This is a genomic window from Azospirillum sp. TSH58 (assembly GCF_003119115.1).
GTDB lineage: Bacteria > Pseudomonadota > Alphaproteobacteria > Azospirillales > Azospirillaceae > Azospirillum.
The window spans coordinates 1,056,811-1,112,823 of record NZ_CP022364.1; the positions used below are offsets into that span (position 1 = coordinate 1,056,811).

At 69.0% G+C, this 56,013-nt stretch carries 52 protein-coding genes, 1 tRNA gene and 1 riboswitch (1 of these 54 only partly in view); of the genes, 29 read left to right on the forward strand and 24 right to left on the reverse strand.

Features of this window, described 5'->3' with window-relative positions:
* Positions 1–257: 257 nt before the first annotated feature.
* Both TSH58p_RS08525 and TSH58p_RS08530 read right to left on the reverse strand, forming a co-directional pair.
* On the reverse strand, positions 258–803 hold the full coding sequence (locus TSH58p_RS08525; RefSeq protein ID WP_158282577.1) for a hypothetical protein: 546 nt from the start codon (positions 801–803) through the stop codon (positions 258–260).
* A gap of 239 nt (positions 804–1,042) precedes the next feature.
* Entirely contained in the window at positions 1,043–1,879 is an 837-nt protein-coding gene (locus TSH58p_RS08530) for a DUF2092 domain-containing protein (RefSeq protein WP_109069131.1), read from the reverse strand.
* A gap of 674 nt (positions 1,880–2,553) precedes the next feature.
* Here TSH58p_RS08530 and TSH58p_RS08535 point away from each other — a divergent pair.
* The 3 genes from TSH58p_RS08535 (at position 2,554) to TSH58p_RS08545 (ending at position 6,726) form a co-directional block, all read left to right on the forward strand.
* Positions 2,554–3,177, forward strand: a complete 624-nt coding sequence (locus TSH58p_RS08535) for a hypothetical protein (protein ID WP_146205843.1) — start codon at positions 2,554–2,556, stop codon at positions 3,175–3,177.
* A 133-nt stretch (positions 3,178–3,310) separates the two neighbouring features.
* Positions 3,311–5,224: a triacylglycerol lipase gene (locus tag TSH58p_RS08540; protein WP_109469199.1), complete on the forward strand. Its 1,914-nt coding sequence runs from the start codon at positions 3,311–3,313 to the stop codon at positions 5,222–5,224.
* On the forward strand, positions 5,221–6,726 hold the full coding sequence (locus TSH58p_RS08545) for a hypothetical protein (RefSeq protein WP_146205842.1): 1,506 nt from the start codon (positions 5,221–5,223) through the stop codon (positions 6,724–6,726). The genes TSH58p_RS08540 and TSH58p_RS08545 overlap by 4 nt, the downstream gene beginning before the upstream one ends.
* A 20-nt stretch (positions 6,727–6,746) precedes the next feature.
* Here TSH58p_RS08545 and ppk2 read toward each other — a convergent pair whose 3' ends face one another.
* Both ppk2 and TSH58p_RS08555 read right to left on the reverse strand, forming a co-directional pair.
* Positions 6,747–7,577: a polyphosphate kinase 2 gene (gene ppk2 / locus TSH58p_RS08550; RefSeq protein ID WP_109069130.1), complete on the reverse strand. Its 831-nt coding sequence runs from the start codon at positions 7,575–7,577 to the stop codon at positions 6,747–6,749.
* 101 nt (positions 7,578–7,678) lie between these two features.
* Positions 7,679–7,930, reverse strand: a complete 252-nt coding sequence (locus TSH58p_RS08555) for a hypothetical protein (protein ID WP_109069102.1) — start codon at positions 7,928–7,930, stop codon at positions 7,679–7,681.
* 443 nt (positions 7,931–8,373) lie between these two features.
* On the opposite strand from TSH58p_RS08555, the gene TSH58p_RS08560 reads away from it, so the two are divergent.
* From TSH58p_RS08560 to TSH58p_RS08575, 4 genes are all read left to right on the forward strand, one after another.
* Positions 8,374–10,326, forward strand: coding sequence for a tetratricopeptide repeat protein (locus tag TSH58p_RS08560; RefSeq protein ID WP_109069101.1), 1,953 nt, complete (start codon positions 8,374–8,376; stop codon positions 10,324–10,326).
* Between the two features lie 161 nt (positions 10,327–10,487).
* On the forward strand, positions 10,488–11,513 hold the full coding sequence (locus tag TSH58p_RS08565) for an aldo/keto reductase (protein WP_109069100.1): 1,026 nt from the start codon (positions 10,488–10,490) through the stop codon (positions 11,511–11,513).
* Positions 11,514–11,727: 214 nt separating this feature from the next.
* Positions 11,728–12,177, forward strand: coding sequence for a MarR family winged helix-turn-helix transcriptional regulator (locus TSH58p_RS08570; protein ID WP_109069099.1), 450 nt, complete (start codon positions 11,728–11,730; stop codon positions 12,175–12,177).
* A gap of 4 nt (positions 12,178–12,181) precedes the next feature.
* On the forward strand, positions 12,182–12,991 hold the full coding sequence (locus TSH58p_RS08575) for an NAD(P)-dependent oxidoreductase (RefSeq protein WP_109069098.1): 810 nt from the start codon (positions 12,182–12,184) through the stop codon (positions 12,989–12,991).
* A gap of 89 nt (positions 12,992–13,080) precedes the next feature.
* Here TSH58p_RS08575 and TSH58p_RS08580 read toward each other — a convergent pair.
* Positions 13,081–13,838 (reverse strand): IS5-like element ISAzba5 family transposase gene (locus TSH58p_RS08580; RefSeq protein WP_109469197.1). Its coding sequence is split into 2 segments (ribosomal slippage): positions 13,081–13,505 and positions 13,505–13,838, totalling 759 coding nucleotides; the frame shifts between segments, so codons are not numbered across the junction.
* A 392-nt stretch (positions 13,839–14,230) separates the two neighbouring features.
* Here TSH58p_RS08580 and TSH58p_RS08585 point away from each other — a divergent pair.
* The 11 genes from TSH58p_RS08585 to TSH58p_RS08635 all read left to right on the forward strand — a co-directional run bounded on the left by TSH58p_RS08585 (position 14,231) and on the right by TSH58p_RS08635 (position 23,995).
* Positions 14,231–14,890 carry a flagellar hook assembly protein FlgD gene (locus TSH58p_RS08585; protein ID WP_109070084.1) on the forward strand — a complete coding sequence of 220 codons (660 nt, stop codon included), beginning with the start codon at positions 14,231–14,233 and terminating at the stop codon, positions 14,888–14,890.
* A gap of 58 nt (positions 14,891–14,948) precedes the next feature.
* On the forward strand, positions 14,949–16,259 hold the full coding sequence (gene flgE / locus TSH58p_RS08590; RefSeq protein ID WP_109070083.1) for a flagellar hook protein FlgE: 1,311 nt from the start codon (positions 14,949–14,951) through the stop codon (positions 16,257–16,259).
* A 2-nt stretch (positions 16,260–16,261) separates the two neighbouring features.
* On the forward strand, positions 16,262–16,618 hold the full coding sequence (locus TSH58p_RS08595) for a hypothetical protein (RefSeq protein WP_109070082.1): 357 nt from the start codon (positions 16,262–16,264) through the stop codon (positions 16,616–16,618).
* Positions 16,619–16,662: 44 nt separating this feature from the next.
* Complete coding sequence (locus tag TSH58p_RS08600; protein ID WP_109070081.1) at positions 16,663–17,115, forward strand: hypothetical protein; 453 nt, start codon at positions 16,663–16,665, stop codon at positions 17,113–17,115.
* Positions 17,116–17,137: 22 nt separating this feature from the next.
* A complete protein-coding gene (gene flgK / locus TSH58p_RS08605; RefSeq protein WP_109070080.1) occupies positions 17,138–18,859 on the forward strand; it encodes a flagellar hook-associated protein FlgK in 1,722 nt (573 codons plus the stop codon).
* A gap of 10 nt (positions 18,860–18,869) precedes the next feature.
* Positions 18,870–19,775, forward strand: a complete 906-nt coding sequence (locus TSH58p_RS08610) for a flagellin (RefSeq protein ID WP_109070079.1) — start codon at positions 18,870–18,872, stop codon at positions 19,773–19,775.
* A 107-nt stretch (positions 19,776–19,882) separates the two neighbouring features.
* Positions 19,883–20,707: a flagellin gene (locus TSH58p_RS08615; protein WP_109070078.1), complete on the forward strand. Its 825-nt coding sequence runs from the start codon at positions 19,883–19,885 to the stop codon at positions 20,705–20,707.
* 122 nt (positions 20,708–20,829) lie between these two features.
* Positions 20,830–22,527 carry a flagellar filament capping protein FliD gene (fliD, locus tag TSH58p_RS08620; RefSeq protein ID WP_109070077.1) on the forward strand — a complete coding sequence of 566 codons (1,698 nt, stop codon included), beginning with the start codon at positions 20,830–20,832 and terminating at the stop codon, positions 22,525–22,527.
* Between the two features lie 53 nt (positions 22,528–22,580).
* Complete coding sequence (gene fliS / locus TSH58p_RS08625) at positions 22,581–23,063, forward strand: flagellar export chaperone FliS (RefSeq protein WP_109070076.1); 483 nt, start codon at positions 22,581–22,583, stop codon at positions 23,061–23,063.
* A 52-nt stretch (positions 23,064–23,115) separates the two neighbouring features.
* A complete protein-coding gene (locus TSH58p_RS08630) occupies positions 23,116–23,694 on the forward strand; it encodes an RNA polymerase sigma factor (RefSeq protein ID WP_247874036.1) in 579 nt (192 codons plus the stop codon).
* A 4-nt stretch (positions 23,695–23,698) separates the two neighbouring features.
* Complete coding sequence (locus TSH58p_RS08635; RefSeq protein WP_109070074.1) at positions 23,699–23,995, forward strand: hypothetical protein; 297 nt, start codon at positions 23,699–23,701, stop codon at positions 23,993–23,995.
* A 58-nt stretch (positions 23,996–24,053) separates the two neighbouring features.
* Here TSH58p_RS08635 and TSH58p_RS08640 read toward each other — a convergent pair whose 3' ends face one another.
* The 3 genes from TSH58p_RS08640 to TSH58p_RS08650 all read right to left on the reverse strand — a co-directional run bounded on the left by TSH58p_RS08640 (position 24,054) and on the right by TSH58p_RS08650 (position 28,165).
* On the reverse strand, positions 24,054–25,910 hold the full coding sequence (locus TSH58p_RS08640) for a tetratricopeptide repeat protein (protein ID WP_109070073.1): 1,857 nt from the start codon (positions 25,908–25,910) through the stop codon (positions 24,054–24,056).
* A 33-nt stretch (positions 25,911–25,943) separates the two neighbouring features.
* Positions 25,944–26,645, reverse strand: a complete 702-nt coding sequence (locus TSH58p_RS08645; RefSeq protein ID WP_109070072.1) for a hypothetical protein — start codon at positions 26,643–26,645, stop codon at positions 25,944–25,946.
* A 215-nt stretch (positions 26,646–26,860) separates the two neighbouring features.
* Positions 26,861–28,165, reverse strand: coding sequence for a serine hydrolase (locus TSH58p_RS08650; RefSeq protein ID WP_247874035.1), 1,305 nt, complete (start codon positions 28,163–28,165; stop codon positions 26,861–26,863).
* On the opposite strand from TSH58p_RS08650, the gene TSH58p_RS08655 reads away from it, so the two are divergent.
* Positions 28,158–28,787, forward strand: a complete 630-nt coding sequence (locus TSH58p_RS08655) for a TetR/AcrR family transcriptional regulator (RefSeq protein WP_109070070.1) — start codon at positions 28,158–28,160, stop codon at positions 28,785–28,787. The two genes, TSH58p_RS08650 and TSH58p_RS08655, sit on opposite strands and share 8 nt — an antisense overlap.
* A 10-nt stretch (positions 28,788–28,797) precedes the next feature.
* Here the strand turns inward: TSH58p_RS08655 and TSH58p_RS08660 are convergent, their stop codons facing one another.
* From TSH58p_RS08660 to TSH58p_RS08670, 3 genes are all read right to left on the reverse strand, one after another.
* Positions 28,798–29,547 carry an ABC transporter substrate-binding protein gene (locus TSH58p_RS08660; protein WP_109070069.1) on the reverse strand — a complete coding sequence of 250 codons (750 nt, stop codon included), beginning with the start codon at positions 29,545–29,547 and terminating at the stop codon, positions 28,798–28,800.
* A 244-nt stretch (positions 29,548–29,791) separates the two neighbouring features.
* Positions 29,792–30,394: a 3,4-dihydroxy-2-butanone-4-phosphate synthase gene (gene ribB / locus TSH58p_RS08665; RefSeq protein WP_247874038.1), complete on the reverse strand. Its 603-nt coding sequence runs from the start codon at positions 30,392–30,394 to the stop codon at positions 29,792–29,794.
* A 235-nt stretch (positions 30,395–30,629) separates the two neighbouring features.
* Positions 30,630–30,782: riboswitch (FMN riboswitch) on the reverse strand.
* Between the two features lie 63 nt (positions 30,783–30,845).
* Positions 30,846–32,534, reverse strand: coding sequence for an alpha-amylase family protein (locus tag TSH58p_RS08670; RefSeq protein WP_109070067.1), 1,689 nt, complete (start codon positions 32,532–32,534; stop codon positions 30,846–30,848).
* Between the two features lie 213 nt (positions 32,535–32,747).
* Here TSH58p_RS08670 and TSH58p_RS33585 point away from each other — a divergent pair, with 213 nt between their 5' ends.
* Positions 32,748–33,938: a calcium-binding protein gene (locus TSH58p_RS33585; protein WP_199230124.1), complete on the forward strand. Its 1,191-nt coding sequence runs from the start codon at positions 32,748–32,750 to the stop codon at positions 33,936–33,938.
* Here the strand turns inward: TSH58p_RS33585 and rsmD are convergent.
* Genes rsmD through TSH58p_RS08690 form a run of 3 tightly spaced genes read right to left on the reverse strand, consistent with a single transcriptional unit; the run spans position 33,929 to position 35,996 of the window.
* Positions 33,929–34,504 (reverse strand): 16S rRNA (guanine(966)-N(2))-methyltransferase RsmD, encoded by a 576-nt coding sequence (gene rsmD / locus TSH58p_RS08680; RefSeq protein WP_109070066.1) that lies wholly within the window; start codon positions 34,502–34,504, stop codon positions 33,929–33,931. The two genes, TSH58p_RS33585 and rsmD, sit on opposite strands and share 10 nt — an antisense overlap.
* A complete protein-coding gene (locus tag TSH58p_RS08685; RefSeq protein ID WP_109070065.1) occupies positions 34,485–35,726 on the reverse strand; it encodes a pseudouridine synthase in 1,242 nt (413 codons plus the stop codon). Before TSH58p_RS08685 ends, rsmD begins: the two co-directional genes overlap by 20 nt.
* 60 nt (positions 35,727–35,786) lie before the next feature.
* Positions 35,787–35,996 (reverse strand): dodecin, encoded by a 210-nt coding sequence (locus tag TSH58p_RS08690; RefSeq protein ID WP_109070064.1) that lies wholly within the window; start codon positions 35,994–35,996, stop codon positions 35,787–35,789.
* 113 nt (positions 35,997–36,109) lie between these two features.
* On the opposite strand from TSH58p_RS08690, the gene TSH58p_RS08695 reads away from it, so the two are divergent.
* On the forward strand, positions 36,110–36,544 hold the full coding sequence (locus TSH58p_RS08695) for a nucleoside deaminase (RefSeq protein WP_199230126.1): 435 nt from the start codon (positions 36,110–36,112) through the stop codon (positions 36,542–36,544).
* Positions 36,545–36,737: 193 nt separating this feature from the next.
* On the opposite strand, the gene TSH58p_RS33070 is transcribed toward TSH58p_RS08695, so the two are convergent.
* The 3 genes from TSH58p_RS33070 to purD all read right to left on the reverse strand — a co-directional run bounded on the left by TSH58p_RS33070 (position 36,738) and on the right by purD (position 38,993).
* Positions 36,738–37,235: a hypothetical protein gene (locus tag TSH58p_RS33070; RefSeq protein ID WP_146205865.1), complete on the reverse strand. Its 498-nt coding sequence runs from the start codon at positions 37,233–37,235 to the stop codon at positions 36,738–36,740.
* A gap of 141 nt (positions 37,236–37,376) precedes the next feature.
* Complete coding sequence (locus TSH58p_RS08700; protein ID WP_109070062.1) at positions 37,377–37,673, reverse strand: nucleotidyltransferase family protein; 297 nt, start codon at positions 37,671–37,673, stop codon at positions 37,377–37,379.
* 30 nt (positions 37,674–37,703) lie between these two features.
* The gene (gene purD, locus TSH58p_RS08705) at positions 37,704–38,993 is read right to left on the reverse strand and encodes a phosphoribosylamine--glycine ligase (RefSeq protein ID WP_109070061.1); all 1,290 of its coding nucleotides are present in this window, start codon (positions 38,991–38,993) and stop codon (positions 37,704–37,706) included.
* Between the two features lie 75 nt (positions 38,994–39,068).
* On the opposite strand from purD, the gene xseA reads away from it, so the two are divergent.
* Positions 39,069–40,682 carry an exodeoxyribonuclease VII large subunit gene (gene xseA / locus TSH58p_RS08710; protein ID WP_109070060.1) on the forward strand — a complete coding sequence of 538 codons (1,614 nt, stop codon included), beginning with the start codon at positions 39,069–39,071 and terminating at the stop codon, positions 40,680–40,682.
* 148 nt (positions 40,683–40,830) lie between these two features.
* On the opposite strand, the gene pyrC is transcribed toward xseA, so the two are convergent.
* A complete protein-coding gene (gene pyrC, locus TSH58p_RS08715) occupies positions 40,831–41,886 on the reverse strand; it encodes a dihydroorotase (protein ID WP_109070059.1) in 1,056 nt (351 codons plus the stop codon).
* Between the two features lie 179 nt (positions 41,887–42,065).
* On the opposite strand from pyrC, the gene hisS reads away from it, so the two are divergent.
* From hisS to TSH58p_RS08730, 3 genes are all read left to right on the forward strand, one after another.
* Complete coding sequence (hisS, locus tag TSH58p_RS08720) at positions 42,066–43,415, forward strand: histidine--tRNA ligase (protein ID WP_109070058.1); 1,350 nt, start codon at positions 42,066–42,068, stop codon at positions 43,413–43,415.
* 215 nt (positions 43,416–43,630) lie between these two features.
* Positions 43,631–45,556, forward strand: coding sequence for a tetratricopeptide repeat protein (locus TSH58p_RS08725; RefSeq protein ID WP_109070057.1), 1,926 nt, complete (start codon positions 43,631–43,633; stop codon positions 45,554–45,556).
* 217 nt (positions 45,557–45,773) lie between these two features.
* Positions 45,774–48,800 (forward strand): transglycosylase domain-containing protein, encoded by a 3,027-nt coding sequence (locus TSH58p_RS08730; RefSeq protein WP_109070056.1) that lies wholly within the window; start codon positions 45,774–45,776, stop codon positions 48,798–48,800.
* Between the two features lie 128 nt (positions 48,801–48,928).
* Here TSH58p_RS08730 and TSH58p_RS08735 read toward each other — a convergent pair whose 3' ends face one another.
* The 3 genes from TSH58p_RS08735 to TSH58p_RS08745 form a co-directional block, all read right to left on the reverse strand.
* Positions 48,929–49,186, reverse strand: coding sequence for a hypothetical protein (locus TSH58p_RS08735; RefSeq protein WP_146205864.1), 258 nt, complete (start codon positions 49,184–49,186; stop codon positions 48,929–48,931).
* A 156-nt stretch (positions 49,187–49,342) separates the two neighbouring features.
* Complete coding sequence (bfr, locus tag TSH58p_RS08740) at positions 49,343–49,819, reverse strand: bacterioferritin (protein WP_109070054.1); 477 nt, start codon at positions 49,817–49,819, stop codon at positions 49,343–49,345.
* Between the two features lie 303 nt (positions 49,820–50,122).
* Entirely contained in the window at positions 50,123–51,610 is a 1,488-nt protein-coding gene (locus tag TSH58p_RS08745) for a PLP-dependent aminotransferase family protein (protein WP_109070053.1), read from the reverse strand.
* Between the two features lie 113 nt (positions 51,611–51,723).
* Between TSH58p_RS08745 and TSH58p_RS08750 the strand changes: the two genes are divergently transcribed.
* On the forward strand, positions 51,724–52,998 hold the full coding sequence (locus tag TSH58p_RS08750) for a benzoate/H(+) symporter BenE family transporter (protein WP_247874034.1): 1,275 nt from the start codon (positions 51,724–51,726) through the stop codon (positions 52,996–52,998).
* A gap of 241 nt (positions 52,999–53,239) precedes the next feature.
* Here the strand turns inward: TSH58p_RS08750 and TSH58p_RS08755 are convergent.
* Positions 53,240–53,322: transfer RNA gene (locus tag TSH58p_RS08755), tRNA-Leu, on the reverse strand.
* 187 nt (positions 53,323–53,509) lie between these two features.
* Between TSH58p_RS08755 and TSH58p_RS33590 the strand changes: the two genes are divergently transcribed.
* A complete protein-coding gene (locus TSH58p_RS33590) occupies positions 53,510–53,677 on the forward strand; it encodes a hypothetical protein (protein WP_199230122.1) in 168 nt (55 codons plus the stop codon).
* A 48-nt stretch (positions 53,678–53,725) separates the two neighbouring features.
* Here TSH58p_RS33590 and TSH58p_RS08760 read toward each other — a convergent pair whose 3' ends face one another.
* Together TSH58p_RS08760 and TSH58p_RS08765 are read right to left on the reverse strand one after the other, a co-directional pair.
* On the reverse strand, positions 53,726–53,971 hold the full coding sequence (locus tag TSH58p_RS08760) for a hypothetical protein (protein ID WP_109070052.1): 246 nt from the start codon (positions 53,969–53,971) through the stop codon (positions 53,726–53,728).
* Between the two features lie 100 nt (positions 53,972–54,071).
* On the reverse strand, positions 54,072–54,860 hold the full coding sequence (locus TSH58p_RS08765) for a molybdopterin-binding protein (protein ID WP_109070051.1): 789 nt from the start codon (positions 54,858–54,860) through the stop codon (positions 54,072–54,074).
* A gap of 91 nt (positions 54,861–54,951) precedes the next feature.
* On the opposite strand from TSH58p_RS08765, the gene sfsA reads away from it, so the two are divergent.
* Both sfsA and map read left to right on the forward strand, forming a co-directional pair.
* Positions 54,952–55,710: a DNA/RNA nuclease SfsA gene (sfsA, locus tag TSH58p_RS08770; protein ID WP_109070050.1), complete on the forward strand. Its 759-nt coding sequence runs from the start codon at positions 54,952–54,954 to the stop codon at positions 55,708–55,710.
* Between the two features lie 71 nt (positions 55,711–55,781).
* Positions 55,782–56,013: the 5' portion of a type I methionyl aminopeptidase gene (gene map, locus TSH58p_RS08775; protein ID WP_109070049.1), read on the forward strand. The gene runs 602 nt beyond the window's last position; 232 of the gene's 834 nt are visible here — the first part of the coding sequence; it begins with the start codon at positions 55,782–55,784; its stop codon lies off the right edge, out of view.

Here is a 56,013-nt window from a genome sequence, read left to right on the forward strand (position 1 = left end):
TCGTCACGGGCATCGCCGACGACCCGGCGAAGGACGGTCGCGGAGCCCGGCCAGCCGAAGCCCGGCCAGCCGTTGTCGTTCTGCGATGCGGCTGGCATTTTAAGCGCGGTGATACCGTCCCTGGCGCATGAACCACGATCCTGCGCGCAGACCGTCGCCGCTGCGGCGGTTGTTCGCGACGTTCTCGGCGGCGCGCCATGCCCGCGCCAAGAGGTCCGCGCCAAGAGGTCCACTCCCGGAGACCACGCCCGGAACGGTCAGTATCCGGGAGGCGGTGTGACGGTGACGTAGGTGACGTTTCCGTCCACATAGCTGCGGTTGTACCAGGTTCCGCCGCAGCCGTAGTAACTGACGCCGCTGTACGGCACGACGGTGGGCGTGCAGGGAAGCACCGTCACGTAATTGGGGCCCGCCGTGGCGGCGCCGGCGATGTAACCGGCGGTCGCACCGACCGCCGCGCCCGCAAGAGCCCAGCCCCAATCGTCGTCATTGTCGTCATAGTGATGGCCGTCCCAGTCGTTGGCGATGTTCTGCGCCGCGTAGGCCCGCGATTCCGTGCGTTCGGTCTGGCCTTGCTGGCGGGCTTCCGTGCGTTCGGTCTGTCCCTGCTGGCGCTGCCCCTGCCGTTCGGTCCGCTCCTGCTGGCCCGAAGCGCGCGTGTCGGCCCGGCCTTCCGTGCGCGTCTGCTTCGTCTCGGCGCGCTGCGCGGAACGCTCCGTAGCGCCGGTCTGCCGCGACGCCGTCTGCGCGGAGGCCATCCGCTCGCCCGACCGCTGGGTGGCGCCCGCCTGACGGGCCCCCACTCCTGCGGTGGATCGTCCCGCCGTTGATCGTTGAGCGGAGAAGCCGCCCCCCGCCGCCGGACCGGACCGGGCGAAGCCCCCTCCGCCCGCTCGGCCACCACCACCACCGCCACCGCCACCTCGACCACCGCCGCGGGCATAGGCATCCGCGACCGATCCGGCCACCAGCAGCAGGGATGCGGCGATGGAAAAGGCGATCCGTGACGATGGCCGTGACGATGGCCGTGACGACAACCTGTTCATTTCGGCGCTCCTTCCGAACTGCCGGGCGCGGTCCGGCGGACACGGATCATGACCGGGATGCGTTCCGCGCCGTCCGGAGGGTGGAAGGCGAGCTGCGCCGGCTGGACGTCCGGGTTGAGGTTCCAATCGGAGAAGTCGGCCCGGTATTGCGGCTCGCCCTCGTCGGCCTTGTAGGTGATGGTCACGCGCTGCGGCAGAGGCGGACCTTCGGTGGCGATCCAGATCTGGAAGTCGACATCCTCGGTGCGCCCCGCCAGATGATCGGTCGGCACCGCCGTGAGCGTGTCCCGCTCCACATAGTCGAGCGACTGAAGGCGTTGCTCCAGTTCATCCGGCAGCGTGCTGACCAGCAGCAGCGCGAGCGGCAACCGCACCCGAAGATCCTGGACCAGATAGCGCACGGCGTCATCAATGGTGCCGGCCCGTTCGATCTGGGCATAGACATTCTCGTCCGCGTTGAACACGGAGATCGCTTTTCCGTCGAACGTCACCAGCGACCGCTTCCCGTCGCTTTCCTGCGCTTCGACCCGCAGGCCATCGGGACGGTTCAGGGTGAGGGCGCGTCGCTCGCCGAACGTGATCTTCTCCCCCGTGTCCTGAACCACGTCGTAACTGGCCCGGATGGTCACGGTGAAGCGCTGGGCCTGGGCGAGCGTGTCGGCCATGCGCGTCAGGACGGTCATCGCCTCGTCGTCGATCAGCTCGTCCTGCTCGACCGCCTGCGACGGGCTGTCGGACGGCGGCGCCTCGGCCCCGCAGACGGGGCCGACCAGGGCGAAAGCGCAGAGCACCGGGCACAGCGCCGACCGTATCAGCCACCTGGGTCCGTTCATCGACATCCCTCCTGCCCCGGCCTCCTGCCCCGGCCTCCTCCCCCGGATGCCGCGCCGGCGGCATCGGTGAAAGGCCTGGGAAAACGGCGCCTGGGAAAACGGCCTTCGTCATCCCCGACGCGCTCGTGCATGCTCCCACGAGCCCGTCGCCAGGGATCATTGAGCAACTTGGAGCGGAACCATTGAAAGTAGCAGCCGCGTTCAATGCAGGCCGCTACGGTAACGCTGTCCCGAAATTGCCGGTGTGCCCGCGAGGGCGCTCGCCGCGTGGAAGGGCGCCCGGGGCAGGGCTGAGGCCCTGTTGGACGGCCCCCCGCCCGACCGTCCGCCCCCTCATGATTGGGGTACCGATGGCGGTCACCTGTGGTGAAGAGCGGCGGAACACCCTCGTTGTGCCAAGTACGCTACCGTAACACCCGTTACAGTAACGGAAACCGCTGAAGCCGCCCGACGCTTACGCTCGTCGCCGTGCCGGGCGTAGTCCGAACACTTGGCCCAACGGCGAAGACCAGCGAAATCCAGGCTACCGTAGAATACTCGTCAGAGACGGTGTCTCGGGCTACAGGACTTGGCAGCGGGAAACAATACCCCACACCGGATGGTCCCAGGCCCGCACTCCAACGTCGCGCTTCAAAGGCGGCGGCGGGGCCTGCCGGGCAAGACAGGAGGACAGCGTGAAACGTCGTACAACCTTGCCAACGGTCACCGCCACCGCAGTGGGCATCCTCTGCGGCGCGCTCCTGGTACCGGCCACGGTTCCGCATCCGGCGTCGGCGCAGAACAGGCCCGTTCTGACGAACGTCATTCCGGAAAGTGCCGCCGTTACGATCCACGCGAAAATCACGGCCATCGACGCGGGCAAGCGGAAGGTCACGCTGGCCGGACGGTCGGGCACCCCGGTCACCGTCATGGCCGGGCCGGCGGTGCGCTTGGAGATGCTGAAGGTGGGAGACACCGTCGATGCGCAGTTCTACCGCTCCGTGGCCTTCATGGTCTCCCAACCCGGCGCCCCCGTGCCCGAGGATGAGGTCCAGCAGGTGATCGCGCGCCCGGCCGAGGCGCCGGGCGGTATCGGCGTTCAGGTGACACGGCTGAGCGGGCTGGTCGTCGGCATCGACCTCGGTGCGAACAGCATCGACCTCGTCAATCCCAACGGCGGTGAGGTCTACACCGTCAATGTGACGGATCCCGCCCGCCAGGCGAAGCTTCCCTCGCTGAAGGTCGGCGACACGATCACCGCCGTCGTCAGCGAAGCCCTCGCGGTGTCGATCGAGCCGGCACGCAAGAGCTGGTTCTGAACGCCGATCGTCGCGAACGCATTCGAAGCGCACGTGCGAAGAGCACGGGCGAAGAGCACGGTCGGAGGGCGTTGGAGTGTACGCAAGCCATGATGCCCGGCCAGCGGCGACGGGTGGCACAGCGGGCTGCGGGATGAGCCGACCGCTCTGTCCCAGAGGCTTCGCCGTCGCGGTCCTGCTGGCCTGGACGCTCCTCGCCGGGGGCTGTGCGACGCCGGTCAGTGTCGAGCGCGTGGACCATGTCGCCGTCCACCAGCAGCTCACGCGCAATGTCCTGTCGGCGCACGCGCTCAGCGATCCGACCCACAATGTGCTGCGCCGGTGGTCCCTGGTGGACCGCTTCCTGACGCAGCCGGAAAACGCCATCGCCGACCTCCGCGCGGTGGTCGTGCAAGGGCATGGCGGCGCCGACGAGATCTTCGCCTTGGCCGAGATGTCGTTCCTGAACGCCGAGGAGCAGGGAGGACGGCCCTATTACCTGGCGTCGGCCCTCTACGCCTACGCCTTTCTCTTTCCGGGAGGAATGGACCAGCCGCCCAGCCCCTACGATCCACGGTTCCGGCTGGCCACCGACCTGTACAACCGTGGCCTGACCTCCGGCTTGGCGACGGAGGACAGAACCGGTATCGCCATTCGGGAGGCGAGCCACCCGCTCCCGTTCGGTGAGTTGGACGTGGCCTTCGATCCTGGGGAACTGGTGTGGGGCGGGCGCCAGCTGACCGGCTTCTTTCCGGTCGCCGAGGTGAAGGTTCATGGCCTCGACGCCCGTTATCGCCAGCCCGGCATCGGCGCCCCCTTGGCGGCGGGGACCACGCAGAGCACCCTGGCGAAGGGCTTCCAGGTCGCCCCACGCGTCAAGACGCCCGTGACCGCGCTGCTGCGCATCCCCGATCCCCGGCGCCAGATCACGGGCGGGCGCGTCCGCGCGCAACTCGAACTCTATCCCTCGTCCGAAACCGAAGCGGTGCTGATCGACCGCCAGCCCGTGCCGCTGGAGGTCGAGTACACCTCCACGCTGGCCTACATGCTGGACGGAGTGCCGATCTGGGAATTCGAGTTCGGCGGCTTCCTGCGCGGCGGCCTGCTGGACAAGATGCCGTCCCGTCTGGTCGCCATGGAACCGTACCGGTCCGGCCGCATTCCCGTCGTCTTCGTTCACGGGACGGCGTCGAGCCCGGTGCGCTGGGCCGAGATGCTGAACGATCTGAAGAGCGACCCGCGCATCCGCGACCACTTCCAGTTCTGGTTCTTCAGCTACGAGACGGGCAATCCCGTTCCCTACTCCGCCCTTCTGTTGCGCGACGCGCTGCAGGAGGCGGTGTCCACCCTGGACCCGTCCGGTCGGGAACCGGCGCTGCACGAGATGGTCGTCATCGGGCACAGCCAGGGTGGCCTGCTGACCAAGATGACGGCGGTGAACACGGGTGACCAGCTGTGGAACGCGGTGTTCCGCAAACCGCCCGACCAGCTTCAGCTCGACCGGGAAACGCGCGACCTGCTGACAGGCGCCCTGGTCGTGAAGCCGGTTCCGTCGGTCAAACGCCTCGTCTTCATCGCCACGCCGCACGGCGGCAGCTATGTCGCCGGCAACCGGATCAGCCATTTCGTCGCAAGCCTGGTGCGATTGCCGGGACGCATCCTGAGAGTGACCTCGGAAATCGGCAAGCTGGACGACGCCACCACCACGCTTGCCGGGCAGACAGGGTTTGGCAGCGTCTACGCCATGACCCCCGGCAGCCTTCTGGTCCGGACCCTGGCGCGCACGCCCATCGCCGAGGGGGTCAAGGCGCACTCGATCATCGCGGTGCGCGGTGACGGACCGGTCGAAACCGGCGACGATGGCGTCGTGGAGTACAAGAGCGCCCACATCGACGGGGTCGAATCCGAGTATGTCGTGCGTTCCGGGCACTCGACGCAGTCCAATCCGCGCACGATCGAGGAGGTGCGCCGCATCCTTCTCCTCCATTGGGATGAGTCCTGTACGAAACGCAACGACTGCGGACCGCCGGGCGCCGGCGCCCCGCGCGTCGCAAGCCGGACCCGATGACGGCGTTCCCCATGATGGCGGCCTCCATGATGGCGGCCTCCATGATGGCGGCCTCCATGATGGCGGCCTCCAAGTTGGCGCGCCTGGGGCGCGCCGTTTCCGCTCTCATCCTGTCCGGCACCCTGCTGTGCTCCGCGCCTGCGCGGGCGGACGAGGCGCCATGGCTGCCCGTCTCGCAGGTCATGTCCGAACTGGCCCGGAATCCGGAATTCGTGGAAGCCCTGTACCGGCGACTGGGACGCGATCCGAAGGCAGGCGGCATTCTGGGGCCGGATGAGATCAAGCGGCTGCGCGAAATGATCCTTGGCAAGGATTTCAAGGGCTTGGACCGGTTTCCCGGGCTGACGGTGCAGGGAATGGGCCGGTCCGTGCGGCTCGCCGGGGCAATGCTGGACCGGTCCGGCGACGATGGCCTCCCGCCTGAACCCGCAACGGTCGATGCGGCTGTCGATACGGCCGTCGATGAGGAACTGGGGATTCCCGCCGCCGGCACTCCTCCGGCGCCGGACGCCTACCTGCGCCCGCTGGGCTTTGGGCTGGAAGCCGGCGACCGTGTCGACCCCGTGCTGGCCGAACGCTATGCCGATGGACTGCGTTTGGCCGAACTGCTCAACCGCCTCTCCCTGAACGCGCCGGACGGCGGGCGGCGCTACCGGGTCGTCCTAGACGGTCGGACGCTGGAGACGCCCCACGCCCTGGTGGAAGCGTTGGCGCGGAACGGCCACGACGTGGAAGTCCGCGACTCGCGTTATTTCGCCAATTTCGGCGACCTGATTTATCATGGCCGCGACGTCCTGACGCCGTTCTGGATCGACACCCAACTGCCGGTCCCCGGGACGGACCGCAACCTTCTGGTTCCGGTCAGCCATTCCCAGCACGAACTCGTCGTCCGCGGCCCGGTGGTCAACGCGGATCTGTCCTTCTATTTCGGAATCGACGGCCAAGCCGTGTTCCGCCCGAGCGTGACGCGCGATCAGGGCTGGGTCATGGGCAGGGTGGCGCACCGCTACCGCGGGGAGGATGCGGTGGAGGCGATCCGCCTCGCCGGCGCCATCCTGCGCGCCTATGACGCGATCAAACGGCGCCATCCCGAGCTTCCGTTCGGCGGCTACTACGCGCTGGGCGTCTGCAACGACGTGAACGCGATGATCGAGCTGCACATGCGGGGCGAGACGACCCTGTTCCCGCTGACGCTCGATCCGCAATTCTTCAGGGATGAGGGAGAGGTCGGACGGCTTGCCGGGAACCTCCCGGTGGACAACCGATGGCGGTCCGGCGCGGACCCGCGGCGCGTTCTTGGATCCATCCCTGTGGAGGATCTCTCCACGCTTCCACTCCCCTCGCTGAGGGAGGATTTGGAGAGGGTCCGCGTGGCGTTGGAGAGCGGCCGCCTCTCACGGTCCGGCGCCGGCGACTTCGTTCTCCCGGGTGTCGTGGCGGCCGGAATTCTCGCCGCCGGCCTGTGGTCCGTTCGCCTGTGGCTTGTTCGGCGGCGGCGCTGACCGAGGATGACCGTTCGGCCTCATTCCACGGGCCATTGCAGCTCCGGAATGACCTTCAGCGGGTAGTTGGGGTTCTCGTAGCCGTCAGGGTCCTGGCGCTTGGGCAGCTTCACGGTTTCCCTGGGCAGCTCTTCATAGGGGATGTGGTCAAGCATGTGACGGATGATGTTCAAGCGCGCCCGCCTCTTGTCGTCCGACCGCGCGACGAACCACGGTGCCCAGGAGGTGTCGGTCTCTGCGAACATGTCGTCGCGGGCGCGCGAATAGTCGTACCAGTGACCGTAGGATTTCAAATCCATCGGCGACAGCTTCCAGACCTTCCGCCCATCGTTGATCCGTGCCTGCAGACGGCGCGTCTGCTCCTTCGGACTGACTTCGAGCCAGTATTTCAGCAGAATCACCCCGGACTCGATGATGGCCTTTTCCACTTGCGGAACGGCGTCGAGGAACCGTTTCGCCTGTTCCTCGGTGCAAAAGCCCATCACCCGCTCGACCCCGGCGCGATTGTACCAACTCCGGTCGAAGATGACGACCTCGCCGGCAGCCGGCAGGTGCGGGATGTAGCGCTGAATGTACATTTGCGACTTTTCGCGCTCGGTCGGCGTCGGCAGGGCGATGACGCGGAACACGCGCGGGCTCACGCGCTCCGTGATGGCCTTGATGGTCCCCCCCTTGCCGGCGGTGTCGCGCCCTTCGAAGACGACACAGACCTTCATGCCTTTGTGAACGATCCACTGTTGCAGCTTCACCAGTTCGACGTGAAGCTCCGCAAGCGCGCTTTCATAATCCCGCCGCTTGAGCTTTGGTTGCGCGCACTCCACGCGTTGGGAGGTCTTCAGCTTTTTTGCCATGCTCATCATCCTCGCGGACGGGTGTTGAGTGTGATCCGTAACGGGACGGGCCGTTCATTGGCAGACGCGGCGGCAGGTTCGGCGACAGGCTCCGCGGATGGTCATACACCATCGATCCGATTCTGGAGTTCGAGCAGGATTTCCTGTTCGAGGTCCGCGATAAGATCGCGGCACGCGTCGGCACGTTTCGAGCTTCGCCCGCTGTTCGACGCTTCCCATTCGCGCAAAATCTCGACAGCCTCGCCATAATCCTCACAGAGACTGCGAAAGAACCGATTGTCGGCGCTGTGTTGTTTGATTATTTCCCCCAAGTCCGGGAATCGCTCCGCGACGTGCCGTAGCTTATCCAACATGGGCTGGTCTCCCCGGCTGGTCTCACCCGGTTCTGGAAGAGCATTGGGGTGCCTGCCCTATTCCGGACCTTGCTCCTGACCACCCTGCACCGGATCGCCCGCTGACTTGAAGGATGAAACGGTTGGCTTTGATACCGTAACAGGTAAACGGAACGGCTTCGCATGCCGCGCGAAAAGGTAAAGGCTATCATTCTGGAGGAAGTAATGCAGTCAGGGCGCGGGCGTGAAGCGTCTATACCGTCAGCGAGTGTTCCAGTCTCGATTTCTTCGGACTAAACTGCTTTATACCCTTATCCGGCATGGTTTCCTGAAATTATCGCGCACTCCGTTCATACGCGGAAACTTGTTTCAGATTCGCGTGAATTTCCTCGATATCGTGTCATGCGCCTCATGATCATGAGGTCTACAGCTTCCGACGCCTGGCTAAAGCAGACCGTTCCGGCATGGACCGCATGGCGCAGCAACCGCTTGCCTTGTCGGCACGGCGGCCGGATGGACTTAACGGAAGGAGGGCGCTCGTGCTTCACGCCTCCGACGAACCGCAGAACAATGACTTGCGCGCCTCCTCCATCACGGCACCGCTCATCGATGCGGCGCTGGCGCGCGTGCTGGCCAGCCGCAGCCTGCGTGGTTCCGCCCGTGGCCGCCGCTTTCTGCAATTCATCGTGCAGGAGACCCTGGCCGGGCGGGCCAATCGCATCAAGGCCTACACCATCGCCATGGACGTGTTCGACCGCGATGCCAGCTTCGACCCGCTGCTCGACCCGGTGGTCCGCATCCAGGCTGGCCGTCTTCGCCGCGCCCTGGAACATTATTATCTGACCGAAGGCGCCGCCGATCCCCTGCGCATCGGTATTCCCAAAGGCGGCTACGTTCCCCAATTCTCCGTCGCGCCGGTCACGGCCGGGACCGACCTTCCGGACGAAGCCTCCGGCCCGGCATCGGTGCCAACCCGCAAAAGGCTGGACCTGCCTCGCGCGCCACGGATTCTCGGACACCACATCGACCGTCGGCACCGCTGGCTGGCGGTCGCGGCTGCGGTCACGCTTCTGGCCGTGGTCGGTCTGGGGCTTTTCGCCGGGTGGCGCACCATAGCTCCCGACCCGTCGAAGAACACCTCGGAGCACGCCACGGCGCCGGCCACGACACAACGGGCGGTGCGCGGCCCGGCCCTGCTGGTTCTCCCGTTCACCAACGGCTCCGGCGATCCGGCTCTCGACCTCGTCGCCGATGGCATCACCGAGGATCTCGTCGCGGCGCTCATCCGCTTCGAGGATTTTCTGGTCTTCGGCGCTGACACCAGCTTCCGCTACCCTTCGGCGCCGGCCCTGCGCGAGGCCGTGCCGACCACCCGTGTCGACTACATGCTGAAGGGCAGCGTCGCTCAAACCGGTGACTACATCCAGGTCACGGCCACGCTGATCGCGGCGAAGGACCATCGCTACCTGTGGTCGGACAGTTTCCGTCGCGTCGTCACGCCGGCCAGGCTGCTGGATCTGCGCCATGACATCGCCGTTCAGGTCGCCCGTACCCTGGCGGAATCGGACGGCGTGATCGAGCGCGAGGAAACGCGCGTGAGTGACCGGCATGCGCCACAGGATCTGTCGTCCTATGCCTGCCTTCTGCGCGCACGTCAGTATTGGCGCCAGTTCAGCGCCGCACTCCATGCCGAGGTGCGGGATTGCCTCGAGCGGACGACCAGAAACGACCCCGGCTATCCGGAAGCCTGGGCGGCGCTCGCCATGGTCACCATCGACGAAGCCCGGCTCGGCTTCAATCCAAGTCCGGCGCGTCCCAATCCGATCGATGACGGATTGCAATTGGCCGAGCGCGCGGTGGCGCTGGCTCCGGACAGCGCTTTGTCGCATCAAGCGCTTGGGCTTGCCTGGTGGCTGCGCCGAGAGCCGCAGCGCAGCATCGCCGCGTACGAACAGGCGCTCGCGCTCAACCCGAACGACAGCGCGATCCTCGCCGACCTTGGGCGCTGCTACAGCCTGACCGGCGAGTGGGAACGCGGCATTCCGCTGATCCGCGAGGCCTTCACGCGCAACCCGGCGCAGCCGAGCTGGTACCGCATTGTGATCGCCACGTATCATTACGTGAATGGTCGCTACGACGACGCGCTCGAGGAGATGCGGCGGGCCAATCTGGGGCGGGAGGTCATTCTTGGCCATGTCGCGCTGGCAATGATACACGGCCAGACCGGAAACCGGGGCGAGGCGGCGAAAGCGGTCTCCGAGATCCTGCGGCTCGACCCGAACTTCCCCATCAAGGCGATCTCCGAATTCGAACGCCGCAACATCCATCCGACCATTATCGTCCGGATCGTTGATGGCTTGCGCAAGGCCGGTCTTGTCATTCCGCCGTCGCAGATGGCCGATGGCGAGAAGCTCTGACCTCAACGGGGTCTGGTTTGTGCGGAACGGTCGTCTCACCGAAACGTTGGCTTCAGGCTCCGTCGCCGTCTCGGCAAGCCATTTCGATGGCAACGCGCGTCCCCCACAGCCAGTATGACGGGCAGGTCCGGCCAGGACAGCACAACGGGAGGGTGGCAAGGATGGATTACCGCAAGCTCGGCCGCAGCGGCGTGAAGGTGTCGCCGCTGTGCCTTGGCGCCATGATGTTCGGCGGCCCCACCGACGAGCCGACGGCTGTGCGCATCATCGCGGAGGCCGCGGAGGCCGGCATCAACTTCATCGACACCGCCGACGTCTACAACGAAGGCCGCTCGGAGGAAATCGTCGGCCGCGCCGTGAGGAGCGACCGCGAGCGCTGGGTGGTGGCGACCAAGCTGGGCAATCCCACCGGACCGGGACCGAACCAGCGGGGCCTCTCGCGGCGCCGGCTGAACGTGGCGTGCGACGCGAGCCTCCGGCGCCTGGGCACGGATTGGATCGACCTCTACTACCTGCACCGCGAGGACCCCGACACCCCGCTGGAGGAGACCGTCGCCGCGCTGGGCGATCTGATCCGCAGCGGCAAGATCCGCGCGTTCGGCGTGTCGAACTTCCGGTCCTGGCGGATCGCCGAGATCTGCCGCCTGTGCGACCGTCTGGGCATTGACCGGCCGGTGGCCTGCCAGCCCTACTACAACGCGCTCAACCGCATGCCGGAGGTCGAGATCCTGCCCGCCTGCGGCCATTACGGCTTGGGCGTGGTCCCCTACAGCCCGCTCGCCCGCGGCGTGCTCACCGGCAAGTATCGCCCCGGGGATGAACCATCCGCCGACACCCGCGCCGGCCGCAAGGACAAGCGGATGATGAACACGGAATGGCGCCCGGAAAGCCTGGAAATCGCCCAGGAGATCAAGCGCCATGCCGAATCGCGCGGGATCACGCCGGGGCAGTTCGCCGTCGCCTGGGTGCTCAACAACCGCCTCGTGACCGCCCCGATCGCCGGGCCGCGCACGGAGGAGCAATGGCGCGCTTACCTCGGCGCGCTGGACTACGCCTTCACCGCCGAGGACGAGGCGTTGATCGACCGGCTGGTAACGACCGGGCATCCCTCGTCTCCAGGCTACAACGACCCCGCCTACCCCATCGAGGGCCGCCCCGCGCGAACCACCTCGCCGCCGGCACCGTAGGCCACGCCGGAGAATCGTTCCCCACTCCCGAAAGGGACGGAACAGCGGAAGGCGTTGCGCGGTCAGCACGCGCCGACGCCGCTTCGCGCCTTCATCGACATTCCGAAAGACGCGGACGGGGCGCGACCGATGCGGGGCGCCACCACTTGACAATTCGTTCGCTACCTTGCAAATATCGCATGGTAGCGAACGAATTGCGGGGAGTGCCGGCTTCATGCCGAAGCGGAGCGACGCCGGGCATCCGGCCGTGGGAGGGTGGGCGAAGCGATGCTACTTCGCTGGCCGCGCCCTTATGGACGCGACCCTGCGGCCTTACGATCTGGGTTCGACGCAGTGGTATGTTCTCTGGCATCTGGCCAGCTTCGGGCCGACCGTTCAACGCGACCTTGGACGAGCGCTTGAACTGGAGCGGGCGACGCTCAGCGGGATCGTCACCACGCTCGTGCGCAAGAATCTGGTCGAGCAGACCTCAAGCGGAGAGGACCAGCGTCAGCGTCTTTTGACGCTGACCGCCGCGGGCGAGGCCCTGTGGCGCGAACTTCCCGATCTTTCCTTCATTCACGACGCGGCGTTCGGCGGCATCGACGAGGCCGATCTGGCCACGACCGTCCGTATCCTGCAACTGGCCACCGAGCGGCTGCAGAACCTGTTGCGAAAGGAATGAGCCAATGACCGTGCTGGTGACCGGAGCGACCGGCCTTGTCGGCGAGCGGCTGGTCCCGCGGCTGGTGGACGCCGGCATTGCCTGCCGCGCGCTGCTGCGGGCCGGAAAAGCCTGTCCCCGCGGAGCAGCGGCGGTGACCGGCGACATGCTCGACCCGCCGACCCTTGCGGACGCCGTCCGGGGCGTTTCGGCGATCGTGCATCTGGCCGCGGTCTTTCGTACCCAGGATGCCGACCTCATCTGGAGGAGCAATCTCGATGGGACCCGCAATCTGATCGCTGCGGTGAAAGCGAACGCCCCGGATGCCCGCTTCATCATGGCGAGCACCAGCAACGTCTACAACATCGACACCCCCCATCCCGGACGCGAGGAGGATCCGGTCGCCCCGAAACACGCCTATCCTGCAAGCAAAGTGGCCGCGGAAACAGAGCTGCGCAAAAGCGGCTTGAACTGGTCCATCATCCGGTTCCCGTTCGTGTATGGCGATGGCGACGGACACCTTGAGTCGCTTACCAAACACGTCGGCAACTGGCATCCGGCGCAGCGAATGAGCACGATCCACCACCGCGACGTTGCCACCGCCATGGCGCTCGCTCTGGCGGGAGCGTTCGACGCGCGCGTCGTGAATGTCGCCGACGACGCCCCGTTGTCCATCTTCGAGCTTGCCGGTTTGGTGAACACGAGAATGGAGGCGACTGCCGAGCCTCTCCCGAATCCATGGCATCTTCACGTCGACGGTTCGCTGGCCCGCACTCTTGGCTTCCGGCCCACGGTGAGGACCGTTCATCAGGCGCGGCAAGACGGGCTGATGTGACACGCGTCGCCGGGTGGCGGCGTGACTCCACCCGAATGGCCTCCGGCAAACCCGCTGCGGCTCACGGCGCCGAACGCTAGGGTCCGGACTCATAACCAGTAGGCGACGGTTGCCACGATGTGGACGGCGGCCATGAAGTTGGTGGCGGAGCGGTCGTATCGGGTGGCGATGCGCCGGAAATCCTTGAGGCGTCCGAACATGCGCTCGATGACGTTACGGTTCCGATAAAGGTAGGGAGAGAAGCAGTTTTTCCAGCGCTTGTTGGCGCGTGGCGGGATGTTGGGCGCGGCTCCCGCCTCTTCGATCTTCCGGCGAACAGCGGCACTGTCGTATCCCTTGTCGCCGTGCAGGAGATTGGTGGCGGGCATCCGGTCGAGCAGACGGTCGGCGGCGGTGCAGTCAGCCACCTGACCGCCGGTCAACAGGAAGGCGAGCGGCCGACCGCGCGGATCGCTCAGGGCGTGGATTTTGGTGGTTCTCCCACCTCGGGACCGTCCAATGGCCTGGGCGCGCTCCCCCCTTTCCCGCCACTCGCTGAACGATGGGCGCGGACCGCCGTGGAGTCGATCATCACCTGGGCTGGTGGGCCACCTGCCGCTGCCAACGCATGGAAGATGTCCTCCCACACGCCTTTGGCCGCCCAGCGGACGAAGCGGTTGTAGAGCGTCTTGCGCGGACCGTAGACCGGCGGTGCGTCCGCCCAGCGCCCACCCGACTTCAGCACATGGACGATCCCGCTGATCACACGTCGGTCATCCACGCGCGGCTTGCCTCGGGTATCGCGCGGAAGGTGTGGCTCAAGCCGTCCGAACTGCTCCACCGTCAACCAGAACTGACCGTCGTTCATAACAAAGCCCCTTTCCAGGGCTTTGAATCACAACGATTCCCTTCGGGAAAGGCTCTTTATGGGTCCGGACCCTAGCGCTGCCCCTTGGCGGCGCCGGCGCACGGCGCCATCGACGACACCCGCATCACCGGCGGCGGCCGGGAGCCGGCCGGCATCGCAGGACCGCCACAGGCTGGGCATCCGGTGTCCACGCGCGGCCTCCGCCACCGCTTTTCACGCACTCTGAAAAAAGTCCGCCAGCTTTTCCAGTCCCCTCCGTGGATAGCCACAGAACGGGACAACGCTCCGCCCTGCGGCGCCCCCTCCCGGACCACACGCCGGACCATCACGCCGAAACGGACGCGGAATCCCCCCGATTCCCGCGACGGGGAGGCTGCATCCTGGAGGCCGCCATGCAGGTTGACTCGCTCAGCTCCTCGACCGTCACGACCACCACGTCCGCCAAAAGCTCCTCGGCCTCGCTGGCCGGCAGCTACCAGTCCTTTCTGACGCTGCTGCTGAAGCAGCTTGAGGTGCAGGACCCGACCAACCCGGTGGACACCGCCCAATACACCAGCCAGCTCGTGCAGCTCTCCTCGCTGGAGCAGCAGATGTCGATGAGCGACAAGCTGGACGAGCTGACCTCCGCGGTGCAGGCGCTGGGAACCGGCAGTTCGGCGCTGGGCTATCTCGGGCGCACGGTGACGGCGGAAGGCGACACGACCGCCCTCCAGAACGGCGCGGCCAACTGGGAATACTCGCTGAACAGCGAGGCCGCGTCGGTCACCCTGACGGTGCGCGACGAGGACGGGTCCATCGTCTACCAGGACAGCGGCGCCACCGGCCAGGGCAGCCATTCCTTCAGCTGGGACGGCACCGGGCGCGACGGCGCGCTCCACACCTCGGGCAATTACAGCCTGACCGTCACGGCGGTGGACTCCAGCAAGGCCGCCGTCGCCACCGAGACGCGCATCAAGGGCACGGTCACCTCCGTGGACACGTCGGGCAGCACGGCGGCGCTGGGCATCGGCGGCGTGAGCGTGTCCGCCGACGACGTGCTGTCGCTGAGCTGAGCCGCCCCCTCCCGGCCTCCTCCCCGGGCCCATCCCCTTCCTTGCGACAGGTGCGACGATGAGCATCACCAGCGCGATGTACAGCGCCACGTCCGGCTTGATGGCGCAAAGCAAGGCGCTCGCCTCCATCTCCAGCAACATCGCCAATTCCAGCACGACCGGCTTCAAGAGCACCGGGACGAACTTTAACTCCTACATCAACAAGACCTCGTCCATCGACGAGCAGACCGGCGGCGTGCTGGCCAGCACCTACCGCAACATCAGCGGGCAGGGCGAAATCCAGTCGTCGGCGGTCTCCACCAACATGGCGATCAACGGCGAGGGCTTCTTCGTGGTGTCGGAGGAGACGGCGGACGGCACCGTCGCCTTCACCCGCAACGGCTCCTTCTCCACCGACGCCCAGGGCTACCTGTCGAACAGCGAGGGCTACTACCTCTACGGCTGGGCGCTGAACGCCAACGGCACCGTCGCCGCCGGCAACAAGGGGTCGGTGGACAGCCTCGTCCCGGTCAACGTCGCCAACATCAAGGGCACGCCCAAGGCGACCTCGACCATGGGCATCGACGCCAACCTGCCCTCGGACGCGGAAGCCGGCGACAGCTTCACCACCGACATGGAGATGTTCGACAGCCTGGGCGTCAGCCACTCCGTCACGCTCAGCTGGACCAAGACCGGCGAGAACACGTGGAATCTGGACGCCTCCGACCCCGTGCTGTCCTCCGACGCCACCCGGACCACCGGGACCATCGCCGGTTTTCCCATCCAGCTCTCCTTCAACACGGACGGCACGCTGGCCTCCGCCGCCACGGTGGCCGCGGACGGCACGACGACCGCCGCCGACCTGTCCGCCCTCTCCTTCACGGTCGACGGATGGACCACCGGGGCCGGCGGCAGCGCGGTCGCGCTGAACCTCGGCACCGCCAACAGCAACAACGGGCTGACCCAGCACGCATCGGGCGACAGCACGCCCTCGGTCAGCGTCGAGACCACGACGCAGAACGGCTACAAGCCCGGCTCCCTGACCGGGACGACCATCGGCAAGGACGGCATCGTCCGCGCCGTCTTCGACAACGGCGAGACGCGGGCGATCTACCAGATCCCCATCGCCACCTTTGCCAACGCCGACGGGTTGGAAAGCGTCACCGGCACCACCTTCACCCAGACGGCGGCGGCCGGGCAGTACCAGCTCCGCACGGCGGGCGACGCCAAGGCCGGAACGGTGACGGCGGGGGCGCTGGAAAGCTCCACGGTCGAGCTGACCGACGAGTTCAGCCGCATGATCGTCGCCCAGCAGGCCTATTCCGCCGCCTCCAAGGTCATCACGACCTCGCAGGACATGATGGACACGCTGATCGCCATGAAGCGCTGACGGTGACGGCCATGCACCCGCTGCAACCGCTTCTCGACGGCGAGGCCGTCCTGGACGCCGATCTGCGCCGCCTCGCCCGGCGGGTGGACCGCTTCCGGTCCCAGCCGGCTCCGGGACCGGCGGAGCGCCTCGCGCTGATCGACGACCTGCTGGGCCTGCGGGCGCGCATCGCCGCGGCGCGGGCCGCGGTGCAGGCGGCGATCCGCCAGACCGGCCGCGCCCAGCGCGCCGCCACCGCCTACCGCCGCACCGGCGCCCTTCCTAACCCTCTCCCCTCTGGGGAGAGGGTGGCCCGGAGGGCCGGTGAGGGGGGTGCGCATGGCGCTTTGTCCGGCACACGCGCAACCCCCTCACCCTAACCCTCTCCCCGGAGGGGAGAGGGAACACATCAAGGAGACGCCCCATGCTCCCCACCCCGCATATCCCGACCGCCGCTTCCCGCCCCGACCCGGTGGCGGTCATCGCCCGCTTCGTCGCGGAGTTGGAACGGCACGCGGAGCGCGCCGCCACCGCCGCGCGGGAGGGGCGCGCGGTGGACGCCCTGCGCGCGGCCGGCGCCATGCAGATGCTCCTGCACGCCCAAGCCGGGACGCTGCGCGACGCGCTGGCCGCGGCGCAGAGCAAGCGCGTGCCGTTGGAAACCCGGCTGGCCGTGCGCAAGGCGCTGGACGGCGCGCTCGCTCCGCTCGGGCGGTCGGTGCGCGCGCTGGAGGTGCAGGCGAAGGCCCGGCAGGCCCGGCAGGCGGCCATCGGCGAGGCGCTGCGCGCCGCGGCGGCCATCGCCGCTCCGGGGCGCTCCTACGCGGCGCTCGGGCGGATGGCGGGCGCGGGACGCACCGTCGCCGTCACCGCCTGACCCGCCGCACAGGAGAACCGTCATGTCCCTGCGCGTCGCCGGCAGCATCGCCACCTCCGCGCTGCGCACCAACGAGGTGGGCATGGCGGTCGCCTCGGCCAACGTCGCCAACGCGGGCACGGAGGGCTACACCCGCAAGACCGCCAAGGCGACCACCAGCGACACCGCCGTCGGCTTCACCGGGGTGGACGTCGCCGGCATCGGCGGCACGGTCGACCGCTACCTGCTGAAGTCGCTGGTGTCGGCGCAGTCCGGGCTGGGCCTCAGCCGGACGGTCGGCGACTATCTGGACCGCTTCCAGGAGCGGCTGGGGGCCACCACCTCCGCATCGTCGCTGGGCTCGGTCATCGACACGCTGGGCGAGACGCTGGCCACCCTGGCGACCTCCCCGGAGAGCGGCAGCGCCAAGGCGGCGGCGGTGGACGACCTGACCGCGGTGGCGGAGACGCTGCGCTCCACCTCCAAGGCCGTGCAGGAGCTGCGCGGCGAGGCCGACCGCGCCATCGCCGACACGGTGACCCGCATCAACGGCACGCTGGACACGCTGAAGGACCTCAACGACCGCATCCAGACCGGCAAGGCGCTCGGCCAGGACACCGGCGACCTGGAGGACCAGCGCAACACCGCCCTGAAGAGCCTCGCCGGGGACATCGACATCCGCTACCAGACCGACGCCAACGGCATGGTCCGGATCTCCACATCCTCCGGCACGTCGCTTCTGGACTCCGCGGTGCACCGGCTGTCCTACACGCCCGCCACCACGGTCGGCGCCGGGACGGGCTTCGGCCCGATCACCATCGACGGGAAGGACGTCACCGGCTCCGTTGCCTCGGGCACGCTGGGCGGGCTGATCCAGGTCCGCGACACCGACCTGCCGGCGCAGCAGGCCCGGCTGGACGAGCTGGCGCTGACGCTGAAGGACACGCTGAACGCCCTCCACAACCAGGGCACCGCCTTCCCTCCGCCCAACGCGCTGACCGGCACGGCCACGGTCGCCGGAACGGACGCGCTGAACGGCGGCGGCACGCTGCGCGTTGCCGTCGCGTCGGCGGACGGAACGGCGGTGGAGGTGCTGGACCTCGACCTCTCCGCCTACGCCACCGTGCAGGACGCGGTGGACGCCATCGACGCGATGGACTCGCTCTCCGCCCACATCGACGCCCAGGGGCGGCTGGTCATCCAGGCCGACGATTCCGCGAACGGCGTGGCGCTGGGCGGCGACGGCACGGCGGGGGCCGACGGCCAGGGCTTCTCCGCCCGCTTCGGGCTGAACGACCTGCTGACCGGCACCGGCGCCGCCGACCTCAGGGTGAGCGACGCGATCGCGCAGGACAGCGGGCGTCTGGCGACCGGCGCTCTCTCCACCGCCGCGACGCTCGCCGTCGGAGGGTCGGCGCTGGCCGCGGGGGAGGGCTCGGTGGCGCAGGCGTTGAAGACGGCCTTCTCCGGAGCGCAGTCCTTCGACACGGCGGGCGGTCTGTCCGGCCGGACGGGGACCTTCTCCCAATATGCCGGCGCCATCATCCAGGGGGCCGCCACCGCCGCCGCCCGCGCCGCCACCGCCCACGAGGACCAGGAGTCCTACGCCAGCGGGCTGGAGTCCACGATGGCCTCCCAGAGCGGCGTGAACGTCAACGAGGAAACCGCCGCGATCAGCAACCTGCAATCCGCCTATCAGGCCGCCGCCGCGGTCATGAAGGCGGTGCAGGAGATGTTCGACACGGCGCTGAACATGGTCCGATAGGGGGGCCGGCATGGAACGGATCGCGACCTTCAACCACCAGAACCAGCTCGTCCGCTTCATGCTGACGGCGGAATCGCGGGTGGCTGCCGCCCAGGTGCAGGCATCGACCGGCGAGAAATCTCTCGATTACAAGGGCATCGCCGGCGACAGCGGGCGCCTCGTCAACCTGGAGAGCCACTACCGCCGCTCCGAGCGCTATGTCGACGAGGGGGAGGTGGTCAACGGGCGCATCCAGACCATGCACGACGCCGTGGGCGGGATGATCGACCTCGCCAACCGGGTGCGCGGTCTGGTCGCCAGCCTCCAGGGGGCCGGCGGCGGTTCGGCGGAGGGCATCAGGAGCGAGGCGCAGGCCCTGATGACGGAGTTCGCCGGGCTGCTGAACACCCAGCAGGAGGGCCGCTACCTGTTCGCCGGGGGGCGCACCGACCGCGCGGCGGTGTCGCTGGACGGCCTGCCGGCGGCGACCAGCCCCTCCGCCGCCGACACCGGCTACTACAAGGGCGACGGGAGCGTCTCCTACTTCCAGGCCGCCGACGACCTCATAATCCAATACGGCGTCACCGCCGACGACCCGTCCATCGAGAAGGCGCTGCGCTCCATCAGCCTGATCGCCAACATGCCGACCGACCCGGTGGACACCGCCCTGGTGGACGAGGCGTCCGACCTCGCCGACGCGGCGGCGGACGGGCTGACCGTGGTGCAGACGACGCTCGGCTCCGCCTCCGCCACGCTGGAACGGACCATCGACCGCCACCTGGAGCAGCAGCTCGTCCTCCAGACCCACGTCGAGGACATCCGCAACATCGACCTCGCCGAGGCGACCACGCGCCTGTCGCAGCTCCAGGCCAACCTGGAATCGACCTTGAGCCTGATGAAGATCCTCCAGCAGACCAACCTCAGCGATTTCCTCTGAGCCGAAGATTCCGCGCCAGCTTTCGCCGCGCCGGCCGTGAGACGCAATGAGGGCTGATGCACAGGCGGCCCCCACCATCCGATCCGGCTCCGACCAGGAGGCACATCATGCCCGTCATCTCCACCAACACGGCGGCGAACTCCGCGCTGCGCTACCTGAACATCAACTCCGAGAACCAGGCGAGTTCGGTCTCCAAGATCGCCAGCGGCTCGCGCATTACCAAGGCGTCGGACGACGCGGCGGGCCTGGCCGTCGGCACCTCGCTGACCTCCGACATCACGGTGCTGAAGCAGGCGGCGACCAACGCCTCGCACGGCTCCTCGATCCTCCAGGCGGCGGACGGCGGCATGTCCCGCGTGTCCGACATCGTGCAGCGCATGCGCTCGCTGGCCACCCAGTCGCTGTCCGGCGCCGTCACCGACACCGAGCGCGGCTATCTGGACGCCGAGTTCCAGCAGCTCATCGAGGAAATCGACGGCATCACGTCCGGCACCCGCTTCAACGACGACCCGCTGCTGGACGGCAACGGCGCCTGGGCCACCGGCGTGGATTTCCGCGTGGGCACCGAAAGCACGGACAAGATCACCGTCACCATCGCCAACGTGAACTCGACCGGGCTGTCCATCGGCACGCTGGACGTCGGCACCTCCGCCACGGCGAGCGCCGCGCTGACCGCGCTGGACACGGCGGTGGAAACGCTGTCGAGCGCGCGGGCCGACGTGGGCGCCCTGATCTCCCGCTTCGAGTTCCGCGGCCAGGTGCTGGACACCTCCATCGAGAACACCGAGGCGGCGCAGTCGGCGATCATGGACGTGGACGTCGCCGCGGAGCAGGCGGAGCTGGCCTCGACCAAGGTGCTGACCCAGGCGGCCATCGCCGTGCTGTCCCAGGCCAACGAGATGCCGCAGAACCTGCTTCAGCTGCTGCGGTAAGGCCCCCGCCACCCCTCTCCCTTCGCCAAGGAGAGGGTCAGGGCGAGGGGGGCGGGCTGGCGCCGAACGCACCGTCACGCACACCCCCCTCACCCGCCCCTTCCCCTGCCGGATCAACGCCCATGACGACGGTGTCCTCAACCTCATCCTCGACCGCCGCCTCCACCGGCAGCTCGTCGCTGATCGCCAGCGGGTCGGGCACGGGCATCGACTATTCGGCGTTGGTCGAGGCGTCGGTGCAGAAGCGCCTGTCCCGCGCCGACCGCATCGACACCACGATCACCGCCAACGAGGCCAGGATCGCCGCCTACGAGGACATGCAGTCTCTGCTGCTGGCGGTGAACACGTCGCTGGACGGGCTGCGCAACCGCAGCGTCTCGATCGGCGGCGGCAGCAACCTGTTCGAGGGGCGGACCGCCTATCTGTCGGGCGGCGGCTCCACCTCGGCGGGCGACGTGCTGTCGGTGACGGCGGCGGACGGGGCGGAGACCGGCACCTATTCCATCGTGGTGGAGCAGCTCGCCACCCGCCACAAGATCGGCGCGGCGACCACGTCGAGCCAGAGCACCGCGCTCGGCCAGTCCGGCACCCTCACGCTGGGCGTCGCGGGCGGCTCCGCCGCGTCCATCGACGTGGAGGCCGGGGATTCCCTGACCGACATCCGCGACGCCGTCAACGCGCAAAAATCCACCAGCGGCGTGACCGCCAGCATCGTGAAGGTCACGGACAGCCAGTACCAGCTGATCCTCACCGCCAACGACACCGGCAAGGCGATCACCCTTGACGACGGCGGCGGTGGCCTTTTGACCGGCCTCGGCCTGACCGACGCGGATGGCAACTACGCCAACGAGCTGGTGGCCGCGAAGAACGCCGTCGTCACCGTGGACGGGGTGCGGGTGGAGCGCAGCAGCAACACCATCGCCGACGCCGTCGACGGGCTGACCTTCGACCTGTACGCCGCCCTGCCCGGCCAGACGATCGGGGTGGAGATCGGCACCGACCTCGCGTCGATCAAGAGCGCGATCACCGGCTTCGTGGACGCCTACAACGCCTTTCGCGTCTTCGCCCAGAGCCATCAGACCGTCAGCAGCAGCGGCACCGCCAGCAGCGATGCCACCCTGTTCGCGGACAGCCTGCTGCGGCAGGTCACCAAGACGGTCTACGACGCCCTGAACGCGAAGGTGACAACGGACGACGGCGGCACCCTGTCGCTGGCCAGCCTGGGCATCACCTTCGCCAGCGACAACACGCTGACGGTGGACGAGACGGCGCTCAACGCCGCCCTGACCGGCGACATCGACGCGGTGCGCAAGCTGCTGGGGCTGGAGATGACCAGCTCCTCCGCCGACCTGAAGCTGCTGCGCTACGACCGCAGCCTCGGCCGCACGGACTTCACGCTGGACATCACGGTGGCCGAGGACGGAACCCTGTCCGGCGCGTCGGTGGACGGCGACAACGCGCTGTTCCGGGTCAGCGGCAACCGCATCATCGGCAACGACGGCACCGCCTTCGCCGGGCTGGTGCTGGTCTACACCGGCCAGACCGGATCGGTGGACGTCAGCTTCTCGCAAGGGCTGGCCGACCGGCTCTACACCACGCTGAACGGCATCGCGGCGAAGGACAGCGGCGACATCGCCCGCATCGTCTCGCAGCTCGACGCCGACAACACCGAGATGACCCGGCGGTCCGACGACATCAAGACCAAGGCCGAGGACCACCGCACCCGCCTGACCGCCTACTACGCCCGGCTGGAGGCCAAGGCGGAGGCCGCGAACCTGCTGCTCCAGCAGCTGAAATACAAGGAAAGCAGCGACGATTGACGGCGCCGCGCGCCCGCCAACGTCCCCGCATCCCCATCCGGAGAAGCCGTGCCATGCGCAACCCGACCCTGACCAAGGCCCTGTCCGCCTACGCCTCCGCCAACAGCGCGGCACTGCCGCCCGTGGTTGCCGTCGTCCGCCTGTACGAGACGGCGACGGCGCATCTGCACCAGGCGCGCGACGCCGCGCGGGACGGCCGTTTCGACGCCCATTTCCAGGCCATGGACCGCGCCATCACCATCCTCTTGGGGCTTGATTCCATTCTGAAATTGGATAAAGGTGGGGATGTCGCGGCGACGCTGCGGCGCTTCTACCGGTCCCTGGTCCGGCAGGCCGGTCTGGCCGCTGCGCGCCGGGACCCCGTGGCCGCGACCGAGGCCATCATCCGCCAGTTGTCCTTCATGACGAAGGCGTGGCAGACCATCGCCGCAGAACGCGGCGTGGTCCCCAGTTCAACCGGTGCTTCGGCCAAAGGGTCGCACGCATCCGTGATCGGGAGATCCATGGATCATGCGCGCGGCGGCCTGTTTGGCTGAGGACGGCCCACGCCCGTCCGGCACCCATTCCAATTCCGTGTCCGGCAGGGGCATGACCGGCTTGGCGGCGGAGACCGACGAGGTCCTGATGGCGCGCATCCGTGCCGGGGATCAGGCGGCCTACCGCGCGCTCGTCCACCGCCACCTGAAGCGCGCCTACGCGCTCGCGCGCCGCATGTGCGGCAGCGACGCCGAGGCGGAGGACATCGCCCAGGACGCCTTCCTCCAGGTCTGGCAGCGGCGCGACCACTGGACCGACGAGGGGGCCAAGTTCACCACGTGGCTCTACCGGGTGGTGGTGAACCGCTGCATCGACCACAGGCGCCGCCCGGCGGGGGAGGATCTGGACTCCGTGCCCGAGCCGCCGGACCACGCCCCCGACGCCGTCACCCACATCCAGCGCCGGCAGGTGGCCGCCCGCCTGCGCGACGCCCAGGACCGTCTGCCGCCGCAGCAGCGCGCCGCCCTCGCCCTTTATTACAACGAGGGCTTGAGCAACGCCGAGGTCGCAACCATTATGCAAATCAGCGTGACTGCTGTAGAATCGCTGCTGAAACGCGCCCGCCAGCAGCTTCGCACGCTGTTGCGCGCCAGCGCGCAGGCCGCCAGGGATTCGTTCGAAGACGGATGACGCGATGACCGAAGACGAGTTTCGCGAGCTGCTGGACCGCCACGGCGGCGATCTGGAACGCTGGCCCCGCGCGACGCTGCGGGAAGCGCGCCGCCTCCTCGCCCAGTCCGTCGCGGCCCAGGCCATGCTGGACGAGCTGGTGGCCGTCGAACTCGCCCTGGCGGAAACCGACGGCGACGCCACGCCCCCCGCCGATCTGGCCGACCGCATCTTCGAACGCGCTTTCGGCGCCAGGACGGCGTCCTCCGACGCCCTGACGCCCGACGCCGTCCCCTTCCCCGGCGCGACCCGTCCGGTCTGATCCCTTCTTCTTCAAAAAGCGAGGATGCGCGGCGACGGCGTCATCCGGCCGCGTCGGCTCAATGCCGCCGCGGCGAGGGGGCCTGGGTGTGGTCGCGACGGGCCGGACGGGCGGGAAGGCGCGGCCCCGGCGCCTCCGCACCCGCCCGGCGCGCCAGGACGGCGGCGCGGCGAAGCTCCGCCGCGATGCGCCCCAGCGCCGCGGACAGCGGCTCGCCCGCGCGGGGATGGAAGACCCGCATGGACGGGTACCAGGGACGCACGCCGCTGCCGAGATGGGTCCAGTCCCGCGCGCCGAAGCGCCAGACCGGCACACCGAGGGCGCCGGCCAGCTCCGCCACCGAATTGGCCGGCGCGATGACCAGATCCAGGTTGGCGGTGAGCGCCGCCGTTCCCTCGAAATCGTTCTTCAGGTCGAGCCGCTCCAGCTCGTAGATGGGAACGCCGAAGCGCGCCTCCGCCCGCAGGATCTCGGCCTCGCAGTCGTCGTACTGGAGGTTCACGAAGGTCACCCCCGGCACGCCCAGGACCGGCCCCCATTCGTCCAGCGGCAGATAGGCCCATTGCCGCTCCATGGTCATCAGCTGGCTGCGCCACGCGATGCCCACCCGCAGATGCCCTCCGATGCCGTCCAGTTGCCGCCGCCGCTCCAGCACCCGCGCCGGGTCGGGAAACAGCCAGGATGACCGCGGCGGGAAGTCCGCCAGCCGACCGCGCAGGCAACGCGGCAGCGAGCCCGCGGGGATGTGCAGGTCGCAGTCCACCGTCTCCACCAGCGCCCGTCCGCGCAGCGGCTGCTCGGCCCGGACGATGGCCTTGGGAAAGGATCGGGCGAACAGCGGCAGCAGGCGCGGCTCGCACTCGATCACCACCCCCCCGGCCTGCCGGATGGCGTCGGCGTAGCAGGAGGCGAACAGGAACTCGTCCCCCACCCCCTGCTCGCGCCAGATGAACAGCCGTTTGCCGGCCAGCGGCTCCCCCCGCCATTCGGGGATGGCGAAGCGCCGCTCCCGCCCCGCGCGGCCGGCGGCGAAGCGGCAGGCGTAGTTGGTCCAACCTTCGGCGAGCGCACCGCCCTCCAGCTCCGCCAGACCGCGGTTGAAGCGGGCGAGAGGGTGGCCCGGCGACGCCACAGCGGCCCGGTCGAACCAGCGCAGGGCATCGGCGCCGCCGCGCCGCTGGGTCGTCAGGCCGAGCGTGCACAGCGGGTCGGCCAGCGTCGGCGTCAGCGCCAGCGCGCGGCGGCAGGCCCGCTCCGCTTCCTCCAGCCGGCCTTCGCCGCTCAACGCGTAGGCCAGAACGCCGTGAAGCGCCGCGTGCTGCGGCGCCAGAGCCAGAGCCCGGCGCAGCAGAACCCGCGCCTCGGCGAAGCGGTCCCGGTCGCGCAGCGCGCCGCCCAGATTGCCGAGCGCGTCCGCTTGGCCCGGGTCGAGCGCCAGCGCCGTCCGCCACGCCGCCGCGGCCCGGGCGGTCGCGCCCAGGTCCCGCAGCGCGTTGCCCAGATTGTTCCAGGTTCCGGCCTGTCCGGGGTCGAGCGCCAGGGCGCGGACGAGCTGGCGCGCCGCCGTTCGCGGATGCCCGGCGGCCCGTTCCAGCACCGCGAGGTTGACCAGCGCCGCGCCGTGGGCGGGGGACAGGGCGAGCAGCGTGGCGAAGGCCGACGCGGCCTCCCTCCGCCGCCCGCCGCGGCGGCACGCGTCGGCCAGCGCCGCCCAGCCGTCCGCCCAGTTGGGTTGCAGCCGGACGGCGCGCCGGAACCAGCGGATGGCCGCCTCCGCCCGTCCCAGCCGCGCCGCCGCCAGCCCGAACAGGAAGGCGCCCTCCACCCGCGTCGGGTCGTGAAGGACCGCCTCCCAGGGCGAGCCGTGCCCGCCGCGCCGGCCTGTCGCCGGCGCGCTGTCGTGATCATCCGTCATGGTTCTTGCGTCTTCGTGGGACCGGCCGCGCCGTCAGACGAACAGGTTGAAGCTGCCCAGCAGCTTTTCCGTGCCGGTCTGCCCATAGGAGATGGAGGAGAGGCTGGTGATCGCGTCGTTCAGCCCGCTCAGCATCGTCTGCTGGGCGGTGGACATCTGGTAGGGGCTGGAACTCTTGTCCGGCTGCTTGGCGACGGTGTCGTAGTCCTGGGTATAGCCGCCCATCTGGAGCTGGAGGGCGTAGTTCTTGGTCTCCTTTTCCGACTCCCCCTTCTCGCGGGTGACGCGGATCGAATAGTCGCCGCGGTCCAGCGTCAGCTCGCCGGTCTGGAGCTTCTGGAACTTCTCGTAATCCTTGCCGGAGTCAGGGTTGCTGTCGGCGATCACGGTGCCGAGCCTGCTCATCAGCTGGACGCGCAGCCCGTCGTCGCCGACCTGTCCCAGCGTCGCCTCGCCCTTGCTGGTGACGCGGAACTTGTAGAAGTCCACCTTGTCGTTGGCCGCCAGATTGCTGACGACGTTCAGGCGGGTCACGTTCTTCGCCAGGATGCCCATGTCCGTCGCCTGCCCCTGGAGGTTGGACGAGGACTTGTTGACCTGCTTCTGGAACTCCTGGACATTCGCCGCCGCCGCGGCCTCCTGCTCCTTCTGCGCCTGGAGCGCGGAGATGGCGTTGTTGATGGAGTCGGTCAGACCCGACACCATGGAGTTGACACCGGCCAGCGCGTCCGACATGCCCCTGCCCCCGATTGCCCAAGAATGTTCCCGCCGTTGATACGGGCCGCCCTGCGGGACTCCTGCGCCGTGCCGGAGCAATTTTTGCAGCGGATGACGAAAACTTTCGGTCGTGCGGAAAGGCGGTCCGGCCCGGACATTGCCTGCGGAGCCCGACCGGACGACGGACGCCGCCCGTCAAGCCAGCGGGACGACCCTCTTGGGTTTTCCCGCCCTCAACGCCGGTTCTGTCCATAGACGGCGTTTCGGACATCGGTCGGAAACGCCCCCGACATGCCCTCGAACGCGGTGTTCGTCAGCGCAACCACCGACAGGCCGTTCCTGCGGTCGATGAACCAGGAATGGCCATAGGCGCCGCCCCATTGCAGGGTGCCGGCGGCCTGCGGCGTGCCCGTCGGCGCCGGGTCGTCCAGCACCGCCCAGCCATAGCCGAAGCCCCAACCCGGCCCCTGGGTTTGGGCGGTCGCGCCGACCTGATCCCGGACCATCATCCGGACCGTCTCGGGTTTGAGGATCGGCGAACCGCCGGTGCGGATCGCTTCGAGAAACCGGAGAACATCCGAAGCCGTCCCGGCCATGCCCGCTCCGCCCGATTGATAGGAGTTCGCGTCGAGAATTCGCGACGGCGCGAAGGTCGCGGCAAAGCCCATCAGCGGAACGGCCAACCTGTCCATCATCGCCACAGGCTCCGGATCGCCGTCCGCATAAGCCTTGGTGAGCCGGGAGGCGTCGCGCACCGAGAAGCCGGTGTCGCTGATGCCGAGCGGCGCCGTGACCGTGTCGCGGACGATGTCGGAAAGGCTCCGCCCTTCGATGGTCTCCAGAACGCCGCCGAGCACGTCGATGCCGAGCGAATAGCGCCAGCCCGTGCCGGGGGCGAAGGTCAGCGGCGCGGCCGACAGCCGGGCGAGGTTCTCTTTCAGCGAAAGGCCCGGCTGGTCGAGCCCGTCCGAAACGTTCAGCCGGTGATAAGGGCCGCCCGCCGGTTCGAGGAAGGTGTAGCCGAGCCCCGACGTGTGGGTCAGAAGCTGGTGGATGGTGATGTCCGGGGTCGAACCGTCCGGCAGGGCCGGGCGGAAGTCCGGAAGCCAGCGCGTGACCGGCGCGTCGAGATCCAGCCGCCCGTCCTCGACCAGCCGCATGGCGGCCGCGGTCACGAACGGCTTGGTGATGGAGGCGAGCCGGAAGATCGCGTCCTCGCGCATCTCGGCGCCGGCCTCCCGGTCGGCGTAACCGGCGGCGCGGTGATAGACGATCGTGCCGTCCTTCGCGACCAGGACGACCGCGCCGACGATCCGTTTTTCGGACAGCGCCCGGTCGATCACCGGATCGAGGCGGGCCCCGATCACGGGGTCGATGGCTGATTCGGCGACGGCCGGCTCGGTGAAGGCCGTCTCGGCGAAGGCGGCGACGGTGAGGGCAGCGGCGGCAAGGGGGATGCGCATGGCGGTGGGACCCCGTATATAAGGAGCGATCACTCCTGAATAACGCAGGCAGGGGAATATTTCCAGAGTGACCATTGTGAAAAATAATCCGCCCGCACCGCGGCCGCGCGGCCGGCCGCGCGCCTTCGACCGCGGCGAGGCGCTGGCCAAAGCCGCGGAAACCTTCTGGCGGCTGGGCTATGAAGGCGCCTCCATCGCCGATCTGACGGCGGCGATGGGCATCACGCCGCAAAGCCTCTACGCCGCGTTCGCGTCGAAGGCCGACCTCTACCGCGAGGCGCTGGACTGGTATCAGGCCAACGTCGGCGCCTCGATGGCGGCGGCCCTCGAAGAGGAGGATGCGGTGGTCGCTCTGACGCGGGTCCTCCGGGAATCGGCACGGGAATTCACCGAGCCGGACCGCCCGCATGGCTGCATGGTTTCGACGGCCGTGCTGACCTGCGCGACGGAAAACCAGCCGGTGGCCCGTCACGTCGCCGGCTTGCGCACCGCAACGCTCCACCTCATCCGGGCGCGCATCGCGCGCGGCATCTCGGAGGGTCAGGTGAAGCGGGAAACCGACGCCGACTCCCTCGCGCGCTTCGTCGGCGCGATGATCCAGGGCATGTCCGTGCAGGCGCAGGACGGCGCGTCCGCCACGGCGCTGTCGTCACTTGCCGACCACGCCATTGCCGAGATCGAGCGGCATCGCGCGTAGCGGTCGCTCCTCACCGCTCCCAGTTGCGGACGATGGCGTCGATGGTGCCGTCCCCCTTGAGCTTTTCGTAGGCCGCCTGCAAGCGCGCGGCCTTGTCCGCCCGCAACTTGGGAACCGATATGTAGCGCGGCACCATGGCCAACGGTTTGGGCAGGACCTTGACCGCGTTCGTCCGGCCCTCGCTCTCGGCGAGGTATTTGAGCACCTGCAGGTCACCGGCGATGGCATCGACGCGGCCGAGCAGCAGGCGCCGGAAGGACACGACGTTGCTGCTGCTGCGGACCTTCTCGAACAGGGACGATGTGTCGAACTCGGGGGTGTATTCGAAGCCCTCGACGACGCCGACCCTCAAGCCCCGCAAGTCGTCGATGCGCGTGTAGGTGATCTCCGAGTTGCTGCGGACCATGAGCACGGTCGCGCCGACACGATAGGGACCGATCAGATGGCCACGCTCCAATCGGCGCGGCGACGTGAAGAATTGAAAGGCGACGTCCACGTCGTTCCCGTCATGCGCACGCACCACCTCCGGCCAGGCCATGGGGCGATGAACCGGATAGACGCCGATCTCCTTCAGCATGGCATCGACGATCGCCGTGTCCATGCCCGTCCGCTTGCCGCGCTCGGTGAAGTTGTACGGCGGGAAGTAGTCCTCGGAGGCGACCGTCCAGTTCTCCGCGTGCGCCGGAACCGAGGCCAGTATCGAGGCGGCGACCAGCCATCGCGCCACCGTCGCCCAACACACGCGCAGCATCGTCCTCATCAACCGTCTCCGCTCACACCCTGGAATCGCGCGCACGTCCGTTCACGCGGCGGCACGGCAAAGGGTGGCCGCCGCGTCTCGCCGGGCACCGCGTACAGGGCAATCCGATTGTCCTCAATGGGAAAAGAGCGGCCGGGTGTGATAACGCTCCGGCGGGTGTGGCCGTCGGCCGTTTCGGCGGAGCGATGGGACCGGCCCCACCCCGCAACAGGGGGAGCCGGTCCCACTCACGCCCCCAGACCGGTCAGGCCGCGGAGCGCAACCGCATCGCCCCAACCAGATCCTCGATGGTCACCACCGGCATGCCGTGGCGCTCGGCGAAGGCCACCAGTTCAGGCAGGCGGGCCATGGTGCCGTCCGGGTTCATCACCTCGCACAGCACCCCCGCCGGACGGCGCCCGGCCAGGGTGGTCAGCTCGATGGTCGCCTCGGTGTGGCCGCGCCGCGCCGCCAGCCCGCCGGCGTGCGCCCGGATCGGGAAGACGTGGCCGGGCCGGGCGAGGTCCTCCGGCCGGCAGCCGTCGGCGATGGCGGTGTGGATGGTGGTCACCCGGTCCGCCGCCGACACGCCGGTGGTCACGCCCTCGCGCGCCTCGATGGAGACGGTGAAGGCGGTGCCGAAGCGCGCGGTGTTGCTGCCGACCATGGGCGGCAGGTCGAGGCGGCGCGCGTCGGCGTCGGTCAGGATCAGGCAGACGATCCCCGACCCTTCGCGGATCAGCAGGGCCATCTGTTCGGCGGTGATGGTTTCGGCGGCGTAGATCACGTCGCCCTCGTTCTCGCGGTCCTCGTCATCCACGACGACGACCCCGCCGCCCTGGCGGATGGCCTCCACGGCGCGGATCACCCGTTCCCCGGCGGTGCCGAAGCGGTCGAGAAGGCCGGTGGAGGACGTGGTGGAGAGGTGGTTGCTGGCAAAGGTCTGATTCACGGTTCTCACTCCGGTTGGGGCGAGCCTGAATCAGGGCGCAAAGAGACATCCGGCGGCGCGCGGGATGCCCCGCGCGGACCGCCGTCGCAGGTCAGCGCACGCGCCCCGCGCCCCGCGCCATGCGCGACGGGTGGACCACGGTCGATGACCGGCTCGTCCTCTTCCATCCGGACTGTCACCGTCGGCTCCGGCCTTGAACCGGATCTGCTGACCTCCCGGCCTGACGGTCGGGAGCGCTCGCGGGCTCCCCCTCGTGCGAGGGGCTACCGCCGGTCGGGATTTTCACCCTGCCCTGAGAACAAGCGTCTGATGCGCCGCCCCCGACTGGGGACGGCGCCGCCAGCGTCCCCCAGCGGGCCGGACAAAGTCAAGACCGCTTTCCCCCGCCGACCGGCCCCTCCGTCCGGCGCAGCAAATAGTCCAGCCCGCCCAGCCGGTACCAGCGGTAGCCGTAGGGCTCCAGCACCAGGCGGTGCCGCCCGTCCTCCTCGGGGTCGTTGTGGTCCTCGGCCAGCAGATTGACCAGACGCGGCGACTTGCCCTCGCCATCGACCGCCAGCGCGATCTCCTGCGGGCGGTCGTCGAGGTTGTGGACGACCAGCACCGAGTTGTTGCGCCAGTCGTAGCGGATCGCCAGCACCGCGTTCGATCCGGTGGGCAGCACCTGGAAGTCGCCCCAGCCGATCTCCGGGCATTCCTTGCGCATGCGGATGATGCGCTCGGTCCAGTTCAGCAGGGCCGACGGGTCGCGGCGCTGGTGGGCGGCGTTGATCCGTTCGTAGCCGTAGGCGCCGCCGCTGATGACCGGGTGCACGGGGTCGTCCGCCTTGGTGAAGCCGCCCTGCGGCTCGTCCGACCACTGCATGGGGGTGCGGGCGCACTCGCGCTCCGGCAGGGACAGGTCGTCGCCCATGCCGATCTCGTCGCCGTAGCGCAGCACCGGCGTGCCGGGCAGCGTGAACAGCAGGCTGTAGGCCAGTTCCAGCCAGCGCCGGTCGCCGTGCAGCATCGGGGCGAGCCGCCGCCGGATGCCGCGGTCGTAGAGCTGCATGTCCTTGTCCGGGCCGAAGGCCTCGAACACGCGCTTGCGCTGCGCCTCGGTCAGGCGCCCGAGGTCCAGCTCGTCGTGGTTGCGCAGGAACAGGCCCCACTGGTTGGTGCTGGGGCGCGGCACCCGGGTGACGTCCAGGGCCTTGGCCAGCGGCCGGGTGTCCGCCGTGGCCAGGGCGTAGAACAGGTTCTGGTTGACCTGGAAATTGAACACCATGTGCATGCGGTCGCCGTCGTCGCCGAAATACTCCTGATCGACGGTCGGCAGCACGTTGGCCTCGGCCAGCAGCACGGCGTCGCCGCACCGCCACTGCACGAACTCCCGGAAGGTGCGGAGCATGTCGAACTGCTGCTTGGGCTTCTTCACGTCCGGCCCCTTGGTCGCGATGACGAAGGGCACGGCGTCCATGCGGAAGCCCGACACGCCCAGCTCGATCCAGAAGCCCATGATCTTCAGCAACTCGGCCTGCACCTCCGGGTTGGCGGTGTTCAGGTCCGGCTGGAACTCGTAGAAGCGGTGGAAGTAGTAGGCGCGGGCCTCCTTGTCCCAGCTCCAGGTCGTTTTCTGCACGCCAGGAAAGACGACGCCCTGGTCGGCGTCGTCCGGCTTCCTGTCCGACCAGACGTACCAGTCCCGGTAGGGGGAGTCCGGGTCCTCGCGCGCCGCCTTGAACCAGGGGTGCTGGTCCGAGGTGTGGTTGACCACGAGGTCGATGATGACGCGGATGCCGCGCTGCTTGCAGGCGTGGCTGAACTCCACGAAATCGCCCAGCGTGCCGTAGCGCGGATCGACGTTGTAGTAGTCGGCCACGTCGTAGCCGTGGTCGCGCATCGGCGACGGCTGGAACGGCCCCAGCCAGAGGCAGGTCACGCCCAGCCCCTGCAGATAGTCCAGCCGGCGCTGCAAACCCTGGAAGTCGCCGATCCCGTCGCCGTTGGCGTCCATGAAGGTGCCGACCGACAGGTTGTAGATGACCGCGTTCTTGTACCAGAGATCCTTGATCATGACCCGCCCCGCCCCGGACGCGGCGCCCGCCGCCGCTCGTCCTAGGCCTTAACAGGGCCGACCGGCCGAGGTCCCTCCGCCCCGCCGAGCCAACCGTAAGGGGGTGTCCTACGCCCTTAGGAAAAAGGTTAATGTATAGTTAAAGTCACAAGAAAGCCTTCAATCCTGCCCGCATGATGTCCCCAAGACGCACAGAACCAGGGGAATCGTGCCATGAAGCGTGCCATGCGCCAGAACGCGCCGCAGAACTCCGGGACGCAGGCCACCACGACGCAGACCGCCACGACGCAGGCCGTCAGCTACAGCTACGGGAACAACGCCGGCGCCCTGGCGGCGGCTCCCGCGGCGCCGGTTCCCACCAGCTTCGCCCCGGTGACCATCAACTACGCGGAGACGCGGGCGGATGGCGGGTTCGGCTGGGACGTGAAGTACGACCTCGCCTTCGACGGCACGGCCTTCACCGTGCAGACCCGCATCCACCTGACCGGCGACGACGCCGGCTCGCTGAAGCAGGTCTGGGAGCAGGGGATCGAGGGGATCTGGGGAGACAAGTACAGCCTGTCGGACGGCGCCAACAGCTACGCCATCCGCTTCGACGTGCAGTTCGTGGCGGCCGGGACCCAGCATTACAACGTGAACGTCAGCAACAGCTACGGGCGTTGCGACATGCTGAACTGGTGCACCCAGACCGACTGGGGACCCGATTACCAGGACGAATTGGCGGCCCACGAGTTCGGACACATGATCGGCGCCTTCGACGAGTATGCGGGCGGCGCCACCTACGGCAATTTCGCCGCCACCGGCACCATCATGTCGGACCTGACCCCGACGCTGCGCCCCAACTACATGAACTCCATCGACTATTACGCCGAGCAGTTCACCGGCCGGACCTTCGAGATCGTGGAAATCCCGAAGAACCTGACGCTGACCGGCAACAGCTGGGCCGACAGCCTCTATGGCGGGGCCGGCAACGACACGCTGAGCGGGCTGAGCGGCAACGACCAGCTGTTCGGCGGCGCCGGCAACGACCTGCTGTGGGGCGACGCCGGAAACGACACGCTGCGTGGTCAGGCCGGAAACGACGCGCTGCACGGCGGCGCGGGCGCCGACCTGCTGATGGGGGACGAGGGCAACGACACGCTGTGGGGGGATGCCGGCAACGACACGCTGTGGGGCGGCACCGGGGCGGACCTGTTCGTCTTCACGCGCGGCGGCGGTCAGGACCGCATCGCCGACTTCAGCCGGGCGCAGAGCGACCGAATCCAGATCGCCTCCAACATGACCTATCGCCTGGGATCGGACAGCAGCGGCAGCGCCCTTCTCGACTTCGGCGGCGGCGACCGGCTGACCCTGGCCGGCATCGCCCCGAACCAGGTCGTCTCGTCCTTCTTCACCTACGGCTGAGGCGACCCGTAGCGCAGGAACTGGACGCGGGTGTCGCCGTAGCGGCGCTCGTCCAGCTCCGCGAAGCCGGGCGGCAGGGGCAGCGGGTCGCGCCCGGCGACCTCGACCACCAGGACGGCGCCGGGGGCCAGCCAGCCGGCCTTCGCCAGCCCGGCCAGCGCCCGCGGCGCCAGATCCTGGCTGTAGGGCGGGTCGAGAAAGCCCAGCGTGCAGGGGCGGAGCGGCGGCGGCGGGCGGGTGGCGTCGGCGCGCAGGACCGCGGCGTTCGCCCCTTCCCCCAGCGCCGCGACGTTGGCCCGCACCGCGTCCAGGGCGGCCCGGCCCATGTCGAGGAAGCTGGCGTGGGCGGCGCCGCGGGACAGCGCCTCCAGCCCCAGGGCGCCGGTTCCGCAGAAGGCGTCCACGACCACGGCGCCCTCCAGCAGGTCGGCGCCGTCCGGCCCCCAGTCGGCGTGGGACAGGATGTTGAACAGGGATTCGCGGGTGCGGTCGGTGGTCGGCCGCGTGTCGCTCCCCGCCGGGGCGGCCAGCCGCCGCCCGCGGTGCTTACCGCCGACGATCCGCACGGGTCCGCTCCGGCCCCCGGCCACCCGACGCCCCACCGCCGGACCCGCCACCGCCGGACGCTCCACCGGCGCTACCGGCCCCGCGCGGCTTCGGCCCTGGCTTCCCACCGCCGCCGGGCTTTCCGCCCTTCAGCGTCAGCGTGCCGGGCTTGCCGGCCGGCTTCCCGTCGGATCTGGCCGACGCGGGCTTGCCGGAGGCGGGCTTTCCGGATGCGAATCCGCCCGAGGACGGCTTGGCCGGACCGCGCCGGTCGGACGCGGCCTTCGGCTCCGCCTTGGCCCAGCCGGCCTTGGCGTCGCGCGGCTTGGACGCCTTCGCCGGAGCGGCGGGGCGGCCCTTGGCGCCTTCGGCGCCGGCGCTCTCGCTCCTGGCGGCAGCCTTGGCGGCAGAGGTCTTGCCCTTGGCCTTGCCCTCTTCCGCCGGATCGGCGCCGGTGAAGAACCGGGACACCTGCTCGCGCACCACGCGCTTCGGCACCTCCTCGACGGCGCTCTCCTCCAGCTTGCCGAGCTGGAAGGGGCCGTAGGCGACGCGGATCAGCCGGTTCACCTGAAGGTCCAAGGCCTCCATCACCTTGCGGATCTCGCGGTTCTTGCCTTCCTTCAGGCTGACGGTCAGCCAGGCGTTGCGGCCCTGGATGCGGTCCAGAACGGCTTCGATGGGACCGTACTTCACCCCCTCGATGGTCGGTCCCTTCGCCAGCTCGGCCAGCTTCACCTCGTTCACCTCGCCGAAGACGCGCACGCGGTAGCGGCGGGTCCAGCCGGTGGCCGGCAGTTCCAGGAAGCGGGCCAGTTCGCCGTCGTTGGTCAGCAGCAGCAGGCCTTCGGTCGTCAGATCGAGCCGTCCGACCGAGATGACGCGCGGCATGTCCGGCGGCAGCCGTTCGAAGACGGTGGTGCGCCCCTTCTCGTCGCGGGCGGTGGTGACCAGCCCGGACGGCTTGTAATAGCGCCACAGCCGCGCCGGTTCCGGCTCGGGAATGACCTTGCCGTCCACCTGCACGACGTCGCCGGACCGCACGACGCAGGCCGGGCTGTCCAGGGTCGTGCCGTTGACGGCGACGCGGCCGTCGGTGATCCAGCGCTCGGCGTCGCGGCGCGAGCACAGGCCCGCGCGCGCCAGCCGCTTGGCGATGCGCTCGCCGGCATCGGGCTCGCCCGCGTCCGCATCGGCGGCGCCGGGCATGGCTTTGGAATGTTCGAAATCGGGGGTGTCCATGGGCACGGACCATAGGGCTTGCAAGCCCCGCCCGCAACCCACGGCACGGGGTCCCCGCCGTTATTCTTCGAGGCGGAAGCCGACCTTCATCACCACCTGGAAGTGGGCGACCTTTCCACCGCTGACGTGGCCGCGGATTTCGCCCACCTCGAACCAATCCACGTTCTTCAGTGTCCTCGACGCCCGCTCGATGCCGTTGCGGATGGCGTCGTCGATGGAGGTCTCGGCGGTGCCGACGATTTCCACCTTCTTGTAGACATGGTTGCTCATGACCGTCCTCCCTGTTTCGTCCGATGCTCAACAACGCCGGAGGGCGTTCCGCGGCTTGACGAAAACAGGGGTCGCCGGGCAGGGTGCCCCGCATGAGCCGCGCCCCCTCCCCCATGGACCTCGCCTTCCAGGAGGCCGAAGCCGCCGCCGCCCGCGGGGAGGTGCCGGTGGGTGCCGTGCTGGTCGATCCGGCGACCGGCGCCGTGCTGGCCCGCGCCGGCAACCGGACCGAGGAGTTGAACGACCCCACCGCCCACGCCGAGGTGCTGGCGATCCGCGCCGCCTGCGCCGCACTCGGCGAGCCGCGCCTGCCGGGGCTGGATCTCTATGTGACCTTGGAGCCTTGCGCGCTGTGCGCGGCGGCGATCAGCTTCGCCCGGCTGCGGCGGGTCTATTTCGGCGCCTACGACCCCAAGGGCGGCGGGGTGGAACACGGCCCCCGCTTCTACCACCAGCCCACCTGCCACCACGCCCCGGACGTCTACGGCGGCATCGACGAGACGCGGGCGGGGGACATGCTGCGGGCGTTCTTCAGGGGGCGGCGGTAGGGTCTTATGAAGCGCTGATTCCCGGGAATGTTCCACAGCTTTCGCAACAGGCACATCAACGTCCACCTGAACGAATTCGTCCGCCGCCGATTCCGCTGCTGCAGCTACTGCTCCGCCTTCGAACGGCTGGTCGGGATCGGTTTCTCCATGGACCCGGCAACCTGCGCCGAGATCAGGGTGACCACAAGCGTGATCACTTCCATGGGATCGAGCAATACATGAGGGTCTTGCAGATTGCGGTTTGGTTTATGGAAACGCCAAAAATTACAGCTACGGCAGAAATGCAGAAGGTGGTGAAGGGGGCCATCTGTGACTTGCTTTTCAGCCAGAAGACTATTGCGAGCGCCCCGAGAATGGCCCCAGGGAGTGAGAATACGTAGCCAAGCCAAGCCATCGAGTCCTTGGCGGCTTTCGCCCACATTCCAAATGCAGCCAAATAGAGCGATGCCGCGACCGCGACGCCACCTATGGCTGACGGACGAGGCCGACCAATCAAGGCGGCCAAGACCACCAACATCTGAGTAACCAAGTAGAACAGCGCGTTTTTAAGGAACCAATCGCTCTTGGGGGCAAGAGCCAACGCCACGCTTATACAGCATGTAATTCCGACGGCAGCCCAGCATGTTTCTGCACTCAAGGAGAACTTCATTCGGCGCAGCACCAGCCGGAATTGGCTTTCGATCAGGCCCAACCCTCAGACCAATCCCACGAGCGTCAGTGTTTGCACACTGGGTTCACGATAATGAGGGAACGTGAGGATAAGCCGCTTCCGTGTATTCCGCCACGCGGCAGATCGCCTCACGGATATGCTCCAGGCAGGCACGGTCATCGTTCACAGGAATCGCGCCGACTGAAGAATCCCGTCGCGTATGTAAGGCGACAAGCCACGCTCCGTCACCACATCGACGGCAACGCCGGTCCGTTCTTCCAGAGCGTGCTTCAACTCGATCAGGCCGAACAGGTCCCGCCCCGGTTCCAACTCCACCAGAAGGTCCAGATCGCTGTCGGGCCGTGCCTTCCCCGTGGCACGGGAGCCGAAGACGCACAGGTTGCTGGCTCCGTAGCGGGAAGCCAAAACCTTGAGATCCTCGGCTGACACACCAGTCGGCAATTGGAGCGCCGTCGCCATGCTCCACTGTAGCGTCAAAGAGGGGCGCCGTCAGCGCCCCACCGCCCGCCAGCCGATGTCGCGGCGGCAGAAGCCGTCCGGCCAGTCCAGCGCGTCCACACCCTGATAGGCGCGCTTCTGCGCCTCGGCCACGGTCGGGGCCTTGGCGGTCACGCCCAGCACACGCCCGCCGGTGGACAGCACCCGGCCACCGTCCGCCAGCTTCGTGCCGGCGTGGAAGACGGTCACGCCCTCCACCGCGTTGGCGGCGTCGAAGCCCTTGATCTCCGTGTTCTTCACGTAATCGCCAGGGTAGCCGTTCGCCGCCATGACGACGCACAGCGCCGTCTCGTCGTGCCAGCGCAGGTCGATGTTCCTCAACTGGCCGTCCGCCGCCGCGATCAGGGCGGCCAGCACGTCAGACTTCAGGCGCATCATCAGCGTCTGGCATTCCGGGTCGCCGAAGCGGACGTTGAACTCCAGGGTCTTCGGCACCGGCTTGCCGTCCGCGTCCTTGCCGATCATCAGGCCGGCGAACAGCACGCCCTTGAAGGGACGGCCCTCCGCCGCCATGCCCTTGACCGTCGGCTCGACGATCTCGCGCATCACGCGGGCCTGGAGGTCCGGTGTCAGCGCCGGGGCCGGGGAGTAGGCGCCCATGCCGCCGGTGTTCGGGCCGGTGTCGCCGTCGCCCACCGCCTTGTGATCCTGGGCCGAGGCCAGCGGCAGGGCCGACTCGCCGTCGCACAGCGCGAAGAAGCTGACCTCCTCGCCGTCCAGGAACTCCTCGACCACCACCTCGGCCCCGGCGGCGCCGAAGCGGCCATCGACCAGGGCCTCGTCGATGGCGGCGAAGGCCTCCTCCTCGGTGCGGGCGACGGTCACGCCCTTGCCGGCGGCCAGACCGTCGGCCTTGACCACGATGGGGGCGCCGTTCTTGCGCACGAAGTCCTTGGCGGCCTCGACGTCCTTGAAGCGGCCGTAGGCGGCGGTCGGCACGCCGTACTTGGCCAGGATGTCCTTCATGAAGCCCTTGGAGCCCTCAAGCTCCGCCGCCGCGGCACTGGGGCCGAAGGCCTTGATGCCGAGGGCGGTCAGCTTGTCGACGAGGCCGAGCACCAGCGGCCCCTCCGGCCCGACGACCACGAAGTCGATGGCCTTGTCCTGGGCGAAGCGGACCAGGGCGTCCACATCCTCCGCGCCGATGGCGACGCATTCGGCGACGTCCGCGATGCCGGCGTTGCCCGGCGCGCAGTAGAGCGTGTCGCACAGCGGCGAGTTCTGAATGGCCCAGCACAGCGCATGCTCGCGCCCACCCGACCCGACCACCAGGACTTTCATGGCACCTCGTCCTTCCACGCTTGTTGCCGACACCGCGCCTTGTATCATGGTGCCGCCATGACTCAAGACCTTGATATGACCTCTCCGCTGATCGCCCCCGAGCCGCGCCCCGGCTCGAACCTGCCGGAATTCTCGGTGGGCGACCTCGCCCGGCGCCTGAAGCGCAGCATCGAGGACGAGTTCGGCTTCGTCCGCGTGCGCGGCGAGATCTCCCAGCCCAAGCGCCACAGCTCCGGCCACTGCTACCTCCGCCTGAAGGACGACACGGCGGTGATCGAGGCGGTGTGCTGGCGCGGCACCGCGTCGAAGCTGGCCGTCCAGCCGGCGGAGGGGCTGGAGGTCATCGTCACCGGGCGCATGACCACCTACCCCGGACGCTCGCAATACCAGCTCATCATCGAGTCGATGGAGCTGGCCGGCGAGGGCGCCCTCCTGAAGATGCTGGAGGAGCGCAAGAAGCGCCTCGCGGCGGAGGGGCTGTTCGACGCCGGGCGCAAGAAGCCCATCCCCTTCCTGCCCGACGTGATCGGCGTCGTCACCTCCCCCACCGGGGCGGTCATCCGCGACATCCTGCACCGGCTGCACGACCGCTTCCCGCGCCGGGTCCTGCTCTGGCCGGTGGCCGTGCAGGGGGAGCGGGCGGCGGCGGAGGTCACCGCGGCGATCGAGGGCTTCAACCGCATCCCGCCGGGCGGCCCGGTGCCGCGCCCGGACCTGCTGATCGTGGCGCGCGGCGGCGGCTCGCTGGAAGACCTGATGGCCTTCAACGAGGAGAATGTCGTCCGCGCGGCGGCGGCCAGCCGCATCCCGCTGATCTCCGCGGTCGGGCACGAGACCGACACCACCCTGATCGACTTCGCGTCCGACCGCCGCGCGCCCACCCCCACGGCGGCGGCGGAGATGGCCGTTCCGGTGCGGGCGGAGCTGCTGGCCCAGGTGCTGGACGACGAGCGGCGCATGGTCGGCGCCGCCACCCGCCTGCTGGCCGAGCGGCGGACGCGGGTGGAGGGGCTGGCCCGCGGCCTCGGCGATCCCCGCGCCCTTCTGGAAAGCCACGCCCAGCGGCTGGACGACCGGGCGGAGCGGCTGGCGCTGGCCGCCGCCTCGCTCCTCGACCGCCGCCGCACCCGCCTGAACGAGCTGGGCGCGGCGCTGCGCCACCCGCGCGAGAAGCTGGCCGAGGCCGGGCAGCGGCTGGCGTCGGAGTCCCGTGCGCTCGACGGCGCGCTGCGCCACGCCGTCGTCGCCGCGCGCGGCCAGTATGAGCGGGTGAGCGGACGGCTGACGCTCGGCCCGATCCGGGTGAAGTTCGGCGACGGCAGCCGGCGCCTGTCCGACCTGACGCCGCGGCTCAACCGCAGCTACGGCAAGGCGGTGGAGGAGCGCGCGGCGAAGCTGGCGGCGGTGGGGCAGCTCCTGGAAAGCTATTCCTACAAGGGCGTCCTGGAGCGCGGCTTCGCCCTGGTGCAGTCCGGCGACGGCAAGCCGTTGACCAGGGCCGCCCAGGCCACGCCGGGTCTGGCGGTTTCGCTGGTCTTCGCCGACGGCCAAGCCGCCGCGACGGTGGACGGTGGGCCGCGGACCGATGCTCCGCCCCCCGCCGCGCCGGAGCCGAAGCCCAGGAGCGCCAGACCGAAGGCGGAGCCGAAGAAGCCGAACCGCCCGCCGACCCAGGGGAGCCTGTTCTGAGGGGAAACCTTGCCCCCACCCTAACCCTCCCCCGCTAACGCTGGGGAGGGAACTGCCGCCGCTTCGCAGAAAGCCCCCTCCCCTGCGCAGCGGGGGAGGCCAGGGTGGGGGCAACCGCAACGGCAACGTCCGCGCCGCAGCCCCCCCTTCAAGCCGCCCCGGCGAAGGTCCAGCGCGTCGTCTCGCCGCTGCGGAAGGGCAGCACGGCCTCACCGTCGGCGGTCAGCACGATGTCCGGCGCCGTGGACGGCGTGCGCTCCAGCACCACCTTGTCCTCGTTGGCCGGCAGGCCGTAGAAGCGCGGGCCGTTCAGGCTGGCGAAGGCTTCCAGCTTGTCCAGGGCCCCCGCCTCTTCGAAGGCTTCGGCGTAGAGTTCCATGGCGTTGGCGGCGGTGAAGCAGCCGGCGCAGCCGCAGGCGCTCTCCTTCGCGGTCACCGTGTGCGGGGCGGTGTCGGTGCCCAGGAAGAACGGCCCCTCGCCCGAGGTCGCGGCCTCGACCAAAGCCACGCGGTGCGTCTCGCGCTTGGCGATGGGCAGGCAGTAGAGGTGTGGGCGGATGCCGCCGGCGAACAGGTGGCTGCGGTTGATCAGCAGGTGGTGCGCCGTGATGGTCGCCCCCACCCGGCCGGAAGCGGCGTGCTCGCGCACGAAGGCCACGGCCTCCGCGGTGGTCGCGTGCTCCAGCACCACGCGCAGCGCCGCGTAGCGCTCCAGCAGCGGGCCGAGGGTGCGCTCCAGGAACACCGCCTCGCGGTCGAAGATGTCGACATGGGCGTCGGTCACCTCGCCATGGATCAGCAGCGGCATGCCGATCTCCGCCATGCGCTCCAGCACCGGGGCGATCTTGCCGAGATCGGTCACGCCGTGGGCGCTGTTGGTGGTGGCGTTGGCCGGGTAGAGCTTGGCGGCGGCGAACACGCCGTCCTCGAAGCCCTGGGCCAGATCGTCGGCGTCGGTGCCGTCGGTCAGATAGGCGGTCATCAGCGGCGTGAAGGCGTGACCCGCCGGCAGGGCGGCCATGATGCGCTCCCGGTAGGCCACGGCGTCAGCCGTGCGGGTCACCGGCGGCTTCAGGTTCGGCATGATGATGGCCCGGCCGAACTGGTGGGCGGTGAAGGACAGCACCGCCTTCAGCATGGCGCCGTCGCGCAGGTGCACATGCCAGTCGTCGGGACGGCGGAGGACGAGACGGTCGGTGGGCATGGCGGCTCCAGGGCACGGAATTCTGAGATTCCCTGTGTTCTAGCCCCTTCCGACCGCAGGCTCAATGTCGGCAGACCGCGAACGGTAGGCGATATCGCTTATGAAAGGTGACGGCCATGGCGAAAGCCGCTAGAACCCTAGCCGAATCCCTAGGGACATTCGAAGCCGGACCCGCGCCGATGAGCCTGATCACCCCCCGCACCCCGCCCGGAACGATGGAGCTGCTGCCGCGCCAGCAGGTGGCCTTCCAGCGTCTTCTCGACACCATCCGCCGCGGTTACGAGCGGTTCGGCTTCGTGCCGGTGGAAACCCCGGTGTTCGAGACGGTGGACACCCTGCTGACCAAGTCCGGCGGCGAGACCGAGAAGCAGGTCTATTTCGTGCAGTCCACCGGCGCCCTCCAGCAGGGGAACAAGCCGGACATCGCGCTGCGCTTCGACCTGACCGTGCCGCTCGCCCGCTATGTGGCGGAGCATGAGCGCGACCTCGCCTTCCCCTTCCGCCGCTACCAGATCCAGCGCGTCTACCGCGGGGAGCGGGCGCAGCGCGGGCGCTTCCGCGAATTCTACCAGTGCGACATCGACGTGATCGGCAAGGACAGCCTGTCCGCCCATTACGACGCGGAGATCCCGGCGGTCATCTACCACGTCTTCAAGGAACTGGACTTCGGCGGCTTCACCATCAACGTGAACAACCGCAAGGTCCTGCTCGGCCTGCTCGACGGGCTGGGCGTGGACGACGCGGAGAAGCGCGTCCTGGTCCTGCGCGAGATCGACAAGCTGGACAAGATCGGCCGCGACAAGGTGCGCGACAGCCTGACCGGCCTCGGCATGACCGCCGACGCCGCGGAGACGATCCTGTCCCTGATCGACGCCAAGGGCACGAACGAGGAGACGCTCGCCGCCCTCGCCGCGCTGGGCATCGAGAACGAGACCTTCCGCCAGGGCGTCGCGGAGCTGACCACCGTCATCGAGGGGCTGAAGTCTCTCCAGGTGCCGGACGGCGTGGTGCGCATCAACCTCGCCATCGCGCGCGGCCTCGACTACTACACCGGCACGGTCTACGAGACCTTCCTGAACGACCATCCGGGGATCGGCAGCGTGTGCTCCGGCGGGCGCTACGACAACCTCGCCAGCCACTACACCAAGTCGAAGCTGCCGGGGGTCGGCATCTCCATCGGCGCGACGCGGCTGTTCTACCAGCTAATGGAGGCCGGCATCATCAAGGACGGCGGGGCGACTGCCCAGGTCCTGGTGACGCAGATGGACCCGACGCTGTCCGCCGACTATTACGGTCTGGCGACGGCGCTGCGGGCGGCGGGCATCAACACGGAAATCCAGCTCGACGGCGGCAAGCTCGCCAAGCAGATGAAATACGCCGACAAGGCGGGCATCCCGCTGGTCGTCCTGATGGGCTCCGACGAGAAGGCCCGCGGCACGGCGACGCTGAAGCATCTGGTGAAGGGCGAGCAGGTCGAAGTCCCGCTGGCCGACCTCGCCGCCAAGGCGAAGGAACTGCTGGGGGCCTGACGTCTTCCCCTCTCCCCTCCGGGGAGAGGGTCAGGGTGAGGGGGTTGCGCATGTCGGTACGTTCGACAACAGCGCCCCCCTCACCCGGCTCTCAGCGGATGCCATAGGCATCCGTCTGACGCCGTCAGCGCTGGCCTTCGGCCAGCGCGAGAGGCCCTCCGGGCCACCCTCTCCCCAGAGGGGAGAGGGGTCGTCCACCACAGAAGGCCCCGCCCATGGCCACCGTCGCCGAAGCCCTGAACCTCGCGCTCGACCATCACCTGTCCGGGCGGCTGGAGGAGGCGCGGCAGCTCTACGGCCGCATCCTGGCGGTGGACCCGGACAACCCCCACGCCCTGCATTTCGGCGGGCTGCTGGCGGCCCAGACCGGCGCGGTGGCGGACGGGGTGGCGATGATCCGCAAGGCGGCGGCCCGGCTGCCGCTCGCCGCCGACATCCAGGGCAACCTCGGCAAGGCGCTGATGGCGCTGGGCACGCCGGACGGGGCGGCGCAGGCCGCCGCCGCCTTCCGCACCGTCCTCGCCCTGCAACCCGACGGCGCGGGTGACTGGTTCGCCCTGGGCGGCGCCCTGACCGAAGCCGGCGACGGTTCCGCCGCCCACCGCGCCCTGAACCGCGCCCTGACGGCCAGCGCCGCCACCGACAGCGAGCCGCTCGCCGAGGCCTTCGAGCGGGCGGGCCTGCGGCTCTACGCCGCCGCCGACTGGGCGGGCGCCACCGACGCCTTCCGCAAGGCCCGCCGCCTCGCCCCGCAGCGGGCCGAGGCGCACCGCATGCTCGGCGCCGCGCTGGCCCAGACGGGCGACCCGGAGGGCGCCGTGGAAGCGCTGACCGAGGCGCTGCGGCTCGATCCCACGCTGGCCGAAGCGCAGACCAACCTCGTCCATCTCCTGGTCACGCTGGGCCGCTTCGACGAGGCGGAGCGGGCCGGGCGCCGGGCGGCGGCGCTGGACCCCGGCAACGCCGACGCCTACGGCAACATGGTGCCGCTGCTGGAGCAGACCGTCCGCGTCGCGGAGGCGCTGCGCCAGTGCGGGCGCGCGGCGCGCATCGCCCCGGAGCGGGCCGCCTTCCACCGCAACCGCCTGTCCCTGCTGCTGCACGAGGGCCGCCGCGACGAGGCCATCGCCGCCGGGCGGGAGGCCATCCGCCTCGCCCCCGCCGACGCCGAGGCCCATCTGGCGCTCGCCGTCGCCCTGCTCGCCTCCGGCCGCCTGCGCGAGGGGTGGGAGGAGTTCGAATGGCGGTGGGAGACCCGGCAGCTCGACCCCGTGCACCGCAGCTTCCCCCAGCCGCAATGGACGGGGGCGGAGGATGTGGCGAGCCGGACCGTCCTGCTCTACGCCGAACAGGGGCTCGGCGACACCCTGCAGTTCGTCCGCTACGCGCCGCTGCTGGCCGGGCGGGGCGCGCGGGTGATCGTCGGCTGCTCGCCCGCCCTGGTCCGGCTGATGGAGCGGGTGGACGGTGTGTCCGCCGCCGTCGCCTGGGGTGGCGCGCTTCCCGCCTTCGACCTGCACATCCCGATGATGAGCCTGCCCCGCGCCTTCGGGACCGATCTGGACAGCATCCCGGCCGCGGTGCCCTATCTGCGCGCCGATCCCGCCGACGTCGCGGCGTGGCGTGAACGGACACCGGCGGACGGGCGTCCGCGCGTCGGGCTGGTCTGGGCGGGGTCGCCGCGCACGGTGCGCGGGGTGGCGAGCCCGATCGACCGGCGGCGCAGCCTGCCGCTGGCCGCCCTGGCCCCTCTGGCCGAGGTGCCGGGGGTGCGCTTCGTCAGCCTGCAGATGGGGCCGGGCGCGGCGCAGCTGGCCGAGGCCCCGGCGGGGATGGACATCGCCGACCCCATGGGCGGCGTCCGCGACTTCGCCGACACGGCGGCGCTGGCCGAGACGCTGGACCTCGTCATCACGGTGGACACCTCCGTCTGCCACCTCGCGGGCGGGCTGGGGCGGCCGACCTGGACGCTGTCGCGCGCCGACGCCTGCTGGCGCTGGCTGGGCAACCGCGAGGTCAATCCCTGGTATCCGACCATGCGGGTGTTCGGCCAGCACCGCTCCGGCGACTGGTCCGGCGTGGTCGCCCGCCTGCGCGCGGCGTTAACGGATTTCGTGGCGGCGCACGGCCGCACTTCTTAACCACACAACCGCTGGGCGCATTCGTGGCACCGGCGCAACGGTCCGCTACGATTTTGAGTTACACCGATTTCGGGGCAGACTCGCACACCCGAAGGGCAAGGGATTACACCGGTTGTTAACCAAGGCACCTCTACATTCCGGCCATATCGCTCGGCCAGTTTGCCGAGCATTTTAACCAATTCGCGGGCGTCGCCCGCGGTCATGGCTGGAGCCGGACATGACACGGTTGTGGGTGCGACGCGCGATCTGGGGTGTGACGCTGGCGGCGACGCTGGGTGGCGGGGCCCTTCTGGCGCAGGAGGAGATGCGCACGTCGCGGTTGCAGGCCCGCCTGCTCGCCGGCTACGCCAAGGACATGACCTACACCCTGCGCGAGGGGCCGAACCCCGCCGCGCGCCACCCCACCCAGGGCCCCTACAACGAGCGGATGGGCTATGTCGGGCTGCCCGGCTATCTGCGCTCGCTGACCTCGGACATGTATGCGGTGGAGATGCAGGCGCATCTGTCGCCGACGCTCGACCAGTTCATGGCCGCCGGCGGCTTCCCGATCTACCACGAGAAGACGCGCGCCGGCCTGACCCTGCTGGACCGCAACGGCACCGCGCTGTTCTCCGCCCGCTACCCGGAGCGGGTCTTCGCCAAGTTCGAGGACGTGCCGCCGCTGGTCGCCGCCACGCTGCTGTTCATCGAGAACCGCGAGCTGCTGAACACCGACGAGCCGCGCCGCAACCCCGCCGTGGAGTGGGACCGCTTCGCCGGCGCCGTGGCGATGCTGCCGGTGCAGTGGGTCAAGCCCGGCCAGCGCTCCCCCGGCGGCTCGACCCTGGCGACCCAGATCGAGAAGTACCGCCATTCCCCCGACGGCCAGACCAGCGGCGCCACGGAGAAGCTGCGCCAGATGATCTCGGCCAGCACGCGCGCCTATCTGGACGGCGAGGACACCGGCGCCCACCGCCGCCGCATCCTGATCGACTATCTGAACTCCACCCCGCTGACCGGGCGCCCCGGCTTCGGCGAGGTGAACGGGCTGGGCGACGGGCTGTGGGCCTGGTTCGGCACCGACCTCGCCATCGCCGAAAAGGTGCTGTCGGAGGAGCCCGCCGACGCCCGCGCCCTGCAGTTGAAGGCGCTGGCCTACAAGCAGGTGCTGAGCCTTCTGCTGGCCCAGCGCCGCCCCTCCCACTACCTGATCCAGGACCGGCAAGCGCTGGAGCGCCTGGCCGACAGCCATCTGCGCGTGCTGCACAACGCGGGCGTGATCGACACCGCGCTGCGCGACGCCGCCCTTGGCCTGACGCTGAAGTTCCGCGAGGACCCGCCGCAGGCCCAGACCGCCAATTTCGTGGAGCAGAAGGCCCCCAACGCCATCCGCGCCCGGCTTCTCTCCATGCTGGGCGTGTCCAGCCTCTACCAGCTCGACCGCATCGACCTGACCGCCGAATCGACGCTGGACGCCCCGGCGCAGCAGCGGGTGGTGGAGGTGCTGGCGAAGCTGGGCGACCCGGCCTTCGCCGCGCAGATGGGGCTGACCGGCGAACGTCTGCTCGACACCAAGGGCAGCGACCTGTCCAAGATCATCTACTCCATCACGCTCTACGAGCGCGGGCCGGACGCCAACTACCTGCGCGTCCAGGCCGACAACCTCGACCAGCCGCTGGACATCAACGAGGGCGCCAAGCTCGACCTCGGCTCCACGGCGAAGCTGCGCACGCTGGCCACCTATCTGGAGATCGTGGCGGAGCTGCACACTCGCTACGCCCATCTGCCCAAGGACTTCCTCGCCGACGTGGAGGAGGAGGCGTCCGACAACCTGACGCGCTGGGCGGCGAGCTGGCTGGCGACCTCCGGCAACCGTGGATTGAGCGCCATGCTCGACGCCGCCATGGACCGCCGCTATTCGGCAAACCCCGGCGAGGCCTTCTTCACCGGTGGCGGGCTGCACAGCTTCGTGAACTTCAACCCGCGGGACAACGGCAGCATCCTGACCGTGACCGAGTCGCTGCGCAACTCGGTCAACCTGCCCTTCATCCGCATGATGCGCGATGTCGTGCAGTTCTATCTGTCCGAAGGCGGCGACGACAGCACCGACATCCTGCACAACCCCGACCACCCCGCCCGTCAGGCCTATCTCGCCCGCTTCGCCGACAAGGAAGGCAGCGACTTCCTGAACCGCTTCTACAACAGCTACCGGAAGCACACGCCGGACGAGATGCTGAACATGCTGGCCGCCCGGTCGCGGCCGATGCCGCACCGCCTGTCGGTCATCTTCCGCACCGTGCGCCCGCAGGCCGGGGTGAAGGAGTTCGGCGCCTTCCTGCGCGCCCGCGTGCCCGACGCCAAGCTGGACGACGGCGACATCGCGTCGCTCTACGGCAAATACGGCCCTGACAAGTTCCCGCTGAACGACCTCGGCTATCTGGCGCGCGTCCATCCGCTGGAGCTGTGGCTGGTCTCCTATCTCCAGAAGCGCCCCGACGCCAAGCGGCAGGAGGTGCTGGAGGCCAGCGTCCAGGAGCGCCAGGAAAGCTACCGCTGGCTGTTCAAGAAGGGCCAGTCGGCCCAGAACACCCGCATCCGCATCGGGCTGGAGGAGGAAGCCTTCCAGCGCATCACCGAGCAGTGGCGCAAGCTGGGCTACCCCTTCGAAACGCTCGTCCCGTCCTTCGCCACCGCCATCGGCAGCTCCGCCGACCGCCCGGCGGCCCTGGCGGAGCTGGTCGGCATCATCCAGAACGACGGGGTGCGCCAGCCGACCGTGCGCGTGCGCAAGCTGCACTTCGCCGCCGGAACGCCCTACGAGGCCGTCGTCGGGCTGGGCGAGCTGCGCGGCCAGCGCGTGATGAAGGCGGAGGTGGCGGCCACCCTGCGCAAGGCGCTGATGGACGTGGCGCAGAACGGCACGGCCAAGCGGGTCTGGGGCTCCTTCAAGGACTCGGCGGGGGCGGTGATCCCGATCGGCGGCAAAACCGGCACCGGCGACCATCGGCTGGACCGCTACGGGCCCGGCGGGCACCTGATCGAATCGCGGGCGGTGAACCGGACAGCGACCTTCGCCTTCTACATCGGCGACCGCTTCTTCGGCACGATGACCGCCTTCGTCCATGGGCCGGAGGCCGACAACTACCGCTTCACCAGCGCCCTGCCCGCCCAGCTGCTGAAGAGCATCGCCCCGGCGCTGCAGCCCCTCATCGACCCCGGCGTGACCAAGACGGCCGACACCGGCAAGCCCCAGACAGGATTGTGACCTCGGGATTGTGACCTCGGGGCTGTGAACGAGAGCCTGTGACCCACACACCCAGAATCGAAAAGGCCCGCCCCGGCGTACCGGAGCGGGCCTTTTCTTGAACCGACGGGACGACGGCCGGGCGTGCCTTACGCCAGGGCGGGCTCCGGCGCGGCGGGGACGGCGGCCGGCAGGGCGGCCAACAGCAGTTCCAGCTCCGCCGCGGCGATGTTCAGCGGCAGGCCGGGACGGTAACCGCGCAACGTCTCCAGCGCCCGGTCGAAGGCGCTCTCGTGATCGCCCTGGTCCAGATCGCTCTCGTCCAGCGCCGCCAGATAGGCGTGCGCGACGGCGGCGGTCTCCTCCGGCGTCAGGTCGTCAACCTGCAAGGACGTAATGGGGAGCATGATGGCGGTTCCCATACAAACAGAAGCGGAAACCGGCAATCTACGAGAACATGGTTAACAAGGCGTTGCCGACTCCGCCCCGCCGCCCCACGAAAAAGGGGGAGGCGCCGGGAGGCGCAGCCTGTGGCCACGCCCCTCCGATCGGCCTCAGGCGGATCAGCTCTCGCCGTAGATCTGCTCCTGCTGGTAGGCGACGACGCCCACGCGCTGGATCAGGTCGAGCTGCGTCTCGATCCAGTCGATGTGCTCTTCGGTGTCGTCGAGCAGTTCGGTGAGCTGCGCGCGCGTCTCGTAGTCGCGGACCTGCTCGCACAGGGTGATGGCGTCGATCAGGTCGGTGCGGGCCTTGTGCTCCACCTTCAGATCGTTGGCGAGGATTTCCGGCACGTCCTCACCGATCATCAGCTTGCCCAGATCCTGAAGGTTGGGAAGACCTTCCAGGAACAGGATGCGCTCGATCATCTTGTCGGCGTGCTTCATCTCGTCGATGGATTCTTCGTAGATCTTGTGCGCAATGCGCTTCAGGCCCCAGTTCTTCAGCATGCGGGCATGCAGGAAGTACTGGTTGATGGCCGTCAGCTCGTTGGTCAGGATCTTGTTCAAATGGGTGATGACCTGCGGATCGCCCTTCACGTCCTGCCTCCATGCGGTTTGTTTGTCGAATCGCGACGCTTCTGGAATGACCATGCCCCATTTGTGGAGCCTTGGCAACCGCCGGGAAAGCAACGATCAGAACAATTGCATCAGCTTTTCCTAAATCATTCGATGACACTGAGAGTGAATCTCAGAACTGACTGTCATGAACGCCCACGAGGCGCCCTATGACAGAGTTTGATGCGACCAATTCTTAATGGTCTTCTTTGCAAAGAGGCGCAGCGCTGCCATCCCCGCAAGTCGAAGCGCCGCGCGCTCCCGGGCGCGTCCCGGCCGGGCGCCCTATCGCGCCACCGCGCGAAGCGCCGTCTCCAGCCTCCTGACCGCGGACTCGATTTCGAGAGGCGTGTAGGCCGCGAACCCCATCAGGAAGCCGGCCCTGCCGTCGCCGGCGGCGTGCAGCGCCGACAGGCCGAGCAGCTCGATTCCGGCCCGTCGCGCGGCGTCGACGGCGGTATGCTCCGCAAGGTCGCAGGTCAGCAGGCAGGGCATCTGCAGACCGCCGATGGGGACCTGCGGCTCGACGAAATCCGACAGGTGCTTGCGGACGAGACCCGCCAGCAGGTCGAGGCGCTCGGCGTAGACGCCGCGCATGCTGCGGACATGCGCCCCGAAATGCCCGCCCTCCATGAAGCGGGCCAGCGTGAGCTGCGCCATGGGCGCCGTGTGGCCGTCCAGCAAGGTGCGCGCGACGGTCATCGGCTTCACCAGTTGGGGCGGCAGCACGGCGTAGCCGATCCGCAGCCCGGGAAAGAGCGACTTGGTGAAGGTGCCGATGTAGATGGTCCGGCCATGCGGATCGAGCCCCTGCACGCAGGCCGTCGGCTTGCCCGCGTAGCGGAACTCGCTGTCATAGTCGTCTTCGATGATCCAGGCCTGATGCCGGGCCGCCCATTCGATCAGGGCCAGACGGCGATCCAGCGCCAGCGTAGCACCGGTCGGAAACTGGTGGGATGGCGTCAGGAACACCGCCTTCGCCCGCTGCGGCTCGGCCAGGATCTGATCGACGACGATGCCCTGCCGGTCGACGCGGATCGGAACGCAGTCCAGCCCCGCCGCATCGAACGCCTTGCGCGCCCCGTAATAGGCCGGGTCCTCCAGGAAGATCCCGGCGCCGGGGTCGAGCAGCATGGTCGCGCAGAGCGACATCGCCTGTTGCGAGCTGGTCAGCACCAGGACGCGGTCGGCGGTGGCGCGCGCGCCGCGTTCGAGGTTCACATAGTCGGCGATGGCGCGGCGCAGCGGCTCGGTCCCCTGCGGATCGCCGTGGAACAGGCTCTGCGCGCCGACCTCCTTGCGGACCTGCCGCTCCAGCCGTTCCCAGAGCGCCAGTGGAAAGCTTCGGGTTTCCGGAACGCCATGGGCGAAGGGCCGCGGCGACGCCATCTCGCGCACGCCGCCGCCGCTGAACACGGCGGCCCCGCGCCGGCTGAGGGCCGGCGCCGGATCGCTCACCGGCGTGTCGCGCCGGGGACGGCGGCGGCCGGGAGTGAACTCGGTGATCTCCGCGACGAAGCTGCCGCTGCCCACGCGCCGGTCGATGAAGCCTTCGGCGTGAAGCTGGGCATAGGCCGCCTCGATCGTGTCCCGCGACACCCCCAGCGACGCGGCGAGCGCGCGCGAGGCGGGCAGCGGCTTGCCCGGCCCGAGCGCGCCGTCGACGATGAGCTGCCGGACGGCCCGCTGGATCCGCGCGTGGAGCGGCATCGCCGCGTGGGCGGGGTTGGCGATCCACGCCTTCACGGACTCCAGCTGGGAATGTCGGAACAAATGGTCTGGCCTTCTTGGGAAAAGCGGATGGGCACATCAGGCCATTGGTCGGGTAGTTGTCAAGGCCGCCCATCGCCCTTTCGGCCCGAACCGTCTGGAGGTCCTACGCAACCATGCCACCCAATCCGACCCCCATCCGCCTCGACGATCTCACCCACCCCGTCGTGGCGGGCCTGATCTCCGTCATCGTCAATTACGGCGGCACCTTCATCCTGGTCTTCCAGGCGGCGAAGGTCGCCGGCCTCGGCCCCGACCTCACCGCCTCCTGGGTCTGGTCGGTCTCCATCGGCGTCGGGCTGACCGGGCTGTTCCTGAGCTGGCGCCATCGCGAGCCGATCATCACCGCCTGGTCCACCCCGGCCGCGGCCTTCCTCGTCACCGCGCTGGCGACGACGCCCTACGCCGAGGCGGTCGGCGCCTACATGATCTCGGCGGCGGCCTTCGTCGCGCTCGGCCTGTCGGGCTGCTTCGAGAAGGTCATCCGGCTGATTCCGCCCGGCATCGCCTCCGGTCTGCTCGCCGGCATCCTGCTCCCCTTCGGCATCGGGGCCTTCGGCGGCGCCAGCGTCGATCCGCTGCTGGTCGGCCTGCTGATCGTGGCCTATGTCGCGCTGAAGCGGTTCTCCGCCCGCTACGCCGTGGTCGGCATCCTGATTCTCGGGCTCGCCTTCCTGCTGACGCAAGGCCGCGTCGATCTGTCGGGGCTGTCGCTGGAATTCGCAGCCCCGGTCTTCACGACGCCGGAATTCTCGCTGAACGCGCTGCTGTCCGTCGCGCTGCCGCTGTTCCTGATCACGCTGTCCGGCCAGTACATGCCGGGAATGCTGGTCCTGCGGAACGACGGCTTCACGACCAGCGCCAACCCCATCGTGACCGTGACCGGATTCGGCTCGCTGCTGATGGCCCCGTTCGGCTCCCACGCCTTCAACATCGCCGCGATCACGGCCGCCATCGCCACCGGCAAGGAGGCGCATGAGGACCCGTCCAAGCGCTGGATCGCCGGGATCGCGGCGGGCGCCTTCTACGTGCTCGTCGGCGTGTTCGGGGTGACGCTGGCCGCCGTCTTCATGGCGTTTCCCGCGACCTTCATCACCGCGCTCGCCGGCCTGGCGCTGCTGGGCACCATCGGCGGCAGTCTGGCCGGAGCGATGGCCGACCCGGCGTCCCGCGAGGCGGCGCTGATCACCTTCCTGGCGTCCGCCGCGAACATCAAGCTGCTCGGCATCGGCGGGGCGTTCTGGGGCCTGCTGATCGGCCTCGTCGCCCACCTCGTCCTCAACGGTCGCCTCCGCCTGCCGCGCCGCGCGCCGGGAGAGCGCGGCGGGCGCTGGCGGTTTGCAACGACGATGCGGAGTGGAAGAGGGCGGGTCTGTGGGAAATCCCGATGACCGGCGTTTCGCAATCCCTCTCCGGCGCGGCGCACCGGTGCGGTCCGTTGGATGGTTGGTTCGGTGTGGCGTGGCCCGCGGGCTTCGGTGACAGCCGGCGCGTTCCGAGCCGATGAAACCGGAAACACGGCTGCTGCGATGGCCGCATGGGTGCGTCCCATGGGTCCTGGGAGGGTCCGAAGGGCCCTCCCCGCCCCGTCCACAAGACGGAAGCGAAGGAAGAATCCATCGTTTTTCAGAGTGGTGCGGGCGGCGGGACTCGAACCCGCATGCCTAAGCGAAGGATTTTAAGTCCTTTGCGTCTACCGATTCCGCCACGCCCGCGCACCGTCGCGGATCGGCTCGGAGAACGGGTTGCCCCCGCCCGCCGGAGTTGCATATCATCGTATGCAGCCCACCGCTCCGCTGGATTGACTTAGACAATCGGTGGGCGTTTGGTCAAGGATTGAGCGCGTTTGAGACACCGGACACGCGAAAATCCCCGCAACCCTGGCGTTCAAGGGAGGTGAGTTTGGAATCGATCAACTGGCTGGGTGTGGTGAGCGTGCTGATGGTCGCCGTGCTGATCGTCCCGGCGGCCTTGCGGCGCAACCGCAACACTTGGCTGCCTTACGCGGCGGTCTGGATCGCCGCCATCGTGGCGCTGGTCTGGGTCTACGACAGCTTCGGGCCGTTCTGAGCGGCCCGGCCGGGCATCATCCGGGAGGGGACCGCCTCCCGGCGCCGGTCAGGGCCGCGTGTCCTCGTTCAGGGTCATGATGCCGATGCCCATCGCCACGCTGCCGAAGGTGAGGATGAGGCTGGCATACAGCATGATCGCGGCGACGATGCCGTGATCGCTGTTGCCCATCAGCGTCGCCAGATTCGCGACGTCGAGAATCAGAAGGCCCGTCGCCAAGACAACAGCCCCGGCCACGCCGGAGGCGAGATGCTTCAGCAAGAACAGGATCGCCGCTTTTTCGAAGGGTTTCATGGCACGACTTTTCATGACCGTCACTTCACAACCCTCAACATAGAATTACCCACCGCGGCGACAATATGACCAAGGATGGCTTGGCGTCCTAGGGACCTCTCTAGCCTTTGGTCCCGACCGTGACGTTCGGCGTACCGCCCAAGCGCAGGACGATGCCCGCCAGCTCCTCCGTGGCCGCCGCCACGCGGGTCTCGTCCGTGCCGCGCAGCACGAGGCTGACGCCGAAGAAGCCGTTGCGGAAATAGGGATAGCTGCCGATCTCCAGGTCCGCGTAGCGATCCTGGAGGGCGCCGAGATCGGCGGCGATCTGCCCCTCGGCCAGTTCGCAGGCGACGGTGCGTGCGTGCAGGTCCGGACCGCCCTCCAGCTGCGGCAGGACGCCGTCGAGCATCGCCTGCATGATGTTGGGCACCCCCGCCATGACGAAGACGTTGCCGATGCGGAAGCCCGGCGCGGCGCTGATCGGGTTGTCGATCAGCGACGCTCCCGCCGGGATGTTGGCCATGCGCAGCCGCGCCTCGTTCAGCTTCGACGGGTCGCCGTAATGGCGCTCCAGCCGGGCCACGGCCTCGGCGTTGCGCTCCAGCGGCACGCCGAAGGCCTTGGCGACGCAGGCCGAGGTGATGTCGTCGTGGGTCGGCCCGATGCCGCCGGTGGTGAAGACGTAGCCGTAGCGGCCGCGCAGGGCGTCCAGCGCCGCGATGATCTCCTCCTCCACGTCCGGGACGACGCGCGCCTCGCGCAGGCGGACGCCGATGCCGGCCAGCTTCTCCGCGATGTGCGGCAGGTTGGCGTCCTTGGTGCGGCCCGACAGGATCTCGTTGCCGATGACGAGGACGGCGGCGGTCGGGTTCGGCGCGGTGGAGGACGAGGCGGGGGACGTGGACATGCGGAGTCGGCTCCGTTCTCGGTTGAGGCGGGGGTGACGGGACCGGCGGGCTTGCCGGACGGCGGGGGTGCGCTTTAACCTAGGGCCCAAGATGCGCTTCCCCACCCCCCTCCTGCAAGGCCGCCTCGTCCGCCGCTACAAGCGGTTCCTCGCCGACGTGGACCTCGACGGCGCCCTTGTCACCGCCCATGTGCCGAATTCGGGCAGCATGATCGGGCTGGACGCCCCCGGCTCCGCCGTCTGGCTGTCGCGGTCGGACAATCCCAAGCGCAAGCTCGCCCACACGCTGGAGCTGGTCGAGGCGCTGGACGATCCCGACGCGCCCTGCCTCGTCGGCGTCAACACGTCGCACCCCAACGGGCTGGTCGCCGCCGCCATCGCCGCCGGCACCATCCCGGAGCTGGCCGGCTACGCCCGGCTGCGCCGCGAGGTGAAGTACGGGCTCAATTCCCGCATCGACATCCTGCTGGAGGACGAGGCGCGGCCGCCGGCCTATGTCGAGGTGAAGAACGTCCATCTGCGCCGCCCCGCGCGGGGCGACGGGCGGGCCGCGGAGTTCCCGGACTGCGTCACCGCCCGCGGCGCCAAGCATCTGGTGGAGATGGCCGGGATGGTCCGCCAGGGCGCGCGGGCGGTCATGGTCTACCTTGTGCAGCGCGCGGATTGCACCCACTTCCGAGTCGCCGCCGACATCGACCCCGCCTACGCCGCCGGATTGCGCCTCGCGCTCGAATCGGGGGTGGAAGCCGTGTGCTGGTCCTGTAGGATCACCCCGCAGGCGATCGAGCTGGAGCGGCCCCTGCCGATCCTGCATGGGCCGATCCCGCATGGGCCGATCCGCACGGATTGACCGCGATCTTCATTCACCGCCGGGTCTGCCGGCGCGTTTTCCTGGGACCTGATCTGTAGGGGACGATTCTCTTGGACCACGACGACCTCGATTCCCATCGCATCCGGATTCATGGGCCGGAGGATTTCGAGGGCATGCGCAAGGCCGGACGGCTGGCCGCGGCCACGCTCGATTTCATCACGCCCTACGTCCAGCCGGGCGTCACCACCGGCGAGCTGGACCGGCTGCTGGAGCAGCACATCCGCGACCATGGCGGCGTCCCGGCGCCGCTCGGCTACCGCGGCTTCCCGAAGGCCAACTGCA

Bases quoted from the DNA above. Each gene is read 5' to 3' on its own strand.
- TSH58p_RS08530 (WP_109069131.1), bottom strand. From the start codon at position 1,879: ATGAACGGACCCAGGTGGCTGATACGGTCGGCGCTGTGCCCGGTGCTC.
- TSH58p_RS08540 (WP_109469199.1), top strand. From the start codon at position 3,311: ATGAGCCGACCGCTCTGTCCCAGAGGCTTCGCCGTCGCGGTCCTGCTG.
- TSH58p_RS08545 (WP_146205842.1), top strand. From the start codon at position 5,221: ATGACGGCGTTCCCCATGATGGCGGCCTCCATGATGGCGGCCTCCATG.
- ppk2 (WP_109069130.1), bottom strand. From the start codon at position 7,577: ATGGCAAAAAAGCTGAAGACCTCCCAACGCGTGGAGTGCGCGCAACCA.
- TSH58p_RS08555 (WP_109069102.1), bottom strand. From the start codon at position 7,930: ATGTTGGATAAGCTACGGCACGTCGCGGAGCGATTCCCGGACTTGGGG.
- TSH58p_RS08560 (WP_109069101.1), top strand. From the start codon at position 8,374: ATGGACCGCATGGCGCAGCAACCGCTTGCCTTGTCGGCACGGCGGCCG.
- TSH58p_RS08565 (WP_109069100.1), top strand. From the start codon at position 10,488: ATGGATTACCGCAAGCTCGGCCGCAGCGGCGTGAAGGTGTCGCCGCTG.
- TSH58p_RS08570 (WP_109069099.1), top strand. From the start codon at position 11,728: ATGCCGAAGCGGAGCGACGCCGGGCATCCGGCCGTGGGAGGGTGGGCG.
- TSH58p_RS08575 (WP_109069098.1), top strand. From the start codon at position 12,182: ATGACCGTGCTGGTGACCGGAGCGACCGGCCTTGTCGGCGAGCGGCTG.
- TSH58p_RS08585 (WP_109070084.1), top strand. From the start codon at position 14,231: ATGCAGGTTGACTCGCTCAGCTCCTCGACCGTCACGACCACCACGTCC.
- flgE (WP_109070083.1), top strand. From the start codon at position 14,949: ATGAGCATCACCAGCGCGATGTACAGCGCCACGTCCGGCTTGATGGCG.
- TSH58p_RS08600 (WP_109070081.1), top strand. From the start codon at position 16,663: ATGCTCCCCACCCCGCATATCCCGACCGCCGCTTCCCGCCCCGACCCG.
- flgK (WP_109070080.1), top strand. From the start codon at position 17,138: ATGTCCCTGCGCGTCGCCGGCAGCATCGCCACCTCCGCGCTGCGCACC.
- TSH58p_RS08610 (WP_109070079.1), top strand. From the start codon at position 18,870: ATGGAACGGATCGCGACCTTCAACCACCAGAACCAGCTCGTCCGCTTC.
- TSH58p_RS08615 (WP_109070078.1), top strand. From the start codon at position 19,883: ATGCCCGTCATCTCCACCAACACGGCGGCGAACTCCGCGCTGCGCTAC.
- fliD (WP_109070077.1), top strand. From the start codon at position 20,830: ATGACGACGGTGTCCTCAACCTCATCCTCGACCGCCGCCTCCACCGGC.
- fliS (WP_109070076.1), top strand. From the start codon at position 22,581: ATGCGCAACCCGACCCTGACCAAGGCCCTGTCCGCCTACGCCTCCGCC.
- TSH58p_RS08630 (WP_247874036.1), top strand. From the start codon at position 23,116: ATGACCGGCTTGGCGGCGGAGACCGACGAGGTCCTGATGGCGCGCATC.
- TSH58p_RS08635 (WP_109070074.1), top strand. From the start codon at position 23,699: ATGACCGAAGACGAGTTTCGCGAGCTGCTGGACCGCCACGGCGGCGAT.
- TSH58p_RS08640 (WP_109070073.1), bottom strand. From the start codon at position 25,910: ATGACGGATGATCACGACAGCGCGCCGGCGACAGGCCGGCGCGGCGGG.
- TSH58p_RS08645 (WP_109070072.1), bottom strand. From the start codon at position 26,645: ATGTCGGACGCGCTGGCCGGTGTCAACTCCATGGTGTCGGGTCTGACC.
- TSH58p_RS08650 (WP_247874035.1), bottom strand. From the start codon at position 28,165: ATGGTCACTCTGGAAATATTCCCCTGCCTGCGTTATTCAGGAGTGATC.
- TSH58p_RS08660 (WP_109070069.1), bottom strand. From the start codon at position 29,547: ATGAGGACGATGCTGCGCGTGTGTTGGGCGACGGTGGCGCGATGGCTG.
- TSH58p_RS08670 (WP_109070067.1), bottom strand. From the start codon at position 32,534: ATGATCAAGGATCTCTGGTACAAGAACGCGGTCATCTACAACCTGTCG.
- TSH58p_RS33585 (WP_199230124.1), top strand. From the start codon at position 32,748: ATGAAGCGTGCCATGCGCCAGAACGCGCCGCAGAACTCCGGGACGCAG.
- TSH58p_RS08685 (WP_109070065.1), bottom strand. From the start codon at position 35,726: ATGGACACCCCCGATTTCGAACATTCCAAAGCCATGCCCGGCGCCGCC.
- TSH58p_RS08690 (WP_109070064.1), bottom strand. From the start codon at position 35,996: ATGAGCAACCATGTCTACAAGAAGGTGGAAATCGTCGGCACCGCCGAG.
- TSH58p_RS08695 (WP_199230126.1), top strand. From the start codon at position 36,110: ATGGACCTCGCCTTCCAGGAGGCCGAAGCCGCCGCCGCCCGCGGGGAG.
- TSH58p_RS08700 (WP_109070062.1), bottom strand. From the start codon at position 37,673: ATGGCGACGGCGCTCCAATTGCCGACTGGTGTGTCAGCCGAGGATCTC.
- purD (WP_109070061.1), bottom strand. From the start codon at position 38,993: ATGAAAGTCCTGGTGGTCGGGTCGGGTGGGCGCGAGCATGCGCTGTGC.
- xseA (WP_109070060.1), top strand. From the start codon at position 39,069: ATGACCTCTCCGCTGATCGCCCCCGAGCCGCGCCCCGGCTCGAACCTG.
- pyrC (WP_109070059.1), bottom strand. From the start codon at position 41,886: ATGCCCACCGACCGTCTCGTCCTCCGCCGTCCCGACGACTGGCATGTG.
- hisS (WP_109070058.1), top strand. From the start codon at position 42,066: ATGAGCCTGATCACCCCCCGCACCCCGCCCGGAACGATGGAGCTGCTG.
- TSH58p_RS08725 (WP_109070057.1), top strand. From the start codon at position 43,631: ATGGCCACCGTCGCCGAAGCCCTGAACCTCGCGCTCGACCATCACCTG.
- TSH58p_RS08730 (WP_109070056.1), top strand. From the start codon at position 45,774: ATGACACGGTTGTGGGTGCGACGCGCGATCTGGGGTGTGACGCTGGCG.
- TSH58p_RS08735 (WP_146205864.1), bottom strand. From the start codon at position 49,186: ATGCTCCCCATTACGTCCTTGCAGGTTGACGACCTGACGCCGGAGGAG.
- TSH58p_RS08750 (WP_247874034.1), top strand. From the start codon at position 51,724: ATGCCACCCAATCCGACCCCCATCCGCCTCGACGATCTCACCCACCCC.
- TSH58p_RS08760 (WP_109070052.1), bottom strand. From the start codon at position 53,971: ATGAAACCCTTCGAAAAAGCGGCGATCCTGTTCTTGCTGAAGCATCTC.
- TSH58p_RS08765 (WP_109070051.1), bottom strand. From the start codon at position 54,860: ATGTCCACGTCCCCCGCCTCGTCCTCCACCGCGCCGAACCCGACCGCC.
- sfsA (WP_109070050.1), top strand. From the start codon at position 54,952: ATGCGCTTCCCCACCCCCCTCCTGCAAGGCCGCCTCGTCCGCCGCTAC.